The sequence below is a fragment of the Agrobacterium sp. NPDC089420 genome (genome assembly GCF_044900305.1).
GTDB lineage: Bacteria > Pseudomonadota > Alphaproteobacteria > Rhizobiales > Rhizobiaceae > Agrobacterium.
The window spans coordinates 111734-169404 of sequence record NZ_JBJDMY010000011.1 but is presented as its reverse complement, the minus strand read 5'-3'; the positions used below and the strand labels follow the sequence as shown (position 1 = coordinate 169404).

Here is a 57671-nt window from a genome sequence, read left to right as displayed (position 1 = left end):
TCGCGCAAAAGCTTGTCATGGAAATAATGATTGACGGTATCGAGACGGAAACCGTCCACACCGCGATCCAGCCAGAAGCGTACCGTTTCCAGCAGAGCATCCTGAACCTCGGGATTGTGGAAATTGAGGTCCGGCTGCGAGGCAAGGAAGCTGTGCATGTAATATTGCTTGCGCACGCCGTCCCATTCCCAGGCTGGTCCGCCGAACACGGAAAGCCAGTTTGTCGGCGCCGTGCCGTCCGGCTTGGGATTGGCCCAGACATACCAGTCGGCCTTGCTGTTCGTCCGGCTGGCGCGGCTGTCCACGAACCATGGATGTTTGTCGGACGTGTGGGAAATGACCTGGTCGATGATGACCTTCAGCCCCAGCCGGTGCGCCTCGGCCATCAGCGCATCAAAATCGGCAAGCGTGCCGAACATCGGATCGACATTGCAATAATCGGAAACGTCATAGCCCATATCGGCCATGGGCGAGGTGAAGAAGGGCGACAGCCAGATGGCATCGACGCCGAGCGAGGCGATATAGGGCAGACGTTTCGTCACCCCGGCCAGATCGCCGTAACCGTCGCCGGTCGTATCCTGAAACGAGCGCGGATAGACCTGATAGATCACCGCCCCCTTCCACCAGTCCGATTGCGCTTGCGATTTGTGGACCGGGGCATGGGGCAGCGTCATCGGCGATCTCCTGATGGTGTCTGGCCGGAGAATATAAAGCCCTCGCCTCCGCGTAAACCGGAACTTCGCACATGCACAAACGGCCCGAACCGCCCTTGTCAGCGGCCTGCACTCGTCGTAAGCCGCATGGCTGGAAAAAACGGGAGGATGACGGCGTGGGCGGACGGTTTCTGTCGATTGGCGAATGCATGGTGGAATTGTCGCAGGCCGGCAACGGGCTGCTGCGCAAGGGTTTTGCCGGCGATACCTTCAACACCGCCTGGTATGCGCGCGCCTGCCTGCCGCAAGACTGGTCCGTCGATTATTTCACCGCACTCGGCGACGATCCGCTGTCGGAAGACATGCTGGCCTTCATCGCCGAAGCCGGCATCGGCACGGAAGATATCCGCCGCATCAAGGGCGGCACGCCCGGCCTTTACCTCATCAACCTGAAGGACGGCGAACGCACCTTCAGCTACTGGCGCAACGCCGCCGCGGCAAGACAGCTGGCCGCGGACGCGGATCACCTGCGCAGGACGGTGGAAAGCGCCGATGTGGTCTATTTCTCCGGCATCACGCTCGCCATCCTCGCCTCCGCCCATGATATCGATACGTTTCTGGCCGAGCTTCGCCGCGCCAGGGCAGCGGGCAAGCTGGTGGTCTTCGATCCCAACATCCGCCCGCGCCTCTGGGCCGACAAGGACGTGATGCTGGAGACCATTTCCAACGGCGCGCGCGCCGCAACGCTCGTCATGCCGAGTTTCGATGACGAGGCGAGCCATTTCGGCGACGGCTCCGTGGAGGCGACCATCGACCGCTACCGCTCGCTCGGCGTCGAGAACATCGTCGTGAAGGACGGCGCCAAAGGTGCGACGCTCGATTTCGCCGGCAGCCGCAGCCACGCCCCGGCGGTGAAGGCCGTCGATGTGGTGGATACGACGAGCGCCGGCGACAGCTTCAACGGCGCCTTCCTCGCCCGTTACGTGACCGGCAGCTCTCCGGAAGAGGCCGCCACCTTCGCGGCAAGGGCTGCGGCAACCGTCATCGGTCATCATGGCGCGCTGATCAGCCCCGAACTGCTTCCGCTGGTGGGATAAGGCTCGCCACACTGCGCGAACGTGGATTTTCGCATGCAGCCACCTCGGTTTCCCTCATTCCTGTGCTTGTCACAGGAATCCAGCCGACGCGCGTCGGCGCGGCGAGAAGTGCCCTTTCAGCCCAAGGACTTGGGCTGGCTGGATCCCTGTGACAAGCACAGGGATGAGGACAGGAGGCAGCGCCGCGGACAACAGCAAAATTTCGAGCGTAAACCACGATACGCCACCGTCCCAGACCCTGACATGATCCTGTAACACGCACGCCGCATATACGGGCGGAAGCCGGGCAATGGGGATTCGCCCGTACGCAGATGAGCAGGATCGGTGTTCATGACGAGAATCACGATTGTCACAGATGCCTGGCACCCGCAGGTCAACGGCGTGGTTCGCTCGATAGAAAACACCAATACCGAACTGGCGCGGCTGGGGGTGGACGTGCGCATGGTCACGCCGCAGAGTTTCTATAGCATTCCCTGCCCCACCTATCCGGAAATCCGCCTGTCGGTCGCCAGCTATCGCCGTGTGGCGGCGGAGATCGAAAAAAGCCAGCCATCCTTCGTGCACATCGCCACAGAGGGGCCGCTGGGCTTCATGGCGCGACGCTGGTGCGTGAAGAACCAGATGCGGTTTTCGACCAGCTATCACACCCGCTTTCCCGAATATGTGGCGGCGCGTTTCCCCGTTCCGGAAAGCTGGCTTTATGCTTTCGTGCGCTGGTTCCACAATGGCGGCAACACCTGCATGGTGGCCACCCCGAGCCTTGAGACCGAACTGGAAGCGCGCGGCGTGCGCAACCTGAAACGCTGGAGCCGCGGCATCGACGCCGAACTGTTCCATCCCCGCCCGAAAGCAAAGCTGCCGTTCGACCTGCCGCGGCCGATCTTCATGACGGTGGGCCGTGTGGCGGTGGAGAAGAACCTGCCGGAATTCCTGGAACTGGACCTGCCGGGCTCGAAGGTCGTCATCGGCGACGGCCCCGCCCGCCATGAATTGCAGGAAAAATATCCGGATGTGCTGTTCACCGGCGTCAAGACCGGTGAGGATCTGGCCGACGCCTATGCGCAGGCCGATGTCTTCGTTTTCCCCTCCAAGACCGATACATTCGGCAACACCATTCTGGAGGCCTTGGCAAGCGGCGTGCCCGTCGCCGCCTTCCCCGTCACCGGACCGATCGACATCCTCGGCGGCAACCCCGCCGCCGGCGCGCTGGACAATAATCTGCGCAATGCCTGTCTGGCGGCGCTCGATTGCTCGCCACAGGCGGCGCTGACACTGTCCAAAAGCTACAGCTGGGAGAAGGCCTCGCGGCAATTCCTCGACAATGTCATCCACGCCGCCGGAAAATCGCTGCCGCTGCTGTCCCGTTCGCAGCTTGCCTGAAGCCATCCACGGGATTCTGTTCGGCAATGGTGGACGAAACGGCGCGGGAGTGTCACAAGGCGATCAGGACGCGACTGCCGTTATCTTTAGAACGGGGTCGGGCTGCTGATTGACGTCAGGCGGCTGCCGCGAGACCACGCTGGCCGTCCTGTTTCCGGATGATATCCCGCCACAGCCCCTTGAGATGCCATGTCAGGATAGAGGAAGAAGCTCTTTCTGCTGGGCCGCGCTCCATTGGTTGATCTTCTCGACAATGTCCTTTGGCGCCATCGGCAAGGCACTGCTGGGTATCACGGCGACCGTCCCATGGAAAACCAGCACCAGACTGTCCGGCGGCGTGATGGCGAGATGATAACGCGCCCAGCTCAGTTGCACGGTGTCCAGTCTTGTGACCTGCTTGTAGCCATGGGGTCCTATCTCGACCTGTATTTGAGGCGAATACATCAGCTCATGGGCGATATTCCAGTGTGCCAATGCCTCGTAGTAGGATTTCATCTCCCTTCTCGAGCCCCGCCAGATAATAAGCCAGACGGCGAGGGCCACAAACGGTGCGGGTGCAAACACCCAATAACCGACCACCGGCCAGACGCCCGGAAACCATGGCAGGCTTAAGGAATAGATGAAACCGGCAGCCAGTCCCGCAAACAAGGATAGATGCGCTCTTGCCGAGGCAAAATGGTGCTTCCAGGACCTGTCGAAAATCATGCTGTAATTTTCATAGGCCTGATTTTGATAGCCGTAGATGTAGTCGGGGACATGTTTCGGGTCTGGTGTGAAGCTTATTGAAATGGTGTCATCAGCCATCGGAGCACGTCCATCCCGTCCCTGTTGCAGCCCGGTCTTTGTAACAGCCATTGCCCCTTTAAATCAAAAGGCCTTTTGCTGCCAAAACCGTCGGGATCGACATCGTGCGAGGCAATCTGCCGTCACCATGCTCCGGAAAGTATCTGACCGGAAAGCGGCACGGTCCGCGCCTTGCCGTCCCGGTCGGTCACCGAAAGCGATGCGGCCATCTGCTTCGGCGACTTGCGAAACCAGTTGGCGGCAACGCTCGCCATGTCGCCGATCATTGCGTGCTTGTGCCACTCGGCAAAACGTCTGGCCGTGGCTTCGGGTTCGGAACGGTAGAAGAAATCGCCGGATTGCCCGAGATCGTTGATGGATGCCGCCATGGCGACAAGGGGCCGCTGGAACATCCTTGCCGGCACCGCAAGCGCGTCCGCACCCTCAGAAAAAGCGGGCGCCATGAAATCGATCGCCCAGCCGTCGGCCTCGACCCAGCAATGGAAATTCTCGCCCGCACCCGTGACATAACCGTCTTCGCGATGATCGGCGAACAGGAGAACCGTTCCACCGAGATTATAGGCGGCCAGCCCGCCCTTCGGCACCGCCTTCAGCTTGTAATGCTGCTGCAGGATGAAGGCGCCGAAGGTGCTGAAATACATCGAGGCCGAGGCGGGATCGGCATTCTGGCTGATGAGCAGGCTGTTGATGACGCGGTAGATCCGGTGATAGTCGGTCTGCTTGATCAGCATGGTCTTTTACTCTTCAAAAACAAGTCGTCGGGCGAGCGTCCGCCGCATGTTTCTTATCTCCGACGGAAAAAGAAAAATGCGGCAGTGTCATGCATCAAAAACGACGGCCGATTACCGCCGCTTCTTCGCCTTGCTCTCGAACGGATTGTCCGACCCACGATAATGCACCCGGATCGGCACGCCGGGCATGTCGAAATCCTTGCGCAGCCCGTTGACGAGGTAGCGCGTATAGCTCTCCGGAATGGCTTCCGGCCGGGTGCAGGAAATCATGAAGGCCGGCGGGCGGGCCTTGACCTGCGTCATATATTTCAGCTTCAGGCGGCGGCCGGAAACGGCCGGCGGCGGATGCTGCGTGGTCTGCGCGTCGAGCCAGCGGTTGAGCCTTGCCGTGGAGATACGGCGGTTCCAGACCTTGTCGGTATCGATGATGTTCTGCATCAGCCGGTCGAGGCCATAACCCGTCTGGCCGGAGATCGGCACGGCGCGGATGCCGCGTGCCTGCGGCAGCAGCCGCTCGGTCTTCTCGCGCAGATCGGCCAGATAGGCCTGCGGGTCTTCCACCAGATCCCATTTGTTGAAGGCGAGCACGGCGGCGCGGCCTTCGCGGATGACGAGATCGACCAGCTGCAGATCCTGCTTTTCAAACGGAATGGTGCTGTCGAAGACAATGACGACGGTTTCGGCAAAACGGATGGAACGCAGCGAATCCGCGACCGAAAGCTTTTCCAGCTTCTCCGTCACCTTGGCCTTGCGGCGCATGCCGGCCGTGTCGAACATCTTGATGGTGCGGCCGCGCCAGTCCCATTCGACCGAGATACTGTCGCGGGTAATGCCGGCTTCCGGGCCGGTCAAAAGCCGGTCTTCACCGAGGAAGCGGTTGATCAGCGTCGACTTGCCCGCATTCGGCCGGCCGATAATGGCGACGCGCAGCGGCTTGGTCTCGTCATAAACCGGTTCTTCGTCTTCTTCGTCCTCGCTGCCGGGTTCGGCACGCGGCAGCACGATATCCGTCTCCGCCTCGTCCACTTCCGGCGGGAAGGCGACATCCTCGCCGATCGCCTCGACAATCGCGTCGCGCAGGTCGATCATGCCCTGGCCATGTTCGGCCGAGATCGGGCAGGGATCGCCGAGACCGAGCGTGAAGGCATCGTAGAAACCGGCATCGGAACCGCGCGCTTCGGACTTGTTGGCCACCAGCACCACCGGCTTGCCGCGACGGCGCAGCATTTCCGCCAGCGTCTCGTCGGCCGGCGTCAGACCCGCCTTGGCGTCCACGACGAACAGGGTCACATCGGCATCGTCGATCGCCGCTTCCGTCTGCGCCCACATCCGGCCCTGAAGCGTTTCCGGCCCGGATTGCTCCAGACCGGCCGTATCGATGATGGTGAAACGCAGGTCGACGAGCTTGGCTTCGCCGGGGCGGCGGTCGCGGGTCACGCCGGGCGTGTCGTCCACCAGCGCCAGCTTCTTTCCGACCAGACGGTTGAAAAGCGTGGACTTGCCGACATTGGGGCGCCCGACTATGGCGACGGTGAAGCTCATTGATTTTGGTTCCTTGAAGCAAGTCTGCCCAAAACGTTATCTGTTTTGGGCAAAAGACAGGCGTAAGATAAAGAGTTGGATCGCTTTGGCAATGCAAAGAAATACCGGGGCGATCTCGCGTGGCGAAACGGCCTTTAGGCGGCCTTGCCCGAAGCGGTGATGTTGTCGAGCATGATCTGCGCGCGGTTCGTCACGTTGCGCGGGGCCTGCGTATCGCTGACGATCTGTTCGAACCATTGTTTGGCCTTGGCGAAATCGCCGGCCTTGTAGGCGGCGAGGCCCAGAGCCTCACGGGCGGACGCGCGCATGGTCTGGCCCTCAGTGCTGAGCGGCTCGGCAAGCGCCACGACCTGATCATAGGTGCCGTTATCGACCAGCAGCCAGGCGGCGCGCACCTTGGCGGTGTCGCGGAAGACCTGCGGCGCGGACGTATCGTTGCCGATGGCGGTGAAGGCGGCAATCGCGCCGGCCGCATCGCCCTTCTGGGCAAGCAGCGTCGCCGAGCGGAACTTCGCCAGAACCGGATAATTGCCGTGGCCGGAGGTTTCGAGATCGGCAAAGGCCTTCAGCGCATCATCCGTCTTGTTTTCCGAGGCAAGCTTCAACGCCGCCAGGAACTGGTCGCCGGAATTGGACGCGCGGCTGGTGTTCCAATATTCGTAGATACCGGCACCGGCAGCCCCGACAACCACAAGAATGGCCGCACCCACAACCACGATACCGTACCGGCCCCAGAAGCGCGACAGCTGCTCGGAGCGGATCTGCTCGTTCACTTCGCGGATAAAGGTATCATTTTCGTTTGCCATCAAATTCTCCGTTACCCGCGCGGAGATCGTTTCCGATCCATCCGTCCGCGGACATACCAAGCCGCTTACCCGGATCAGCAAAAAGCGGCCGACCGGTTCTTGGTCGGCCTTCTAGCCTATTTTGCCTGATATGTAAGGGGGAAACGTTGATTTCCTACATCGCGATGGGCTGAACGCCGATCAACCATTCGTGCAGTTTCAGGATAAAAGCGCCCCACAGAACGATACCACCCACAGTCGCCGCCAGATCATAGCGCCCCGAAACGAAGTCCCGCACCACTTTTTCACCCGCGCGTTCCCGGCGCTTCAGCGAAATGCGCATCACCACGCCCCAGGCGAGGAACGATGCGAAGAGCAGGATCGACGCCGTCTCGCCATTGGCCAGAAGATGCGCAAGCGCCCAGATCTTCACCGAGAGGATAAGCGGGTGCTTCGTCTTCACTGCGATGTGGCCAGCCGGGATGAGGCTGGCGACAAGACAGATCATCGCCGGCAGCATCAGGGTCACGGCGATATGGCTGGTCCAGACCGGCGGATACCACACCATGCCCGTCTCCTGCCGCGCTTCGCCAAAGGCATAGATGACGAGGCCGAAGGTGATGAGACTGACGAGGGAATAGACGCCCTTGAAAGGGCCTTCACCCATCGTCGCGATCATGCGCGCGCGAAATTGCGGCGCAACCACCTTCAAGAGATGGGTCAGCAGGAACAAGGCAAGACAGAGTGCGAGAAAAATCATGGAACGCGGTCCCCCGATGCAACGAATGCGGCCCTATCACCGCAAGGTAGAACAGGAATTAGGCCGAAAGTCATGAAAACGCCAGACACTTCAAAGCTTCGCCTTATTCCGCACGCAAAAGGCCACGGTGTTTCATATGACGGATGCCTGATGTTTCGCCCCTTTTCCGCCTTTTCCCTGTCGCTTCTCGCCGCCCTTCCCGCTTTTGCGCAAGAGGCGCAGAAGCCGAAGCAGCTCGTCATCGTCTCCTTCGACGGCGCGGGCGACAATACGCTGTGGGAAAGAAGCCGGACAACGGCCAAGCAGGTCGGCGCGCATTTCACCTATTTTCTTGCCTGCACCCTGGTGATGGACAGGAAGACCAGCGCCAAGACCTATCAGGGACCCGGCCAGAAGGCCGGCCGCTCCAATGTCGGCTTCGGCCAGTCGCCGGAAGAGGTTGAAGCACGGCTTAGAAACATCTGGGCGGCCTATCGCGAAGGCCACGAGATCGCCAACCACACCTGCGGCCATTTCGATGGGGGCCAATGGACCGCCGACCAATGGGACGGCGAATTCACCACCTTCACCAGCACGCTGGAAAATGCCTGGCAGATGATCGGCAAAAAGGGCGAGGAGCCCGAAGGCTGGCGTGACATGGTGAAAAAGATCAACGGCTTCCGCGCGCCCTATCTGTCGCAGGGGCCGGCACTGACCGCCGCTCAAAAAAAGCACGGTTTCGTTTACGACGCCACCAGCATCACCAAGGGGCCGGAATGGCCGGTGGAACGCGACGGTATCCAGCATTTCGGCCTGCCGCTCATTCCCGAAGGGCCGGGCAACCGTCCGATCATCGCCATGGACTACAATCTCTTCATCCGCCACTCGATCGGCGTCGAGACGCCGGACCGTTCGAAGGAATTCGAGGAGCGCGCCTATACGGCCTTCCGCAACGCTTTCGACAGGCAATATGATGGCGAGCGCATTCCCCTGCAGATGGGCTTTCACTTCGTGAAGATGAACGGCGGCGCCTATTGGAACGCCTATGAGCGGCTGCTGCGCGAAGTCTGCCAGAAGCAGGACGTGGCCTGCGTCAGCTATGCCGAGGCGATGCCGATGATCGAGGCGCGCAAGAAGCAGAAGACCGAGGGGTAAACTTCCTCACACTCTCCGTTTCGTGACAAAGGTCGAACACCTCTCCTCCGTCATGCCGGTCCCCGGAACAAGCCCGAGGATGACCCGGCATCCAGCCACGGCGCGTCTGCGCCGTGATAAGAGTCTTTTGCGATCAAGGACTTGATCGCGCTGGACCCCGGATCTAGTCCGGGGTGACGGGTGCGGATGAGGCAATTCACCAAACACCCCGTCTCCGTAGGACGTGCTCAAGACCTGAAAGCGGCCAATCGACCGCCTTTTTTCAGGGCTTGTTGGCTGCCAGCTCCCCGGCTTCCGCTTCCCGCTGCAGATAACGCTCGTCAATATCCGGCAGCGGCTTGTCGTCAATCGCCGCTTCGAAGGCGACAAGACGTTTGTGGATGGACAGCAGTTCGATGATCGTGGTCCAGGAATTGACCAGATACTGAAACGAATTGCTGACCTGACCGAAGGCCGTGGCGATCTGCTGGTAGATACCGTAGGTAATCTTGCCGGCGACGATGGTCGGAACGAGCATCAGCAGCAGGAACACCGCATCGGCCTGGATATAGAAATACCGTGCGACGTTGAAATAGAGATAGTGCCAGTACATGCGGAAATAATTCTTCCGCACATTGGAATAGAGCTCCTTGACGGTCGGCGGCTGGGCGCGGTCGGCGTGGTCCTCACCATAGACCAGTTCTTTACGATAGGCAGCTTCCACGCGCTGATTGCGGAAATTCAACCCTGGCAGCTTGATGCCGACCGTTGCCAGAAGGACCGTACCGAACACCGACCAGACGATCGCCAGCCAGAACAATGCATGCGGCACTTCACCGAGGATCGGCAATTCGGACACATAGGACGACAGCGCAAACAGGATCGGCAGGAAGACGACGAGCGTCATCACCGAATTGATGAGGGTAATGCCCAATCCTTCCAGCGTGGAGGAAAACCGCATCGTGTCTTCCTGAACACGCTGCGAAGCACCTTCGATGTGACGCAGCTTTTCCCATTTGGACATGTAAAAGTCGTTCATCGCGGTTCGCCAGCGGAAGATATAATGGCTGGTGAAGAAATCCGTCAGGATTGAAACCGCCATGCTGAGAAAGGCGATCTTGGCGAAAACGATCTGAAGGCTGTAAAAGTCCCAGACTTCGATGCCCGGCTGTTTGGAAAGGGCATTCTGCAGAAGATCACCGAAAGGCCGCCGGAAATTATTGATGACGACGGTAATCTGGACGCCGAAATAGGTGACCGCGATAATCAGCAGCGATCCCCAGATAGACCAGAGCTTCCAGGGATGATCCTTGGCGATAATGGTCCAGACAAGCCCGAACAACGCCAGGCAGGATGCGAGATAGGCGTAAAAGAACAGATTTGCAGGAACCAGAAAATAGCTGAGATCGTAGGGTTCCTGCTCCGGCATCACATAACCCCAAGACGCCCCCACCCTTTCGACGATGAAATACCAGGCAAGAATGGCGAAAAAAGCCCAGACGATGGCGGAGATGAAGAAGGCTTTTGGTTTGGGAAAGAAGGAATGAAACACGTTTCGAACTCACGCGCGTTTGAAATCAGCCATTATTGGCGAAGCACTTATTGGCCCGAACCTAGGGCAGAAATTTGTGCACAGCAACGGCGAAGCGCTGACCTTAACAAGATGTAAGGCGAAGTTGGCGAAACGGGCCGCGATGGCGCAGCCGATGAAGGGCTGGAAAAGACCGCCGGCGGCCTAGCGCCGCCGCTCCGTGGCGAGCACCGGCAGCATCAGCAGAATACTGGCGACGAGCACGGCCGATGCGAGAATGCTGGGCGCGGTGAAACTTCCCGTCGCCTCGGCGATCCATCCGGCTGCCAGCGGCCCGGCGATCTGGCCGGTTCCAAAGGCGGCCGTCATCAGCGCGAAGGCGCGGCGCGGGCTTGGCCCGGCAAATTCCCGGCCGAGCTGCAGGCCATAGGCGGTGATGACCATGAAGGTCAGCCCGAGAAGCAGGCCCCCCGCCAGCACGCCCGGCACCGGCGGCAGCATCACGGAGGCGAAGACGCCGATGGCTTCAACGGCAAGAACGATGACGAAGGCGCGTTTCAGCCCCTGCGACGTCAACACCGGTTTCCACAGGAACAGAGAAACGGCGGCGGCACAGCCGGTGACGAACCAGGCCAGAAATTCCACGAAAGCGCCGGCGGCTGCCATGCGGGCAATCGCCACGATGAAGGTGGCGGTGATGACATAACCGAAACCGAAAAGCCCATAGGCGAGCGTGGTCAGGACGAGCGGCCGCGTCCATGCGAGCGGCGGCTCCGCTACCGACGATGCATGCCGCGGCGGACCTGCCGGCAGCACCCGCCAGACGACCAGCAATGTCAGGAAGGAAAAGACGGCCCCGGCGATCCACTCCTCCCGCCAGGAGGCGCCGCCGCCGTCAAAAACGACGCCGATCAGATAAACCGTAAGCGAGGAAATGGCGATGCCGGCACCCACACCGCCATAATGCAGCGCCTGAACCGCGTCCCTGCCCGCTTTCATGGCATGGCCGATGACGATCTGCGAGGTGAAGATCATGGTCAGCGCGCTGGCGACGCCGGCGAGAAACCGGATGACGGTGAAGGCCGTCACGGAATTGAAAGCGGCCATGGCCAGCAGCAGCGCAGCGGTGGAAAACAGCCCACAAAGTGCTACCAGCCGCTCCCGTCCAGAACCCCAGGAATAGGCCGACAGCACCGCACCCGCCAGATAACCGGCGAAATTGCCCGCCGCCACGATGCCCGCATCGCCCGCCGAGAGCGGCACATCCGCCATCATGCCGGGCAGGATGGGAGTGAAGGAAAAGCGGCCGAAACCCATGGCTGAGGCCATCATGACGGCGCCTGCGAAACCGAGCGCGGTCAGATGTCTGGCGGAAAGTGGCTTGTCGGTGGTCATGCATGGCTTATCGCAACCGGGCGGATAAGCGACAAGCGAGTTATTTTGATCGGCGTCATAAGCCGTCTTTATCGGTGCCGGGCGGAACGCCCGTGTCGTCTGCCCACGCCCTGTTCACCCTCTTTCCTGTTCCCCGGAACAGGGATGAGGAGATGGAAACGTTTTGAATACAGCATCCCCACTGCCACACGGGAGCCATTAGCCTGGGCGCCGGACCTCAACAGTCCTAACCCTCACTCCGCAAGCGTCAGCACCAGCGGCCCGTTCTTCGTCGCCACAACCGTGTGCTCATATTGCACGGTCGGCGCGCTCGGATCGCTATAGAGCGTCCACGGATCGTCATCGCCATCCTCGGCCCAATAGGCGCCCGTCGACAGGAACGGCTCGACGGTGAACACCATGCCTTCCTGCATGATGCGGCGCTCGTCCTTGTCCGGCCAGGTCGCCAGTTCCTTCGGCTCCTCATGCAGCGAGCGGCCGATGCCGTGGCTCGCCAGATTGGTGATCAGCGTGTAGCGGTTCTTTTTCGCAAAGGCGCCGATGGCGTTGCCGATATCGGCGAAGGGCCGGCCGGTTTTCACCTGCTGCAGGCCCGTCCACATGGCGCGTTTGCCATCGCGGCACAGGCGTTCGATATCCTTCTTCACCGGCGGCACGGCGAAAGACGCACCAGTATCGCCGAAAAAGCCGTTCTTCACCGCCGAAACGTCGATATTGACGAGATCGCCCGCCTTGATGATACGCGGCCCCGGAATGCCGTGGGCCACTTCCTCGTTGACGCTGATGCAGGTCGCGCCGGGAAACTTGTAGCAGAATTCCGGCGCCGACTGCGCGCCGTTATCCTCCAGCACCTTGCGGCCGATCGCATCCAGCTCGGCCGTGGTGATGCCGGGTTCCAGCGCGTCCGCCATGGTCTGCATCGCGACGGCGCACAGGCGGCCGATGTCCTTCAGCAGAACCAGTTCTTCTTCGGTGGAAATGACCATGTCTCTGTCCGTCGTTCTATATGGCGGGTCTGAAAGCGCCCGCCTTGGCAATCTTCAGGCCGTGGCTTTCACCGGATCGGCGCTCCCCGTCAATTCTTTTCTGACGATCGGGGCGACTTTCGTACCATAAAGCTCGATGCCGCGCATGATCTGATCGTGCGGCATCAGGCCGATGGCCATCTGCAGCAGGAACCGATCATTCCTGAACACGCCATGCGCCTTGATGATCTTTTCCGCCACCAGCTCCGGCTCGCCAAGGAAAAGATTGCCCTCCGGCCCGCGCGCCGCATCGAAATGCGCGCGGTTCGTCGGTCCCCAGCCACGCTCGCGGCCGATGCGGTTCATTACCTCCGCCTGCGGGCCATAAAACTGGTCCGCCGCCTTGTCGGTGGTGTCGGCAATGAAGCCGTGCACGTTGATGCTGGTGCGCAACTTCGTCTTTTCCTGCCCCGCCCGGCGCGCGGCTTCATGATAGAGATCGAACAGCGGCGCAAAACGGCGATATTCGCCGCCGATGATGGCAAGCGCCACCGGCAGCCCCATGGCCCCGGCCCGCGCCACCGATTGCGGCGTGCCGCCGACCGCGATCCACACCGGCAGACGCTCCTGCAGCGGACGCGGATAGACGCCGCGCCCGTTGATGGCCGGATGTTTGGTGCCGGACCAGGTGACGATTTCCTGCTCGCGCAGCGCCAGAAGCAGATCGAGCTTTTCGGCAAACAGCACGTCGTAATCTTCGAGATCGTAACCGAACAGCGGGTAGGATTCGATGAAGGAACCACGCCCGGCCATGATCTCTGCGCGACCGTTCGACAGGAGATCGACGGTTGAGAACTGCTGGAACACCCGCACCGGATCGTCCGAACTCAAAACCGACACGGCGCTCGTCAGACGAATGTTCTTCGTCTTCACCGCCGCCGCCGCAAGCACGGTGGAGGGCGAGGAAACGACGTAATCCGGGCGGTGATGTTCCCCCAGCCCGAACACATCGAGCCCGACCTGATCTGCGAGTTCGATTTCCTCGATGAGTTCCCGCAGCCGGCGCGCGCCTTCCGGCCCGCGGCCATCTGCGGGATTGGGATTGACATCCGCGAAAGTGTAAAGACCGAGTTCCATGAACGATACCTCTGTTTGCTTGCCTGAGAGATAGGGAGGGACGGCGCTTCAGGCAAACGCAAAATCTGGCGCAAAATCTGGATGCTTGGCTTCGAAAAATTGGATGGGCGCAGCCGGATTCGCCATTGCGCCAGCCGTCCCCGAAACGACCCCCGAAATGGCGATTGCCAGCCCGCCCCCTTTGGGCATAGGCTGCTTAAACATGTGCGAAGTAATGCAAAAAGGGGAAAGCATGCATCGGACAGTTATCGTGACAGGCTCCACAAGCGGTATCGGCCTTGCCATCGCCCAGCGTTTTGCGAGGGACGGCGCCAATATCGTGCTGAACGGTTTCGGCGACGAGGACGAGATTGAAAAGCTCCGTCTTCTGCTGGAAGCCGAAAGCGGCGGACGCGTGCTTTACCACCCGGCGGATATGACGAAACCGGACGAGATCGCCGACCTCATCCACACCTCCCACGAAAAGCTCGGCTCGGTGGATGTGCTCATCAACAATGCCGGCATCCAGCATATTGCGCCGATCGAGGAGTTCCCGACGGAAAAATGGGACTGGATCATCGCCATCAATCTGACCAGTTCCTTCCATACCATGCGTGCCGCGATACCGCTGATGAAGAAGGCCGGCAAAGGCCGCATCATCAACATTTCCTCGGCCCACGGCCTCGTCGCCTCGCCGTTCAAATCGGCCTATGTGGCGGCCAAACACGGTATCATGGGGCTGACGAAGACGGCGGCGCTCGAACTGGCGCAGACCGGGGTTACCGTCAACGCCATCTGTCCCGGTTACGTGCTGACCCCGCTGGTCGAAAAGCAGATACCGGAAATGGCCAAGGTGCGCGGCATCAGCGAAGAGGCGGTGAAGAACGACGTAATGCTGGAACTGCAGGCCACCAAGCAATTCGTCACCGTCGACGACGTGGCCGCCACCGCGCTGTTTCTGGCAAGCGACGCGGCCAGCAACATCACCGGCACGCATATTTCCGTGGATGGCGGCTGGACGGCGCAATAATTGCCGGATTTTCTTTCCGTTATGGAAACAATGAATTGCCAAAACGGAAATCGATATGCGCGTGCGGGCGTGCATAGATGTGCATGAAGCATTTCCAGTAAAGGCGCGTCGCGGCTTTACGTCCGGATAATGCGCGCAAACAAAGAGATAGAGCACGTCCGGCAATTTCGTTTAAACTGGACGTCATCTAGCCAATGACAAGAAACCGGCCCGACAGCCGGGCAAAAAGCAAGGCATTGCATGAAAGACGCGATCAGCTTCATCCTCAACAGCGAAACCGTTTCGCTGAAGGATTTCGGACCGACAGACACGCTTCTCGATTACCTCCGCATCGGCAAGCGGTTGACCGGGACCAAGGAAGGCTGCGCCGAAGGCGACTGCGGCGCCTGCACCGTGCTGGTCGGGCGGCTGCTTGATGGTTCGCTGCGGTACGAAAGCGTGAATGCCTGCATCCGTTTTTTAGGCTCGCTGCACGGCACCCATATCGTGACGGTGGAGCATCTGGCCGCCCGCGACGGTACGCTTCACCCCGTGCAGCAGGCCATGGTGGACTTTCACGGGTCGCAATGCGGCTTCTGTACGCCGGGCTTCATCATGTCGCTTTACGGTCTCTGGCTTTCCAGCGAAAAACCCGGCCGCTCCGATATCGAAAAGGCGCTGCAAGGCAATCTCTGTCGATGCACGGGCTATGAGCCGATCGTGAAGGCCGCCGAGAAAATCGCCGCCGCCCGCCCGAGCGCGCTGTTCGACCCACTGCAACGGGACCGCACCGACATCATGGCAAGGCTGTGGGCGATCCGCGAAAACGAGACGATCACCGTCGTCAGAGGTGAGGATCGCACCATCATTCCGGCGACGCTGTCGGATTTGACCGAGATTTACGCCGCTGAACCGAAGGCCACCATCGTCGCCGGCTCCACCGATGTCGGCCTGTGGGTGACAAAGCAGATGCGGGCGCTGAACCCCGTCATCTTCATCAACAATCTCGGTGATCTGCAAACCATCACCGTGGGTGAAGACGGCATCACGCTGGGCGCCGGCGTCACCTACAGCCAGGCCTTCAAGACCATCGCGGAGTACTTCCCGCCGCTTGCCCGGTTGTTTGACCGTCTCGGCGGCGAGCAGGTGCGCAACATGGGCACCATCGGCGGCAATATCGCCAACGGCTCGCCCATCGGCGACACGCCGCCGGCGCTGATCGCGCTTGGCGCGACGCTCACCCTGCGCTCGTCTTCCGGCAATCGCAGCCTGCCGCTGGAAAACTATTTCATCGACTACGGCAAACAGGACCGGCTGAGCGGCGAGTTCGTCGAAAAGCTCTTCATTCCGTTCCAGACGCCGGAAAGCCGTTACGCCGTCTACAAGATTTCCAAGCGCCGCGACGAGGATATTTCCGCGCTCTGCGCCGCCTTCAATCTGACGCTGGACGCCGAAGGAGCCGTCGACGATATTCGCATCGCCTTCGGCGGCATGGCGGGTACGCCGAAACGGGCTGCACATCTGGAGGCAGCCCTGCTCGGCACCTCATGGTCGCAGGAAACAATCAATGCAGCGCGCGACGCGCTGGATGAGGATTTTGCTCCGCTGACAGACTGGCGCGCCACCGCCGAATACCGGCAACTGACAGCCAAGAACCTGCTGACGCGGTTCTTCCTTGAGACTTCCGGGGAGAAGCAGGAACTCAACCGTTTCTCGCTGGAGGAGGCGTGATCATGGCGATGGCGACAACCGCACCCTCCCTCATTCCTGTGCTTGTCACAGGAATCCAGCCAGCCCAAGTCCTTGGGCTGGAAGGACTCTCTCGCCGCGCAGACGCGCGTCGGCTGGATTCCTGTGACAAGCACAGGAATGAGGGGGCATTGTCACTGCCCCATGCCATCATTCACCAAGAAGGAGCTTGAACCATGGACACCACAAGCTTCGACAAGACCAAGACCGCAATCGACGGCCCGATGCACGCCTCGCTCCGGCACGATTCCGCCCACAAGCACGTAACCGGCAGCGCCGAATATATCGATGACATTCCCGAACCCGCCGGCCTCGTCCACGGCGCGCTCGGCCTTGCCGACCGGGCGCACGCCGAAATCGTCTCGATGGACCTGTCCGAGGTCGAAGCAACGCCCGGCGTGCTGTGGGTGATGACCGGCAAGGACATGCCCGGCGAAAACGACATTTCTTCCGGCGGCCGTCACGACGAGCCGCTGCTGGCCGAAACCAAGGTCGAATTCCACGGCCAGCCGATCTTCGCGGTTTTTGCCGAAACCCGCGATATCGCCAGAAAGGCGGCCCGCAAGGCGAAGATCACCTATAAGGACCTGCCGCATTTCACCGATATCGACACGGCAATCGAAAATGGCGGCGCGCTCGTCATCGATCCGATGACGCTGAAACGCGGCGATGCGAAGATCGAAATGGATGTCGCATCCCGCCGTCTCACCGGCACGATGCGGATCGGCGGCCAGGAGCATTTTTATCTCGAAAGCCATATCGCCATGGCCGTGCCGGGCGAGGATGACGAGGTGACGCTGTGGAGCTCCACCCAGCATCCGAGCGAAATCCAGCATATCGTCAGCCACATCCTGCAGGTGCCGTCCAACGCCGTCACGGTGCAGGTGCGTCGCATGGGCGGCGGTTTCGGCGGCAAGGAAACCCAGGGCAACCAGTTCGCCGCCCTTTGCGCCATCGCCGCCAAGAAGCTGAACCGGGCCGTGAAAATCCGCCCCGACCGCGACGAGGACATGACGGCAACCGGCAAACGCCATGATTTCCGCGTCGATTACGAACTGGGCTTCGATGAGGAAGGCCGCATCCACGCCGTCGACGCCACCTATGCCGCACGCTGCGGTTTTTCCTCCGACCTGTCCGGCCCGGTAACGGACCGCGCGCTGTTCCATGCCGATTCCAGCTATTTCTACCCGCATGTCCACCTCACCTCGCGGCCGCTGAAAACCCACACGGTCTCCAACACCGCCTTTCGCGGCTTCGGCGGCCCGCAGGGCATGCTGGGGGCGGAACGTTTCATCGAGGAAATCGCCTATGCCGTCGGCAAAGACCCGCTTGATATCCGCAAGCTGAATTTTTATGGCGAGACCGGCTCCGGCCGCACCACGACGCCCTATCATCAGGAGGTCGAGGACAATATCATCGCCCGCATTGTCGAGGAGCTGGAGACTTCCAGCGACTACCGCGCGCGGCGAGAGGCGATCATCGAGTTCAACAAGACGAGCCAGGTCATCCGCAAGGGCATTGCGCTCACTCCTGTTAAATTCGGCATCTCCTTCACCATGACCGCCTTCAACCAGGCCGGCGCGCTGGTGCATATCTACAATGACGGCTCCATCCATCTGAACCATGGCGGCACAGAAATGGGCCAGGGCCTTTACACCAAGGTGGCGCAGGTGGTGGCCGATGCCTTCCAGGTGGATATCGGCCGGGTGAAGATCACCGCCACCACCACGGGCAAGGTGCCGAATACCTCCGCCACCGCCGCCTCCTCCGGTACGGACCTCAATGGCATGGCGGCCTATGACGCCGCCCGCCAGATCCGTGAGCGGCTGATCAAATTCGCCGCCGAGAACTGGAAGGTGCCGGAAGAGGAGGTCGTTTTCCTGCCGAACCGGGTGCGCATCGGGCTTGAGGAAATCGCCTTCAACGATTTCATCAAAAAGGCCTATTTCGCCCGCGTGCAGCTTTCCGCCGCCGGTTTTTACAAGACGCCGAAAATCCACTGGGACCGCGCCGCCGGCCGCGGCACGCCGTTTTATTATTTTGCCTATGGCGCGGCCTGCTCGGAAGTATCGATCGATACGCTGACCGGCGAATATCTGATGGAGCGCACCGACATCCTCCACGATGTCGGCAAGTCGCTGAACCCGGCCATCGATATCGGCCAGATCGAGGGCGCCTTCGTGCAGGGCATGGGCTGGCTGACCACGGAGGAATTGTGGTGGGACGGCAAGGGGCGGCTGCGCACCCACGCGCCCTCCACCTACAAGATCCCGCTCGCCTCCGACCGGCCGAAGAGCTTTAACGTCAGGCTGGCGGAATGGGCGGAAAATGCCGAACCCACCATCGGCCGCTCCAAGGCCGTGGGCGAACCGCCCTTCATGCTGGCGATCTCGGTTCTCGAAGCGCTTTCCATGGCCGTCGCCTCCATCGCCGATTACAAGGTCTGCCCGCGCCTCGACGCGCCGGCAACGCCGGAGCGGGTTCTGATGGCGGTGGAACGGCTGAAGAAGGTGTGAGGGGGCCAGCGCCAATGCCTGACACCTCCTTATCCACGTTTCTCGCCCGCCCTGCCCCCGCAATCCTCGTGGAAATCGAGGCCGTGAAAGGCTCGTCGCCCCGCGAGGCCGGCACTTTCATGCTGGTCTCGCGGGAAGCCCTGTGGCAAACCATCGGCGGCGGCCAGTTCGAATATATGGCGATAGACCACGCCCGCGCCATGCTGCGAACCGGCGCCACCGAGGACCGCATGGATATTCCGCTCGGCCCGGAAATCGGCCAGTGCTGCGGCGGGCGCACCCTCATCCGGTTCCGGCTGATAACGGCGGAAATCGCGGCAGCGCTGGAGGCGCGGCTGAAAGGCGAAACCGAGCAACAGCCGGCCGTCTTCATTTTCGGGGCGGGCCACGTCGGCAAGGCACTGGCCGAGGCCCTGTCTCTCCTGCCTTTGACCCTGACAATCGTGGAAACCCGTGAAAGCGAGCTGCGCGACCTTCCGTCGGCGGCGGCGTCCATACTGACCCCCATGCCGGAAGCGCTCGTTCAGAAAATCCCGACAAACGGGGCGGCGATCATCGTCACCCACGATCACGCGCTCGATTTCCTGATTGCGAAGGAAGCACTTGCCCGCGATGACCTCGCCTATGTCGGCATGATCGGTTCGAAGACCAAACGCGCCACCTTCGCGCATTGGCTGGCGGGGCAGGGAGAACCCCCGTCCCGCCTGACACGACTCACTCTGCCGATCGGCGGCGCCGGCGTGCGGGACAAACGTCCGGCAATCATAGCGGCCCTTGTAGCAGCCGAGTTGCTTCAGGCATTTTCGGCCGCCGCAGCCTTGCCCTTTCCCCATAGTCAGCACGCCCGTCCATAAGCCCGATATCACGCTTCAACCCGTCCGTCAGGCTCTCTTCGGCCAGATCGTCGGGCTGCAGGCTGGCAAAGGCAAACCGTTCCATAAGCCGCAGACCCGCGCGCAGGCGGGACCACGCGCGTGAGAGTGCTCTGCGCATAATCGTCTCCATTCTATTTTCCGGTTCAGAAGTTCAATTGATGAACGAGACAAAAAATGCTCTTGTTTTCAGGTGAAAACCAATGAAACCTTTGGTGGAATGCATAAAGAGAACTTATCCATGAAAATGTCCCGCCAGTTCCCTTTGAATGCCCTGCGCGTATTCGAAGCCGCCGCCAGATCCTTGAGTTTCACCAAGGCCGGCGAAGAGCTCGGCATGACGCAGACGGCGGTGAGCTATCAAGTGAAGCTTCTGGAAGAGAATATCGGCGAGCCGCTTTTCTTGCGCAAAGCCCGGCAGGTGGCATTGACGGAAACAGGAGAGCGCCTGGCCGAAAAGGCGGCGCAGGCCTTCAAAACACTCGAGATTGCGATGGAAGAGGCGCGCAACGGATCAAGCGACGTTCTGATCGTCCACTCCACTCCCACCTTCGCCCTGCAATGGCTGACGCCGCGTATCGGCGCCTTTCACCTGCGGCATCCCGCCATCGCCGTGAGGCTCATAACCTCCGGCAGCGTCGTCGATTTCGACCGGGAAAAGGCCGACGTCGCCATCCGCTGGGGCAAGGGCGACTGGCCGCGCCTGAAAGCACATCGCATCATGCGGCTGGATTTCACGCCGGTACTCAGCCCGGCGCTGGCGGAAAGCATCGGCGGCATTGGCCAGCCCACCGACCTGCTGAAGCTGCCGATCATCAGCCCCACCGATCCCTGGTGGAAATTGTGGTTTCGCGATGCCGGCGTTCTCAACCCCGATCTGGAAACGCGGGTCGCGAATGATTTCGGCGTCCAGACGCTGGATGCGCGCGCCGCCATGGCCGGTCTCGGCGTCGCCGTCGTCAATCCGGAACATTATGCCGAAGACATTGCCGCCGGCCGTCTGCTGCAGCCCTTCAAGCTTTTGAGCAATGATGGCCGCGACTATTGGTTCGTTTATGCGGAAACCCGACGGAATGTTCCGCGAATAAGAGCATTCCGCGAATGGCTTCTGAACGAGTTTTCCGAAATATAATGATCTTGAAGCCTCAATACCCCATATCCGGTGCATAAAAGCAGCGTGGCGTATCCTCGTCAGGAAACAGACAGAGATGATATTCTCCGTCCTCTGACCGTCTTGCCTCGCGCTGTGACCAGCTGAAAACGTGCCGACGCGTGACCATGCGGTGATCGCCGGGGGCAAGCGAGACCTCGTAACCCAGCGGCGTGACACGAACGCTGCGCGTGGGGATCATCTGGCAGTCGCCGGTCTCGGCGTCGCCATTGCAGCAATAGCTTTCATATTTAAATCCCTTGTGGGATTCATGGGCGAACGCGGTGGCGGTAAACGCCAAAAACAGGAAGAGAACCGTCAGAACAAGGCGCATCGGCATGGTCTCCGTTGAAACAACGGCGGTTGCCGAAAGATCATTGCGTCCCTTTATTCAAATTTCACACATCAACACGCACCCGGACACAACGGCACCGGGAACTGCGACACCTGCCCCCTAATCTGCCCCCGCCCCAGGGTTCGCAGCACCCGCTTTCGGAACAACCGCCAGCGAAACATGTCATGGAAGCCCCGCGCACAGGCCCGGAATCGCGAGCGATTTTTGCCGGAAACGATGCGCCGCATGAAAGGTTGGAGCGTTCTTTGCTGCGTCCTTTCGGGCGACAGGCGCTCCAGAGCTCCGCAGCCCAATATTTCAGCATATCGGCAGGCTGCACGGAAGATAATAGCTGAGTCGCATTAGCCAGCTAAGCACAAACGATGCGACAGGAAGCCCTTGTTGCAACTTTGCCGGGCTCGCGGCCGCACGCGACCTGTCTTCGGCGAGATTGCGAACATAAATGCGTCGGATTGTGAACAATCGCCGCCGGACTTCCGCTTTTCCCTTTCCTAACGGTCAAATTTCTCGCAAGGTGCGCTGCACAAGGATCAGGGGAACCGCATGTACGAATATGCCATTGCGTGGGAATGGATGGCCTTTGCCGTCCGCTGGCTCCACGTCATCACCGCCATTGCCTGGATCGGCTCGTCCTTCTATTTCATTGCGCTCGATCTCGGGCTGGTCAAACGGCCGCATCTGCCACCGGGGGCCTATGGCGAGGAATGGCAGGTGCATGGCGGCGGTTTTTACCACATCCAGAAATATCTGGTCGCGCCTGCCCAGATGCCCGAGCACCTGACATGGTTCAAATGGGAAAGCTATGTCACCTGGCTTTCCGGCTTCGCCATGCTCTGCATCGTTTATTATGGCGGCGCCGATCTCTTCCTCATCGATCATTCCGTGCTGGCGCTCACCCAGTTCCAGGCCATCTGTCTGTCGCTGGCCTCGCTTGCCATCGGCTGGCTGTTTTACGATTTCCTCTGCAAATCGCCGCTCGGCAACAACACGTGGGGCCTGATGATCGTGCTTTACGTCGCGCTGGTGGCGATGGCATGGGGTTATACGCAGGTCTTCACCGGCCGCGCCGCCTTCCTGCATCTCGGTGCGTTTACCGCCACCATCATGTCGGCGAACGTGTTCTTCATCATTATCCCCAACCAGAAGATCGTCGTCGCCGATCTCATTGCCGGGCGCACGCCGGACCCGAAATATGGCCGCATCGCCAAGCAGCGTTCGCTGCACAACAACTACCTGACGCTGCCCGTCATCTTCTTCATGCTGTCGAACCACTACCCACTGGCCTTCGCCACGCAGTTTAACTGGATCATCGCAGCATTGGTCTTCCTGATGGGTGTCACCATCCGCCACTGGTTCAACACCACCCATGCCCGCAAGGGCAAACCGACATGGACATGGCTTCTCACCGCGCTGATCTTCATCGTCATCATGTGGCTTTCAACCGTGCCGAAGGTACTGACCGGCGAGGAGGAGCAGAAAGCGGCGACGCTTTCGCCGATGCAGCAGCAATTCGTCAGCGACGCCCATTTCGCCAAGGCGCGCGATGTGGTTCAGGGTCGCTGTTCCATGTGCCATGCGGCCGAGCCTGTCTGGGAAGGCGTGCCCTTCACGCCGAAATCGGTGAAGCTCGAAACCGACGAGCAGATCGCCGCCCATGCGCGTGAAATCTATTTGCAAGCCGGCCGCAGCCATGCCATGCCTCCCGGCAACATCACCGCCATCACCCCGGATGAGCGCAAGCTGCTGACCGCCTGGTATGAAAGCGCGGTCTCCGGGCCTGGAAAAGCCGAAGGAAAGACTGAATGAGCATGGTTCTGCTGCGTGGCCGCCTGCTGAGCTTCCGCCGCGCGCCGCTCGCAATCGACGATACGCAAAGCTATCTCTATATCGAAGACGGTGGCCTGCTGATCGAAAACGGCAGGATCGCCGCCATCGGCGACTACGCCGATATCCGCAAGCAAGCCCCCGAAGACGTCGAGGAAAAGGATCACCGGCCGTATCTCATCGTGCCGGGCCTCATCGACATGCACCTGCATTTCCCGCAGATGCAGGTCATCGGCTCCTATGCCGCCAACCTTCTGGAATGGCTGAACACCTATACCTTCCCGGAAGAATGCCGTTTCGTCGAAAGCGCGCATGCTCAGCGCATCGCCACGCATTTTTACGACGAGCTGCTGCGCCACGGCACGACCACGGCCGCCGCCTATTGCTCCGTGCACAAGACCTCCGCCGACGCCTTTTTCACTGAGGCAATGAAGCGCAACATGCTGATGGTGGGCGGCAAGGTGATGATGGACCGCAACGCCCCGCAGGGCCTGCTGGACACGCCGGAAACCTCCTATGACGAGACGCGCCAGGTGATTGCCGACTGGCACGGCAAGGGCCGCAACCACGTCGCCATCACCCCGCGCTTCGCCATCACCTCCACCCCGAAGCAGATGGAAGCCGCCCAGGCCCTGGCGCAGGAATTCCCCGATCTCTTCATCCAGACGCATCTGTCCGAAAATCTGGACGAGATCAAATATACCTGCGAGCTTTACCCCGAGGCGACCGACTATACCGACATCTATGTGCGTTACGGCCTGATGGGCAACAAGACCCTGCTCGGCCACGCCATCCACCTCTCCGAGCGCGAGGCGGACGTGCTCTCGGAAACCGGCGCGGTGGCGGTGCATTGCCCCACCTCGAACCTCTTCATCGGCTCCGGCCTGTTCCCGATGAAAAAGCTGCAACGGCGCGAAAAGCCGGTGCGCATCGCGGTTGCGACCGACATCGGCGGCGGATCGAGCTATTCCATGCTGCGCACCATGGACGAGGCCTACAAGATCCAGCAATTGCTCGGCGAACGCCTCAACCCGCTGGAAAGCTGGTATCTGATGACGCGCGGCAACGCCGAGGCGCTGTCCATGGTCGACCGCATCGGCACGCTGGATGCCGGCACCGATGCCGACATCACCGTGCTGAACGCTTCCTCGACACCCGCCATGGCGCTGAAGATGGAAGTGGTGAACAGCCTGACGGAAGAGCTGTTTTTGATGCTGACGATGGGCGACGACCGCACGGTGGCGGAAACCTATGTGGCTGGCAGGGCAATGAAGAGCGCGCTGGCATAGTTCGGCTGGGGCCGAAACATTGAGCTGTCGACTCACTTACATAGTCACATATCGGATCGAGCGGTTGCCGCGTCTTTCTTCTTCCCGCCGGGGAAAAGAAACCCGATCGCAACACCGGGCTTGATACGATCGCCCGACGCCCTCCCGGCCGAAACGCGAATGACCTCTGGAGTGCCCATGCCGGATCTAGACACAACCACCATGCTCATGGTCCTCGCGACCTTCATCGTCGCCGGCATCGTCAAGGGCGTGACCGGCATGGGACTGCCGACGGTTGCCATGGGCGTGCTCGGCCTGTTCATGCCGCCTGTCGTCGCCGCCGGCCTGCTCATCCTGCCCTCCTTCATCACCAATATCTGGCAATTGCTGGCCGGGCCTGACTTCCGGGCCGTTGTGCAGCGGCTGTGGCCGATGATGATCGCCATTGCCATCGGCACCCTCGTCGGCATCCGGCTGATGACATCGGGCAGCGGCGTGTGGACCACCTCGGCGCTTGGCCTGTGCCTTGCGGCTTACGCCGCCTATAGTCTTTTCGCCAGACCGCTTGCGGTACCGGCACGGCTGGAATCAAAACTCTCCCCGGCCATGGGGTTGGCGACCGGCCTGCTGACCGGCGGCACCGGCATTTTTGTCGTGCCTGCCGTGCCCTATATCCAGTCGCTCGGTTTCAGCCGGGATGATCTCGTGCAGGCGCTCGGCCTGTCCTTTACCGTCTCCACCGTCGCGCTCGCCGCCGGCCTTGCCTCCCAGAACGCCTTTCACATCGAGCATCTGTCGCTTTCCGCTCTCGCCGTCCTGCCGGCACTTGCCGGCATGTGGCTTGGCCAGAAAATCCGTTATGTCGTCAGCCCCGCGACATTCCGGCGCTGGTTCCTCATCTGCCTGCTTGTTCTCGGTGCGGAACTGTTTCTGCGGGCATTCTGGTGATGAAACCGCGCCGATTTTGATGTCGCAGCCGTCACATTCATGTTATGTGAAGCCATCATTCAAATGTGAAGGCTTTATCCATGGGCAAAATCCTGACCATAGCGGACCTGAAAAACCGGGCGCAGCGCCGTGTGCCAAAAATGTTTTTCGACTATGCCGATAGCGGCGCCTGGACGGAAAGCACCTACCGCGCCAATGAGGACGATTTTGCCAAGATAAAGCTGCGCCAGCGCGTGCTGGTGGATATGACCGACCGGTCGCTGGCCACCGAAATGGTCGGCGAGAAGGTTTCGATGCCGGTCGCGCTCTCCCCCACCGGGCTCACCGGCATGCAGCACGCCGATGGCGAAATGCTGGCGGCAAAAGCAGCCGAGGAATTCGGCGTGCCCTTCACGCTCTCCACCATGAGCATCTGCTCCATCGAGGATGTCGCTTCCGTCACCTCGAAACCCTTCTGGTTTCAGCTCTACGTGATGAAGGACCGGGATTTCGTCAATAATCTGATCGACCGCGCCAAGGCCGCCGGATGCTCGGCGCTGGTGCTGACGCTCGACCTGCAAATCCTCGGCCAGCGCCACAAGGATCTGCGCAACGGCCTGTCGGCACCGCCGAAATTCACCCCGAAACACATCTGGCAGATGGCGACCCGGCCAAAATGGTGCATGGACATGGCGCGCACCAAACGCCGCAGCTTCGGCAACATTGTCGGCCACGCCAAGAATGTCTCCGACCTGTCGTCGCTCTCCTCCTGGACGGCGGAGCAGTTCGATCCACGCCTGTCCTGGAAGGATGTCGAATGGATCAAGCAGCGCTGGGGCGGCAAGCTGATCCTCAAGGGCATTCTGGACGAGGAAGATGCCCGCGCCTCGCTCGATACCGGCGCCGACGCCATCATCGTCTCCAACCATGGCGGCCGTCAGCTCGATGGCGCCCATTCCTCCATCGCCATGCTGCCGAAGATCGTCGATACCGTCGGCGACAGGGTCGAGGTGCATATGGATGGCGGCATCCGCTCCGGCCAGGATGTGCTGAAGGCCGTGGCGCTTGGCGCCAAGGGCACCTATATCGGCCGACCCTTCCTCTACGGCCTCGGTGCCGATGGCAAGCAGGGCGTGACGACGGCGCTGGAGATCATCCGCAAGGAGATGGATGTCAGCATGGCGCTTTGCGGCAAAAGGCTGATCACGGATGTGGATCGCAGCATTCTGGCGTGATGTTGGACAAGGCGGTAGAAGAGGCCATGCCTTAAGCCGGCGTGTCAGAAAGTCCCGCCATACGCTGCCTCCCTCATCCCTGTGCTTGTCACAGGGATCCAGCCGACGCGCGTCCGCGCAACGGGAAGAGTTTTTTTAGCCCAAGGACTTGGGCTGGCTGGATTCCTGTGACAGGCACAGGAATGAGGGGGGGAGAACCTAGTGCCCCACCGTCTTCGAAAACACATTCACGATCACCACGCCGGTAATGATGAAACCGAGACCGACAATGGCGGCGAGATCCAGCGTCTGGCGAAACACGAAATAACCGATGCCGGAAATCAGCACGATGCCGAACCCGCTCCAGATCGCATAGGCAACGCCGACAGGGATGACGCGCAGCGTGAACGACAGAAGGTAAAAGGCCGCGCCGTAAAATACCGCCATCAGCACCGTCGGCAGCCACCTTGTGAATTGCTGCGACTGCTGCAGGAATGAGGTCGCGATGACCTCGCAGATAATGGCCGCGACAAGCGCCCCATAGGTGAAAAGTGCCGCGTTCATCGTTCCGTTTCCTTTGTCGTCTGGGCGATCATCCGGGCCTTCAAAGCCGCCCTGTCGCCACCTGCCCTGCCATCATCGGCCAGAAGATCGGCAAACCAGATGCCATCCGCCGCAAGCCGCACCATCTCCAGTACCACCCCGTCATCCGTATCTTTATGACGGGCAAGACGCCCCTCGAACCAGCTGGTCCACATGCGCCTCAGCGACGGTTCACCGACCATCGACACCGAGATCGCCGCCCATTGCCGGCCCGAATCGCGGTCTCGATCATCGAAAACCGCGTTCAAATAGGCCCGCGTGAAGCATCCGTAAGCTTCACAATCCTGTGACACGAGCGCATCGATTTCCGCATCCAGCGCCGAAAGAAGGTCCGCCATGACAGCCTCCAGCAAGGCCTGCTTTGACGCAAAGTGATGAAACAGCCCACCCTTCGTCACCCCGGCGGCATCGGCCACGGCCTGTATGGAAAGTGCCGCAACACCCTGATCGGCAGCAAGTTTCGCCGCGCAATCCAGAAGATTGCGGCGCACGATCTCGGGCTGCTTCTTGCGTTCATGAGCGTTTGTCATGCCTCACAACATACCGGACGGTAGGTTTCTTTTCAAGAAAATTGTGAGGGCGGCCACCGGGTTGAAATTCATACTTAATTAAGCATGAAAGCGATCTCTAAAGTTTTAGCGGTTTTGTTGCCGGAAAGTGTCAGTAAAACTTTGCCCAACGCGGCGATCGAATGAAAAGGGGCGGATCATGTCGGGAACGATCAAACGGGGAATGGCGGGTGCTTGGGTCTTCGCACTCACCTTCTTTTGCGCGATCCTCTCATTGCAGGCATCGCCTGCCCAGGCCGGTTACGCCCATTTCATCATGGACGCCAATACCGGCAAGGTCCTGGCCGCCCGCAATGCCGATGTGCTGAACCATCCCGCGTCGCTCACCAAGATGATGACGCTGTACATGACCTTCGAGGCGCTGCACGCCGGCCGGCTTCGCTGGGACCAGAAGATCACCATGTCCAAGAACGGCGCCTCCGTCATTCCCTCGAAACTTTACGTACGCCAGGGACAGACCTTCACCGTGCGAGAGGCCGTTTATGGCATGATCGTCAAATCCGCCAACGACATGGCGGAAGGCATGGGCGATCATCTCGGCGGCTCCGAAGCGCGCTTTGCCGACATGATGACCCGCAAGGCCCGCCAGCTCGGCATGACGAAGACGGTGTTCCGCAACGCGTCGGGCCTGCCCAGCAAATCGCAGGTGACGACGGCGCGCGACATGGCCAAGCTCGGCCTTGCGCTGCAGCGCGACTTCCCCAAGGAATATGGCCTCTTCGCCATGGAATCCTTCAATTTCCGGGGAAAACGCATCCGTGGCCACAACAATCTGATGTATCGTTATCAGGGCATGGACGGCATCAAGACCGGTTATACCAATGCCTCCGGTTTCAACCTCGTCAGCGCCATCAACCACAATGGCCGCCGCGTCGTCGGCGTGGTGCTGGGCGGCAAGACCGCCCGCAGCCGCGATGCCCAGATGGCAGCCCTTCTCGACAAGGCCGTGCCGCAGGCATCGCGAAGCCGCAACACCGAGCAGCTCGTCGCCAGCGCCAATGTCAGCCGCACCTTCAATGTGCCGCCCGCAGCCGTGCCGCTCCCCATGTTCGCCGAACGCCGCTCCGACCCGGTCGCCATGCAGATCGCCACGGCCAACGACCAGATGGCCGACATGATGCAGGTCTCGGCCATTCCGAAACCCGCTGCCGCCGTTGGCCAGCCCACGGGGCAGAGAAGCCGCTGGGAAGTGCAGATTGCCGCGACCGACAGCGAAGCTGCCGCCCGCTCGCTGCTCGCCAACGCCCGCTCCAACATCGGCAGCTATGGCGGGATCGCCCCCTATACCGAAGCCGTGAAAAGCGGATCGGCGACGCTCTACCGCGCCCGCTTCACCGGCTTCGAAGACCAGTCTTCGGCGGTTTCCGCCTGCAAGGAGCTGAAGGCGCAGTCTTACGCCTGCGTGGTGATGAACAGCGAAGGGTGAGTTTTACCGCTTGAGCCAGCCATTCTCCAGAGCGTCCGCCAGATACGGAATGCCGTTGACCCGCGCCATCTCGGCCATGGCCAGATTGTCGTAGCGGATGTTCCGGAAATAGACCTGCCAGCCGCGTGCGGTTTCTTCCAGCACGGCATAGGTGGCAAGCGGATGGCCAACCTCGACGTGATGGTCGAAAGGCGTGTCGTCCTTCCAGCCGGGGCAACCGACGCTGCCGGGATTGACGATCAGCCGGCCATCGGCAAGCTGCACCGCGCGGGGAATATGGGTATGGCCGCACAACATCAGCGGCTGGGTGATGCCATCGGCCCTCGCCTCGATTTCGTCGAGCGGCCGCAGTTTCAACACCCCTTCCGGCGACAGCGTTTCCAGCCAATAATCGAGATCGCCCTGCGGCGAACCATGACAGCAATAGGCGACGTCTTTAAACACCATGCTGAACGGCAGTGTCTGCAGCCAGTCCAGATGCGCGGCGGAGAGCTGGGCATGCGCCGGCCTTTCCCAGCTGCCCATATCCTCCGGCGCGCGCTCGAGCAGCTCCCGGTCATGGTTGCCGCGAATGCTCGGTATCCAGTTGCCGACCAGCACATCGCCGGTGAAACCCGCCTCCAGCGGCCCGCTGAAACAATCGCCTAGATTGACGATGTCCTTGATGCCAAGCCTGGCGATATCCTCGAGCACGGCTTCAAGTGCTGCACAATTTCCATGAATATCGGCAATGGCGGCAAAGATCATGGCAATCAGCTTCCTCGATAGGTGGAATAGCTATAGGGCGAAAGCAGAAGCGGCACATGGTAGTGCCCGCTCTCATCGGCAATGCCGAAGCGGATCGGGATAATGTCGAGAAAGGCCGGTTCAGGCAGCGCCACGCCCTTGCCGCGCAGATAATCGCCGGCATGGAAAACCAGCTCATAGGCACCGGCCTTGAAACTCTCGCCGGAGAGCAGCGGCCCGCCATCGACGCGGCCGTCGCTATTGGTCTGCACCGTCTTCAGCTTCTCGCGGCGATCGCCGGAGAGCCGGTAAAGCTCGATCGTCAGTCCCTCCGCCGGCGTGCCATGGGCGGCGTCGAGAACATGGGTGGTCAAACCGGTCATGGCTGGGGCTCCGCGATCATGAAGGGCTCGTCGAAAAAATACTCTTCCAGATTGTTGCCCGGCCCTTCGCGGTCGGCAACCAGAAAATCGGAGACTGCCTGCAATGGCATCAGCGGATAATGCCAGACATTGCGGCGGTAATTCACGCCCTGATCGCCCCGCGCCAGAAACACCTGCGGCCGCGCCGGCCGCCCGCCCTCATCTTCCGCAACGACGACGAGGAAGGGCCTGCCGGACAGCGGCGAAAAACTCTGGCTGCCGAGCGGATGCCGCTCCATCATCTCGATGCCATGCGGGAATACCCGCGGCTGCCCGCGGAAAATATTGAGGATGATACGCGCACCCTCGCCCGCCGCCTCGGGCGCGGCAAGCGCATGGTGCCGCTCGGTCTGGCCGCCATTGATGTGGCGCATCGAAGAGGGGGTAATTTCGATCACATCGCCGAAGGATGCGAATGTCTCTTTGGTAAGGGGTTTTATGTCGAGAAAATCGGTCAAATGTCATTCACCTTGGGCATGCCAGTTTTGCAGAAGTAAGAGTCTGTCCAGAAGATCCGGTATCGCCGTCTGTGTCGTATCCCACACGGTTTCCAGATTGATGCTCATATAACCGTGCGCGATCCTGTTTCGCATGCCGCGCATCTTGACCCACGGGATATCCGGAAAATCCGCCACGAAAGCAGGAAACTCTTCCATTATCCGCGCCGTCGTTTCGCCGATAATCAGCAGGTTCATCGCCACCGCCCGTTGACGCACCAGATCAGCCAGAAATTCGTCCTTTGTCTTCAATCGAACGAAGTCGATGGTCTCCGAAGCAATCTGCCTGATGTCCTGAAGATAAACATGCAGTCGCTCGGCGCTCATACGGGCTTCGCTTCCTGCAGAACCTTCACACGAACGCGCTCGGGAAAATCTCCTGGCGTCAAAAGATGAATTTCTGTGCCGCGCATGATGGCCGATAGCTCTTCCAACAAGCCGCCCAGATCAAACAAGGTGGCACCCGGCAGCGCATCCACCAGAATATCGAGATCGCTGTCCGGCCTGTCCTCGCCACGGGCGACGGAACCGAACACGCGCGGGTTTGCCGCGTTGAAGCGCTTCGTCGCCTCGCGGATCGCTTCCCTGTTCTTTTCCAGCACCTCGGAGGGTCTCATGATCTTTATCTCCAGACAGCGCGATCCTAGCAGAACGGCCATCGCTCGCCAATTCAGCCCTCCGGCAGCATCGCGGAAAGGCGCAGCCAGGCGATCTTTTCCACCTGCGCCGTCGCGGTTGAAAATTCGTCGGCTGCATCATTGCCGATGCGGGTCTCGAAGGCGGAAAGAATATCGTGCCTGTTCAACCCCTTGACCGCGATGATGAAGGGAAAGCCGAATTTCTGGGTATAGGCGCCGTTCAGCTCGGTAAAACGCGCATGTTCCGCCGGCGACAGCCGATCGAGCCCCGCGCCCGCCTGTTCGTTGCGGCTGTCGGCGGTCAGTTCACCCGCAATCGCCAGCTTGCCGGCAAGATCCGGATGCGCCCGCAACACGCTAAGCCTCTCGGCCTCGGAAGCGGCGCGGAACTGCGCGGTGAGTGCGGCGTGAACCACCTTCGCCGTCAAATCCCCCTCGGCCAAGCCGGCATCGTAAGCCCTTTCGGCGATGAAGGGCGAATGTTCGAACACACCGCCGAAACGGGCGACAAATTCCTCGCGCGTCACCATCAAGGCGTCTCCGGCTTATGATGTTCATGCCAGTGCCGGGCGATCTCGATCCGCTGCGGAATCCACACCTTGTCGTGGCTGAGCACATAGTCGATGAAACGGCGCAACGCCGCGGCGCGGCCGGGGCGGCCGACAAGGCGGCAATGCAGGCCGACGCTCATCATCTTCGGCGCGCCTTCGATACCCTCCTGATAAAGCACGTCGAAGGCGTCCTTCAGATAGGTGAAGAACTGGTCGCCGGAGTTGAACCCCTGCGGCGTGGCGAAACGCATATCGTTGGTTTCGAGCGTGTAGGGAATGATCAGGAAGGGCTCGTCCTTCGCTCCCTTCACCCAATAGGGCAGATCGTCGGCATAGGAATCGGACGAATAGAGGAAACCGCCCTCTTCCATGACGAGGCGCAGCGTATTGTCCGATGGCTTGCCCTGATACATGCCGTAGGGACGTTCGCCCGTCAGCTCGGTATGCAGGCGCACGGCTTCCGTTATATGTTTGCGTTCTTCCTCTTCCGGGAAATCCTTGTATTCCAGCCAGCGATAACCGTGGCTGGCAATTTCCCAGCCCGCTTCTTTCATCGCCGCGACAGCGTCCGGGTTACGGGCCATGGCGGCCGTCACGCCATAAACAGTGGTGGTGACGCCAAGACTTGTGAACATGCGCCACAGCCGCCAGAAGCCGGCGCGCGAGCCATATTCATAGATTGATTCCATGTTCAGGTTGCGCTGGCCGGGCCAGGGCTGGGCACCGACGATTTCCGACAGCAGCGATTCCGACGCCTTGTCATTATCGAGAATGCAGCTCTCGCCGCCCTCCTCGTAATTGATGACGAATTGCACGGCGATGCGTGCCCCGCCCGGCCATTTCGGATCGGGAACGTGACGGCCATAGCCCACCAGATTGCGGGAGTAATTTTCGGAAATCATTCAGCCACCCAGACATCTCTCCCCGGCGGAAACCGATTTGGGGAGACATAAACAAATCTCCAAAGCGCACCGACCCGGCGGTGGGTAAACGGCGCAAACTTCGGATATGCGATGCCGAACGGTAGCATCCGCGTCGGGAATGTCGAGATCAATCTTGCCGACATTCCGATGCTTTTTTGTATACGATTACGAAAGCACCTGTCTCAGGCGATCTTGCGGGCGGAAACGCGACCCATGGGATGCAGCGAATGCACCCGGAACGGCGCACCCGGCTCATCCTCGATGAAAAGCGCGAGACTGGAGAATTGCAGCGCCCGGGTCAGCAGCGGTTCGAAAACCTTGCGCACGGCGCGCTCGATCCTCTGGCTGCTGGCGGGTTCGACACCGCCCGTCAGCGACATCTGGAACCGGAACTCGTCCATCACATGCGGGCTGCCCCAGCGATGCAGATTGGTGAGCTGCGAGGCGGAAAGCCGGTCGGGATCGGCGCGCTCGATCTCCGCTTCCGACAGCGGCGCGCGGTAACGGTCGAATTCCTGCACCACGCGCGCGGCAAAAAAATGCAGTACTTCGCAAGGGCGCTCGGGAACCAGGCTGAAGACGTTTCCATGCCTTGCCACCACAAGTTGCGGCAGCATGAAAGGGTCCTGCTTGCCGGAAAAATACATCAGGTCGCGCAAAAGTGCGGCCTCGGAATGACCTTCGGCCAGCCGGAAAGGCGCCTTGATCGTGCCGTGAAAACCGTAACGGCGCGGCAGCGCCGTGTGGTAGGAAATTTCCTGCATGCCGAGATCGATCATGCCCGGCGGCTCCACCGCCTGACCGGAATAGGCATCGCGCCCCAACCACGCGGCGGCCGCCTGCGTCAGGGGATCATTGGGGGAAGGCGTGAAATGAATGGCGTATCGCATGCGCTGTCACCTCGCCGCAAAAGCCGACAAACCGGCCTCGTTGCACGCCAGCAGATAAGTGATTTGCGTGACAGATTAACGACGTGGGCGGCCCGATCAGAACTTTCTAAAGTCCGTGAGGGCGATATTCACGTGTTGTTGAAGGCCGAACCCGGAGGGCATGGACGGCGTCTCGCCAGCCACGGTTTGCAGCGCCGCCCCGGCAAGAAAATGGGCGAGGCCGAAGCTGACCTTGAAGCCGCCGGACAGCGCAACGAGCTTCGGATGGCCGGCAACCGCACCCACCATCGGGTCCCTCCCCACCGCCTTCGGCCGCAATCCGGCCCAGCGTTCAAGCACCGGCGCGCCGCCGAGCGAGGGGACCACCGCACGCGCATCCGCAAGCAGCTTTTCCAGCTTTTCATCGGTGCTGGAAGGATCGGAAAAACAATCTTCGCTGGTACTGCCGATGGCGACGGTGCCGTCCTCATGCGGCACGATGTAAAGACCGTTGAGGAACACGACCGGCATGGCCGGGTCGGCTGCCGCGTCGAGAAGCGCTGCCTGCCCCTTCACCGGCTGGCCAAGGGCAACGCCGGCCTCGAGCCCGAGCGCATCGCGGATCAACGGAAAGGAACCGTGCCCGTTGGCGACAATGGCATGGCCGAAGGCAATCTCTTCCCCCGAAGACAGCTCCGCCCGCCCCTTCCCCGGATCAAGCGAGACGACGCGGCACTGTTCCGCCACCCGCACGTGTCGCGCCTTGCGCAGAAAAGCCGCAAGAAGGGCCACCATCGCACGCGGCGAGACCCTCGCCGCCAGCGTGTCGAACACGAAACCCGCTTCCCCCGCAGCCTCGTCAACCCAGCCCGTAACCGGAGGCCTGTCGCCGACATGCCAGTGGAACCGCCGCTCGCCCGAAATCCAGTTCTCCGCGGCATCGCGCTCGTGCCGCTCGGCAATGCCGCGCAGATGCGGCTTGGGCAGCGGAATGATCCGGCCGCAGCGGCGATAACCGGCGCAAAGCCCGGTCTCGGCCTCCAGCCCGGCAATTTCCTGTTCCAGCGCCACAAGGGCATCGAACTGGAACTGCTTCTTGTCCGACCAGCGGTCCGGCATATGCGGCATCAAGGCGCCGAGCAGACCGCCGCTCGCCCCGCCGCCAAGGCGATCCGCCTCCACCAGCAGCGTGTCCATGCCAAGCCGTTCCGCCTTGACGGCGGCCCACAGCCCCATGATGCCGCCGCCGACGATGAGGAGCGATATGGAGCCTGGCAATGTCGACGCCGCCAATCTTGGCGATTGACCCTGTTCGAAAGCGGGATTATCGGCTTTAGCCATGAGAGATTCCAACGACACTATTGCGGAGACTGGCGCAGAGACCGGTTCGGCAACCGCAGAAACCCGCACCGCACTCGACTGGCGTGACGGGGATATGCCCTATTCGCTGGCCTTTGACGATCATTTTTATTGCCAGACGGATGGCAGGCTGGAATGCGGCCATGTCTTCCTGTCCGGAAACGGGCTGCCGCAGCGCTGGCGTGAAGGCGAAGGCATCTTCCGCATCGGCGAACTGGGCTTCGGCACCGGGCTTAATCTCTGCGAGACCTGGCGGCAATGGAAAGAAGCGCGCAAAGAGGCCGGCAATGGTCGCACCACACTGCATTTCATTTCCTTCGAACTCTATCCGATGAAGGCAGACGAGATCGACCGGGCGCTTTCCCGCTGGCCGGAAGTGGATGCCGAACGCAAGGCGCTTGCCGCCCGCTGGCCGGAAGAGCCAGAAGGCAGGATCGACATCGAACTGGATAACGAGACGCGCCTGACGGTGATCTGCGGCGAGGCCCTTGCCGGCATCTCCAACAGCGACGAAAGCTTCGACGCCTGGTTTCTGGATGGCTTCGCACCGGCGCGCAATCCTGACATGTGGTCGCTGGACATCATGCAGGCGCTCTTCGCCAAAACGGCGCCGCAGGGCACATTCGCCACCTATGCCGCCGCCGGTTTCGTCCGCCGCAACCTCATCGCCGCCGGTTTCGACCTGGAGCGCCGCAAGGGTTTTGCCGGAAAACGTGAGATGCTCTGCGGCACCAGGCCGTCCGTCTGAGGCAACTGCGAGAAGCGTTGCCGAGCGGGACGATCAGACGCCGGGCGCGTCGCGGCGCGGCATGGCGTCTCCCAGCCATTGCGCGATCTTGTCCTCGAGAATTTCGGGGCTGATCGGCTTCGACAGATAATCGTCCATGCCCGCCTGCAGGCACAGTTCGCGGTCCGCCTCCTGCGTATGGGCCGTGACGCCGATGATCGGCACATGCCTGCCATCGGCGGCCGCCTGTTCGGCGGTGCGGATGGCCCTCGTCGCCTGATGGCCGTTCATCACAGGCATCGAGACATCCATCAGGATGAGGGCGGGATTATTTTCTTCCCAGGCCTGAACCGCCTTCTTGCCGTTGCCGACGATCAGGAACCGCAAACCGGCCTGCTGCAGGATCTGGGTGAAAACGATCTGGTTGACGTCATTGTCCTCGGCCACCAGCACGTCGATCAGGCTCGGCCGGCGCCGTTGCGGAACGGCAGGCGCCGCTGGCGGAATACGCTGCTTCTTTTCGGCGGCGCCGCTTCCCGACCTGACCGGGCCACCACCCGTCCCGAGCGCTTGCGGCTGCAGCCGGGCACGCTTCAGCCGCACATCCCGCACCACATCGAACAGGGTGGAGCGCAAAAGCCGCGCCCGCGCCGGTTTCATCAGATGCGCCTGCACGTTGAGATCGGTGAACAGCGTTTCGTCGCCGACCACATCCATCGAGGTCAGGAACACGATGGCGATATCATCGAAACGCTCGTCCGCGCGGATTTGCTCGACCACATCCAGCCCGTTCATGACGGGCATATGATAATCGAGGATGATGGCGTCGATCGAAAAACCGAGCGACGCCGCCTCCTGCAGCACGGCGATGCCCGAAGGGCCATCCTCCACGGCATGGCCGTCCATGCCCCAGCCTCGCAGCTGTTCGGTCAATATGCGGCGATTGACGTCGTTATCGTCGATGACCAGCACGCGGATATCGTCGATCGCGACGGCAAGAGGCGGAAGGTCGCGCCGTCTTTCGGTCATCTGGAACGGAATGGTGACCTCGAAGGCCGATCCCTTGCCGACCTCGCTCACGACGTTGATCGAACCGTCGAAGAGGCCGACAAGGCCGACGGTGATCGCCAGTCCCAGTCCCGTTCCCTCGTGCCGGCGCGTCGCGGAACCATCGACCTGGCTGAACTTGTCGAAGATCGTCTCCAGCTTGTCGGCCGGAATGCCGATGCCGCTGTCTTCGACCCGCAGTGCCAGCATGGTCTCGGACGCTTCCGCCGACTGCGCCGAAAGCTCGACCAGCACATGGCCGGTTTCCGTGAATTTGACGGCATTGCCGACGAGGTTGGTGACGATCTGGCGGAACCGCCCGGCATCGCCTATGACCTTGCCGACAACCGACGGGTCGATCCGCACGACAAGCTCTATGTCCTTTTCCAGCGCCGCCGAGGATAACAGCGACACCACGTCCTCCACCGCTTCGGCCGCATCGAAAGCCACGCTGCGCAGCTTCATCTGCCCGGCCTCGATCTTGGAAAAATCCAGAATGTCGTTGATGATCGTCAGCAGCGCATTGCCGGATTTGACGATGATGTCGGTAAAGGTCTTCTGGCGCGTGTCGAGATTGGATTTGGCCAGAAGCTCCGCCATGCCGAGCACGCCGTTCATCGGCGTGCGGATTTCATGGCTCATATTGGCCAGGAATTCCGATTTGGCGCGATCCGCCGCTTCCGCCCGTGACAGCAGCCGCTGCAATTCGCCTTCGCGCATCTTCATCTCGGTCACGTCGGTGACGATGACGAGCCAGTAATTGCCGGAACTGTTGGTCGCCTCAAGATTGAGCCAGCTTTTGCCGGCAACGTGCAGCAGCCAGGAAAACGGCCGGTTGGCGGCAATATTGTCCTTCCAGGCGGCAAGCGTCGCGGCCGCCTCCGCGGCCTCGCCCAAATCCCCGCGGCCGGAACAATGGGCGAAGAAATCCGACCAGTCACGGCCTTTTTCCAGCAGATGCGGCGGCACGTCGAACATCCGCGCCATCGCCTCGTTGGACATGATGATCGTGCCCTGCTCGACAAGCACCAGCCCTTGCGCCATGGCCCGCGTGGCGCCCTGCATATATTCGCCGACGCGCTCCAGCTCGGCCTTGGCCTTCATGATCTCGGCATCGCGCATGCGCACATCGGTCACATCGGCGTAAGTGCTGAGGATTTTCCCGCCGTCGAGGCGGGTTTTTGAAATCACCGTCACCTTGCCGCTCTTGCTGCGCACTTCGCGGGGGGCGAAAATCTCCTCGCTGCGAAGCCGTTCCGCGCGCTGGCTGTAGAGATCGTCGAAGGACATGTCGCCATAGTCGTAAAGGCCGCTGTCGAAGTTCATCTCCATGAATTCGCGATAGCTTTTGCCGACCAGCGACCTCTCGCCGCCGATTTCGCCCCAGACCTCATAAAAGAACGGATTGACATATTCGATGACGAGATCGGCATCGAGAAGCAGCACCCCCACCGGCAGGGCATGAAGAACCGCCTCCAGCTGGCGGTGCAGCGCCTCGGCTTCGGCCTGGGCCGCGATCAGCGCCTTTTCCCGGTCCTGCAGCAGGCTGACATCGGTGACCGAACCCACGAGATAATATTCGTCGTCCGGTGTCGCGACCCGGCCGAGCCGGGTGATGACGGGAACAGCGCCGCCATCCGGCTGCGGAATGTTTCCCATCCTTTCGATCGATTCCCCGGTTTGCAGAATGCGCTCGTTTTCGCGCTCCTGCTCGGGAAACAGCTCGCATTCCGTCTTGCCGATGCAATCGGCGGCGCCGGCGCCCATGAACGTCTCATAGGCCGCGTTGGCAAAGCTCAGCCGCCTGTCCTGATCCCTCAGGAAAACGCCGACGGGCAATTGCTCCAGCGCCGCGCGCAACAGCCAGGTCTCGCGGATCTGCGTGCTCAGCAGCGTTTCATGCGCCTTGAATTCGGTCACATCGATCCGCAACCCGACCAGCATGCCGTTTTCCAGCCGCTTGTTGACGATGCGTACCCAGCGGCCATCGGCAAATTGCTCCACCCTTTCCAGATAGGGCAGGGAAAAATCCCGTAACTGCCCCTCCATCCACTGGGCAAAGGCCGGATCATGGTCCTTCATGTCGCGGTAGCCGCTCGAAAAATAGACGGCTTCCATCAGCGCTTCGAGCGTCACGCCGGGCGTCAGCTCGACGCCGAAGGCGCTGTAAAACTCCCTGAAACGGGCATTGCAATAAAGCAGCCGGTTGTCGCTGTCATAAATGACGATACCGGCGTCGATGAGGTCGATCACACCGCTGCCGAACAGCAGCTCCGAAGCACCGCCAGCGTCGGGAAACTCCTCCACGGCGGCAGGGGGCGTGTCTTCAAACACTTCGAACAGGAAAAGATTGCCGTCATCGCCGGTAAAACGTTCACAGCGAAGCCTGTGCGGCGCCGGGGACGCCGCGACGTGACAGGCGATCGTCTCGTCGGTGGCGAAGACCAGCGAGCGGCGCTCCCTGTCCTCGCGCTCGGCGTCGCGAATATCGGCGGAAAGGGAATGGCTCGTCCGGCCTTCGAACGCCGCAGCCGGACGCCCCATGACCCGGCCATAAGCGGCGTTGACCACAACATAACGCAGCTCGCTGTCCTTGATGCACGCGGGAAGGTCCAGAGCGGCGACAGCCCTGCAAGCCTTTTCCAGCAACCCGCTGCCTTCGGTCAATCGATACTCCACACCGTGCAGTTTCACCGTTGTCGAATCAAATATTTACAGATGACTTCGCCAAAACGTTATGTGAGAAAATCTGTTTTTGCTATGCGCGTTACGCGGCAATACCCTTTTTTAACCACAATTATTCGCCCTTCGGCCGCTCCGCCGGTCGTGGCGCGGCGCTCTTGCGCATGGCAGCCATGCACTGTCCGGCAACCCCGTTATAAAACTATTGCTTGACTTTAACGCGCAAAACGCCCACATGCCGGTCAAGCTTTCACCTTCGGCAGCCGCGTGAGCTGCAGCGTATGACCGGAAAAACTGGCCCGCATGAAGGAAAAGCGCAACGAATACAGAAGACGGCATTTGCCGCACTGATGCGCAGAAAGTTATTCCAACCCACAAGTTCCCAATTCACGCGGGGTTCTTGACGCCGAAACCGCCGGACAGCAGCACTGTTCCGGACGATTGGTTTTTGGCGCCCCGAAAGGCAATATATTGACCAGTTTTAGCGAACTCGGCCTCTCCGAAAAGATCGTGGCCAGCGTTACCCAGCTTGGCTATACGACCCCCACCCCCATTCAGGCAAAGGCCATTCCCCTGCTGCTTGAAGGCCGCGACCTCATCGGCCTCGCACAGACCGGCACCGGCAAGACCGCCGCTTTCGGCCTGCCGATCATCGAAATGCTGATGAAGCAGGCCGACCGCCCGGCAAACCGCACCTGCCGCACGCTCATCCTCGCCCCCACGCGCGAGCTGGTGAACCAGATCGGCGAAAACCTGCGCTCTTTCGTGAAGAAGACACCGCTGCGCATCAACCAGGTGGTTGGCGGCGCCTCGATCAACAAGCAGCAGCTGCAGCTGGAAAAGGGCACGGACATTCTCGTGGCGACCCCCGGCCGTCTGCTGGACCTTATCGCCCGCAACGCCATCTCGCTCTCCAAGGTCACCTATCTGGTGCTGGACGAAGCCGACCAGATGCTCGATCTCGGCTTCATCCACGATCTGCGCAAGATTTCGAAGATGGTGCCGGCCAAGCGCCAGACGCTGCTCTTCTCCGCCACCATGCCGAAGGCGATCGCCGATCTGGCCCACAGCTACCTGACCGATCCGCTCAAGGTGGAAGTGACCCCGCCCGGCAAGGCGGCCGACAAGGTGGAGCAATATGTCCATTTCGTCGCCGGCAAGAACGACAAGACCGATCTTCTGAAGAAGTCGCTGAACGAGAATCCGGATGGCCGCGCCATCGTGTTCCTGCGCACCAAGCACGGCGCCGAGAAGCTGTACAAGCATCTCGAACATATCGGCTTCAAGGTCGCCTCCATCCATGGCAACAAGAGCCAGGGCCAGCGCGAACGGGCGCTGAAGGGCTTCAAGGATGGCGACATCAAGGTGCTGGTCGCAACCGACGTCGCCGCCCGCGGCATCGACATCCCGGCCGTGACGCACGTGTTCAACTATGACCTGCCGGAAGTGCCGGACGCCTATGTCCACCGCATCGGCCGCACCGCCCGTGCCGGTCGCGACGGCATCGCCATCGCTTTCTGCGCTCCGGACGAAACCCGCCTGCTGCACGACATCGAAAAGCTGATGAAGATCGAAATCCCGGTCGCATCGGGCGAGCGTCCGGCCGGTCTGGCCAGCCCCTCGCGCGGCAACAACAATCGCGGCCGCAACAATAATGGCGGCCAGCAGCGCGGCCCGCGCGAAGGCGGACGTCACAACGGCGAATCCCGCCCGTCCCGCCACCATGCGCCGCGCGAAGCGGATAACGACCTGGAAGTCACCTCCGACTTCAAGCGCGTGAAGCAGGCGGAAGGCGACGCAGGCCGTCCGGCCGGCCCGCGCAAGCACCGCCGCCCCGCGCGCAAGCCCGGCGGCAGCGGCGCCAACCGCCACGCCCCTGCCGGCGGCAACGGCCAGGAAAAGCGCGCTTCCGGCAACGGCCATCGCGGCCGCAACCGTTAAGCATTCTGCGTGGGTGGAAGGCGCTCGGCATTCGCTGCGTCTTTCTTCTCCCCACCAGGGAGAAGGTGATCCGAAGGGTCGGATGAGGGGATAAGGTCTCCGAAATCCGGCGAGGGCGCCCACTCGCCAATCAAGCCCCGCAGCCATACGGCCAGCGGGGCTTTTTACCTTCACCCGCCCTGCGCCACCGGCCGGCGCCGTGACGGCAGGGTCATGGCCAGCACGCCGGCAATCACGCAGACAAGGCCGACCCACATGGCGGGTGTCGGCACCTCCCCCAGAAACGCCATGCCGATGGCGACGCCGACCGGGACCCTGAGATAGGCCTGCGAGGTGGTGCCGACCGAGCCGAGCGTCTGCATCAGCCGGAAATAGATCATGAAGGCGAGCGAGGTCGAAAAGACGCTGAGGCACACCAGCGCCGTGAGCGACGATGCCGAAGGCGACAAGGTCCAGGACCGGTCGACGATCAGGCTGACCGGCAGCAACAGCACAGCGCCGCAGATCAGCGAGCCGGCGGCCGGCATGATCGGATCCAGCCCCTTGAAATTCTTCCCGAATATGGCCGCGCAGGCATAAGAAAATGCCGCCGTGAGCACGGCGAGCTGGCTCCATATCGCCTCGCCCGCACCGCTCAGCGCTTCCATGCCGATGATGAGGCACACGCCCGTCATGCCGGCAATGGTGCCGAACAGCTTTCGCCCGCTGACCGCCTCGTGCCGGATGATGAGCGCAGTCAGAAGAAAGGTGAAGATCGGCGTCGTCGCATTGAGGATGACGGCAAGGCCGGCATCGATGCTCTGTTCCGCCCAGGCGATCAGCGTGAAGGGCATGACGCTGTTGATGCAGGCCTGGATGAAAAACAGCCGCCATGTCGCGCGATCCTTCGGCAGCCGCAGCCCGCGCAGCCGGATGACCGCCACGAGCAGCAGGCCGGCAATCAGGGTCCGCAACGCGATGAAGGTGATCGGCGGTATCGTTTCCACCCCGATCTTGATGAAGGTATAGGATGCCGCCCACAGCGTGGACAACAGGGCGAGAAGCAGCAATTCGCGGGCAATGGTGTTCTGAGGGGTCGCGGGCCGATTTTCCAACTGTGGTCAGGATGAACCCTTCCTAGCCCGAAAACAATCATCCGTGCTTCGGCGGCGGCCGAAGTTTCCAGCAATTAAAAAAAGAAGCCCCGCATGGCCTGGCCATGCGGGGCTTCAGGGAAGAAATCGATGAGGATCCGCAGGCCGGTCAGGCCCGGCGCTCATCCACCGAGAAAGCTCCGGGGCCGGCAAAGACGAAATAGAGGAACACGAAGCAGAAGAGGATGGCCGCGTCGCCGCCATTCAGGGCCGGGAAGAAATTCTGCGGCGCATGCGCCATGAAATAGGCGACGGCCATCTGACCGGACAGGATGAAGGCGACCGGCCGCGTGAACAGCCCGATCAGCACCAGAATGCCGCCGACGAATTCCAGAAGCGCCGCCACCAGCATCAGTGTCGGCAGGGAACCCTGCATCTGCGATGCCGGAAAGCCGAACAGCTTCTGCGTTCCATGTTCGATGAAAAGCAGCGCTGCGACGATGCGCAGGGCCGCAAGGGCATAAGGCCGGTAGCGCGAGAGATTGTCGAAAGTTGCCATGTTGATGTGTCCCCGTTGAAGTGGTGAAGCGCCGGTCAGGGCGCGCTGGCACGTTTATGGATACACGCCCCCAAGAGCGGAAATCACGTTTCCGATATTGCAGGACTACCTAAAATAAGCAAAAGTCGATTTTCTACAAATAGTTGATTTTACCGTATGAAATTTGCATCGATCCGGAAAAATCAACTCAAGGCTTCAGATATTTTTTCGAGCGGAAAAGGCGGAAAAAACCGCCCCGCCTTAGGCCTGCAACACCACGACCTTTGAACCGACCGGCACGCGGCTATAAAGATCGATGATGTCGTGGTTCAGCATGCGGATGCAGCCGCTCGACATGGCGTGACCGATGGATTGCGGCTGGTTGGTGCCGTGCAGGCGGAACATGGTGTCATTGCCGCCGCGATAGAGGTACAGCGCCCGCGCGCCGAGCGGGTTGTTCGGGCCGCCTGCCATGCCGCCGGCAAATTTCAGGTTGCGCGGATCACGGCGCATCATGTTCGCGGTCGGCGTCCAGGAGGGCCATTCCGCCTTGCGGCCAATATAGGCGTCGCCCTTCAGCGCCAGCCCCTGACGGCCGACACCGACGCCGTAACGCATGGCGCGCCCGCCGCCCAGAACATAATAGAGCCGTCGCGCCGGCGTATCCACGACAACCGTTCCGGCCGGATGGCTGCTATCATAGGCAACTTCCTGGCGGCGCAGTTCCGGCTTGACCTTGTCGAGATGCATGGCGGGAAGCGGAAATTTCTCCTCCGGCTTTGCCGCATAATTCAACCTTTGCTGGCCGATGCCGGTATTGGCACAGCCGGCCAGAAACAGCGGCAATCCGAACAGAACACCACGACGTGAAATAGACATGTAACCCCCGCCAAATCTTTGGATTAACGAGAGGTATAATTTTATGGTTAACAAACCCCTAATATGAGGTTGCAGTAATTAACCCGCCGCAACCGACGCGGCAGGTTTGCGGTTGGCGAGGTAAACCCCCATCACCGCAAGAACGGTGCCGGCAATCATGGCCGGCGTCAGCGTTTCCCCGAAAAGCAGCGCGGCCTCGACGGCGGCAAGCGGCGGCACGAGATAGATCAGCGAGGCCGCGCGCGACACCTGCCCGCGCCGGATGAGATAAAGAAGCAGCGCCACGGCGCCGATGGAGATTGCGCCCACCGACCAGCCGAGCGTGGCGACGAGCCCAAGGCTCCAGTCCACATGCCCATCCTCCAGCAACAATGCGAAGGGAAGGGTGACCAGCAGCGCGCCGACATATTGCAGCGTGGCTACCGCCATGATGTTGCCGCCATGGACATATTTCTTCTGGTAGAGCGTGCCATAGGTCACCGACACCATGCCCAGTACATTCACCGCCACGGCATAAAGCGGCACGGACATGCCGAACGCGCCGCTGGCCAGGACCTTCGGCAGAACGGCAATGGCGATGCCGGCAAAACCAAGCAGCAGACCCAGCCGCTGCACGCCCGAAATCCTTTCACCGATCATGAAACGGGCGGCCACCGCCGTCATCAGCGGCTGCAGACCGGCGATGATGCCGCCGATCGCCGCCGGCACGCCCTGCCCTATCGCCCACCAGATCATGCCGAGATAAATGCCGTGCAGGAACACACCGGACAGGATGGCCCGCAGCACATCGGCACGCTGCTGCGGCCAGGAAATGGAAGACAGCCGGCAGATTGCCCATAACAGCAGGCCGGCCAGCAGATAACGCAGACAGAGGAAGGTCAGCGGCCCGGTATAATGGACGGCATATTTGGCGGTGACCCAGCCGGTCGACCAGAGGAAGACGAAGATGGCCGGAGCCAGACGGTCGAGCGCCATGGGAACATCCCCTGTGCCGCATGGTGTCCCCGTCGGACATTGCCCGGGACGCAGGACATGCGGGCGAATTGATATTGCGGACTGTATTAAAGACGACGGGTCAAACCGGCCCCGGAAGCACCATGCGGCTGAACCCGGACCATTTACAATGGCGGTATCGTCATCTTCCCCAAAGGTCAAAGGTGTTTTGGTGATGGCATCGTTCAGATTTTCTGATGCCACTTCCGCGATTCATCAACCGAAAGCGAAAGAACAAATTTTGTGCATTCGCCCACGCGGCACACAGCCTCACGGTGCCCTTCCGCGCCGCCATGCGGCGCAACCATTTTTCCACTGCCGCATTTATAGGCTGAAACCCAAAAAACGCTTCTTTTTTAAAACCCTAGGGCGGCGAAAAATCTTCACGAGCACGTCCCTATAGTTCTTGCATTGCATTTGGCGTTGTATTCATATGGCAAAAAAGGGGACATCGAAGTTGGCATTTGACGAAATGATAAATGCGGACGACACGCCGCGAAGCCCATATGAAAACTATAACGAGTGGTACAGCCGGCAGGACAGGTCACACCTGATCCAGAAATCAAAAGACGCGGAAAACATCTTTCGGAAAACCGGTATTACTTTCGCAGTCTATGGCCATGCCGACAGTTCGGAAAAACTGATCCCCTTCGATATCATCCCGCGCATCATCTCCGGCCGCGAATGGCGCAAGCTGGCCCAGGGCATCGAACAGCGCGTTCTCGCCCTCAACGCTTTCCTCGACGATATCTATCATAAGCAGGAAATCATCCGCGCCGGGCGCATTCCGCGCGAAATCATCGAGAAGAACGAAGCCTTCCTGCCGGAAATGATCGGCTTCACCCCGCCCGGCGGCGTTTATACCCATATTGTCGGCACCGACATCGTCCGCACCGGCGAAGACCAGTTCTATGTTCTGGAAGACAATGCCCGCACGCCGTCCGGCGTCAGCTACATGCTGGAAAACCGCGAGACGATGATGCAGATGTTCCCGGAACTCTTCCACGAAAACCGCGTGCGGCGGGTGGAGGATTATCCCTATCTGCTGCGCCAGTCGCTCGCCTCGCTGGCGCCGCCCGGCTGCACCGGCAAGCCGCGCGTCGCGGTGCTGACCCCCGGCATCTATAATTCGGCCTATTACGAGCATTCCTTCCTTGCCGACATGATGGGCGTGGAACTGGTGGAAGGTTCCGACCTGCGCGTCATGGACGGCAAGGTCAAGATGCGCACGACGCGCGGTTACGAGGCGATCGATGTGCTATACCGCCGCGTCGATGACGACTTCCTCGATCCCTTGACCTTCCGGCCGGATTCGGCGCTCGGCGTTCCCGGCATCATGGATGTCTACCGCGCCGGCAACATCACCATCGCCAATGCTCCCGGCACCGGCATTTCCGATGACAAGGCGATCTATTCCTACATGCCCGAGATCGTCGAATTCTATACCGGCCGCAAACCGCTTCTCGAAAACGTGCCGACCTGGCGCTGTTCGGAGCCGGACAGCCTGAAATATGTGCTCGACAACCTCGCCGACCTCGTCGTCAAGGAAGTCCACGGTTCGGGCGGTTACGGCATGCTGGTCGGTCCCACGGCGACGAAACGCGAACGGGTGCTGTTCGCCGAAAAGCTCAAAGCCCGTCCCGCCAATTATATCGCGCAGCCGACGCTGTCGCTGTCCACCGTGCCGATCATGGTGAAAAACGGCATTGCGCCGCGCCATGTGGATCTGCGCCCCTATGTGCTGGTATCCGACAAGGTGCAGATCATTCCCGGCGGCCTGACCCGCGTGGCGCTGAAGAAGGGCTCGCTGGTGGTCAATTCCAGCCAGGGCGGCGGCACCAAGGATACCTGGGTACTGGAGGACTAAGCCATGCTGGGCAGAACGGCAAACGGGCTCTACTGGATGTTCCGGTATATCGAGCGTGCTGAAAACATCGCCCGGCTGATCGATGCGGGCCTGCGCGTTTCGCTGACGCGCAGCGGCAGCGGCGATGAGGACTGGGACGGCGTCCTGCAGAGTGCAGGCGTGCGCGAGGCCTTTCTCGAAAAGCACGAAAAGGTGACGGCGGCGGATGCGATCGACTATCTGCTTCGGGCAAAATCGAACCCGTCCAGCGTCATGTCCTGTATCGACGCGGGCCGCAACAATGCCCGCATGGTGCGCACGGCGCTGACGCGGGAGACATGGGAAGCCACCAACGAATTCTGGATCGAGCTGAAGAATATTCTCGGCCGCAAGCTCAACCATGCCGAACTGCCGCAGACCATCGATGTCATCAAACATCGCGCCGGCCTGGTGCGCGGCGCATTTCACGGCTCGATGCTGCGCAACGATCTCTACAATTTCTCCCGCATCGGCACCTTCATCGAACGCGCCGACAACACCGCGCGCATTCTCGACGTCAAATATTACGTGCTGCTGCCGGCGGTCGCGCATGTGGGGTCGTCGCTCGACAATGCGCAGTGGGAATCCATCCTGCGTTCGGTCTCGGCGCACCGCTCCTATGGCTGGGTCTATGATGCGGAATACAAGCCGGCCAATATTGCCGACTTCCTCATTCTGAACGGCCGCATGCCGCGTTCGCTTGCCTATTGCTACGAGAAGATCGCCAGCAACCTCAATTATATAGCCGAGGATTACGGTGAGAGGCACAAGGCCCATGACACGGCGGAAAGCATTCGCGACAGCCTGCGCGCCACCACCATCGGCCGGGTGATGGACGAAGGCCTGCACGAATTTCTGGAGCGATTCGTCAATCGCAACGGGCAACTGGGACAGGAAATCACGGAAGGCTACCGCTTCTATCAATAAGCGCGTGGACGGGGACAGCTTATGCGCCTGAAAATCACCCATACGACGGAATATGTCTATGACGAGCCGATGCCCTATGCGTTGCAGCGGCTGCGGCTGACGCCGCAGAGCGGCCCGTGCCAGACGGTGGAGAACTGGGATGTCTCCGTCGACGGCGCGACGGAGGAAGTGACCTATGACGATCATTTCGGCAATCGCGTCGCGCTGGTGGAAACAGAAGGGCCACAGCAGCGGGTCAAGGTCGTTGCCAGCGGCCTTGTAAGCACCGAGGACAAGGCCGGTGTCTTCGGCCACCATATCGGCAATGCGCCGCTCTGGCTTTTCCTGCGCGAAACCCCGCGCACCAAGCCGGGCAGGCTGGTGCGCGAACTGGTGAAGGCCAGCACCGGCGACAGCGAACTTGCCCGCCTACACGACCTCATGGAGAATATTCACCGAAAGGTGGATTATGTGCCGGGTGCGACCGACATTGAAACCACGGCGGAAGCCGCACTGGAGGCAGGCAAGGGCGTCTGCCAGGACCACGCCCATATCCTGATTGCCGCCGCGCGGCTGATGGGACTGCCGGCCCGGTATGTCTCCGGTTATCTGATGATGGAAGAGGTGGAGGAACAGGTGGCCACCCATGCCTGGGCCGAGGTGCATCTTCAGGGGCTGGGCTGGGTCGGCTTCGACGCCGCCAACAATATCTGCCCCGACGACCGTTATGTCCGCATCGCATCCGGCCTCTGCTACCGCGACTGCGCGCCGATCTCCGGCATGCGCATCGGCCAGGCGGGTGAAACGCTGAGCGTGTCTGTCACCGTGCAGCAGTCGCAAAGCCAGAGCCAGTCGCAGAGCTGAGACCATGACCGCTAAAGACGAGGATACGATCGGTTTCTACACCGATCATGCCGACGCCTACACCACCCGGGGACAGGCTGCGGACCGCCCGCATCTGGAGACATTTCTGGCGCGCTTGCCCGAGGGCGCAACCATCCTCGAACTGGGATGCGGCGGCGGCCAGGACAGCGAATACATGCTTGCTGCCGGTTTCGACGTTTGCCCCACCGATGGGACGCCCGAGATCGCCAAAGCGGCCGAAGCCCGGCTCGGCATTCCCGTCAGGACATTGCTGTTCGAGAATATCGATGAGGGCGAGCGATATGACGGCGTTTGGGCCAATGCCTGCCTGCTGCATGTGCCGCGCCCCGCACTTCCCGGCATCATCGGCCGCATCCACACGGCACTGAAGCCGGGCGGGGTGTTTTACGCCAGCTTCAAGGCCGGAGAGGCCGAAGGCCGCGACATGTTCGGCCGTTATTACAACTATCCTTCCAAAGCCTGGCTGGACGATGTCTACGGACAGTTTGACTGGACGAGCATCGAAACCGAAGCCCGCCAGGGCAGCGGCTACGACAACATGCCGACCGACTGGCTGCATGTGACGGCAACGAAGTCCTGATCCATTCCCGAACTGCCGGTTGCGCAAACGTCTCGCGACCGTTTAAATCGCGGCATCGACTTCAAAGCATGATCCGGCTTCAATCCAGCGGAAAGAAGCCGGCCGGGAGAGGGCCTTGTACAATATTTCCGACTACCGCGACCGACAGTCCCATGGCCCCATCATTGCGGAACGGGTGTGGACGGCATGGTGGCAGGATAGCGGCCTGGAGGTCGGCGACGTTGCCGAACACCTGAAGGACATGACCAATCCCCACACGCTGCCCACCGGTTTCGTTGCCCATGACGGCGACGATTATGTCGGCTCCGCCTTCCTCATTCATTGCGACCTGGAAGAGCGGCCGCAATATCTGCCCTGGGTCGCAGCACTCTGGGTCGAAGAAGGCCGGCGGCGTTCAGGCGTGGCGCGCGCCCTGATGCGGGCGGCAACACAAAGGGCCGCCGAACTCGGCCACCCGGTCAGCTATCTCTGCTGCCGGCGTGATCTCGAAAGCTATTACATAAATTGCGGCTGGATCGTGCTGGAGCGCGGCGTCGGCAAACACGATCTGACCGTGCTGACTTTCAGCGCAACGGACTGAGCGGCCGGCCCTGGCGCCGGGCCGCGCGCTCCTCCCGGTCGATCATGTATCTGCGGAATCCACCCGGCAGGCCATCATGATATCGTCGATCTCCCTGCCCTCGTGCAGAAATCCGCCCGGCACGCATCCTATCTGCGAAAAACCGGCCCGTTTGTAGAAACTGGCGGCGACGGGATTTTCAGCGCTGACCGCAAGCTCGATCTGCCGGATGCCGCTGTCTTTCGCAAAGGACTTCACAGCCTCCAGAAGCGCGCGGGCAATGCCCGTTCCCCGCGCCTCGGCCCGCACATAGACCATGATCAGTGTAGCCCTGTGCGCCATCTTGCTGGCGCCCTGGCGCATCAACCCCATGATCCCCACCGGAGCATCATCCCAAAACGCGGCAAACACACTGTTCTGGGCCAATCGTGTACGCCATTCGTCCGCCGTCAGCGTCTCCCAGTCCGCGGCGCTACTCGCATAGGCCTCAGGCTCGGTACGAAGCGCTTCGAGCCGCATCTCGCGGAAGATGTCCACGTCCTCCTGCGTCAGGCGTCTTATATTCGTGTCACCCACCTTGAACTCCGTCCTTCATCGGCCATCCCGGCTGAACCGTGTTTCAACTGCATAGCCCATCCGCGGCACCGGAGAAACAGTCATTCCCCATGTTCCCATCGCCGTGGACGTGGCTTATGGATGTCTGACGGCAGGGGAAAATACCTCATCCTGGAAAGAGAATGATGATGAAACCACCATCCGCCATCATGGAAACCGCCCTCTACGCGGATGATCTCGACGCCGCCGAGGCCTTTTACCGCGATGTCTTCGGATTGGAGGTGGTGCGCAGACTGCCCGGACAATTCGTCTTCTTCAGATGCGGCCGGCAAATGCTGCTGATCTTTGATCCGCAGCAGTCAAGCCGGGCCGATCCCGACAATCCCATCCCGCGCCATGGCGCGGTCGGGCAAGGCCATTTCTGCTTCTATGCGAAGGATAAATCGGAAGTGGACGCGTGGAAGACCCACTTCGAAACGCTCGGGATTGCCGTCGAGCACTACCACCGCTGGCCGAACGACAGCTATTCCGTCTATATCCGCGATCCTGCGGGCAATTCGGTGGAGGTGGGTGAAGGCAAGCTGTGGGGGGTCGAGTGACGTGCGAGCCACCTGTCACACAAAGGCCGAGAAAGAAACCGCGACCCCCTCCTTCGTCATCCTCGGGCTTGTCCCGAGGATCCATTCACGTCGCGTAAAATCAATCGCTTACAGATCCTCGAGACAAGCCCGAGGGTGACGCCGAGGGGAAGTGACGCAAGGCGCCTCCACCCTCGACGATTTTCATGCTCAACCCGCAGATCAAATCTGCCGAACCGCGATCTCTTCTTCCGCGTCCACCGCCAGCGGGTTCTTCAGCGGCAGGCCGAAACCGGCGGCCTCGATTTCGAAGACGTCGCCCGCTTCCGGCTTGATGCCTTCTGCGAAGGAAAGCGTCGCCGTGCCGAACATGTGCACATGCACGTCGCCGGGCGCGCGGAACAGGCCGTATTTGAAGTGATGATATTCGAGGTTTGCGAAGGTGTGGGACATGTTGTCCTCACCCGAAACGAACGGCTTTTCGAAGATGACCTTGTCGCCGCGGCGGATGCGCGAGGTGCCGCGAATATCGGACGGCGGGGCGCCGACGCGGATTTCCGGGCCGAAGCTCGCCGGGCGCAGCTTGGAATGGGCGAGGTAGAGGTAGTTGATCCGCTCGGTGACGTGATCGGAAAACTCGTTGGACACGGCAAAGCCGATGCGCACAGCCTCACCCTTGTCGGAAATCACATAGATGCCGGCCATTTCCGGCTCTTCGCCGCCATCCAGCGCAAAGGACGGCGAAGTGAGCGCCGCACCCGGGGCCGCCGCCACGTGGCCGTTGCCCTTGTAGAACCATTCGGGCTGCACGCCCTTTTCGCCAGCCTTGGGCTTGCCGTTTTCCAGACCCATGCGGAACATCTTCATGGAATCCGTCAGGCTTTCTTCCGCCGCTTCCGTGGTCTTCTTGTGCATGCTGTCGCGGGTCGCAGCCGAACCGAGATGGGTAAGGCCCGTGCCGGTCAGATGCAGATGGGCCGGATCGGGATGGGTGATCGGCGGCAGGAAACGGCCCTCCGCATAGGCCTTTTCGAGATCGACGGCGTCACCCAGGCCATGGGCGGAAATGACATCCGCAAGGCTCTTGCCGCCATTGGCGGCTTCAATCGCGAGCGCATAAACCGATGCCGCACCCTTGACGGCGCGCGCCTGCCCGCCTTCCTCGCGAACGGCGACGGTGATGTTGCCACTGGCATCCTTGATCTGTGAAATGAGCACGGGATTTCCTTCCTTGGGCGCAACGCGCCTGCATCTTATGAAAGTGGCCGGAAACCGGCCACTTTTTCGACTTGCGATAGGGGTGGGGCAATCAGCCCTTGTTCTTGTTGTAGACGTCGAAGAACACGGCGGCGAGCAGCACGAGGCCCTTGACCATCTGCTGGAAATCGATGCCGAGGCCGACGATCGACATGCCGTTGTTCATGACGCCCATGATGAAAGCGCCGATGACCGCGCCCGTGATCTTGCCGACGCCGCCGGAAGCCGAAGCGCCGCCGATGAAGCAGGCCGCGATCACGTCAAGCTCGAAGCCCACGCCGGCCTTCGGCGTCGCCGAGTTGAGGCGCGTCGCGATGATCATGCCGGCGAGACCGGCCAGCACACCCATGTTGACGAAGGTGAGGAAGCTCAGGCGTTCGGTGTTGATACCGGAAAGCTTGGTCGCCTTCTCATTGCCGCCCATGGCGTAGACACGGCGTCCGATGGTCGTGCGGCGCGTCACGAAGCTGTAAAGCGCGATCAGGACCAGCATCACGATCAGCACGTTGGGCAGGCCGCGATAGGTGGACAGCTGGTAACCCAGGAACAGGATGGCGCCAGAGATCAGCAAATTCTGTACGATGAAGAAACCGAACGGCTCCACGTCGATGCCATGCTTCACGTTCACCACGCGACGGCGCCACGCCAGATAGAACAGCACGACCGTAATCAGCGCCGTCAGGATCATCGATGTGGTGTTCAGGCCTTCGATGCCGCCGATGTCGGGCAGGAAGCCGGTGCTGATGATCTGGAAATCGGTCGGGAACGGGCCGATGTTCTTGCCGCCGAGCACGAACAGCGTCAGGCCGCGGAACACCAGCATGCCCGCCAGCGTCACGATGAAGGACGGAATGCGGTGATAGGCGATCCAGTAGCCCTGTGCAGCACCGATGATGCCGCCGATGACAAGACAAATCAGCGCCGCCAGAAACGGGTTCATGCCCCATTGCACGGTCAATATCGCCGCGATCGCGCCGACGAAGGCGACGATGGAACCCACCGAAAGGTCGATATGCCCGGCGACGATGACGAGCAGCATGCCAAGCGCCATGATGACGATGAACGAGTTCTGCAGGATGAGGTTGGTGAGGTTGACCGGGCGGAACAGGATGCCGCCGGTGTAGAACTGGAAGAAAACCATGATGGCGACGAGCGCGATCAGCATGCCGTATTCGCGGATATTCGAGCGAATATACGACCCGACCGAGATGACGTTGCTTTCTTCGTTTGTGGTGTTTGCCGAACTCATGAGTTCTTCTCCCCTGAGCGCATGATAGCGCGCATGATGCTTTCCTGGCTCGCCTCTCCCTTCGGCAATTCAGCGACGATGCGGCCTTCGTTCATGACGTAGATGCGGTCGCAATTGCCAAGCAGTTCCGGCATTTCCGATGAGATCATCAGAACGCCTTTGCCGTCGGCAGCGAGCTGGTTGATGATGGTATAGATTTCGTATTTGGCGCCGACGTCGATGCCGCGGGTCGGTTCGTCGAGGATCAGCACGTCGGGATTGGAGAACAGCCACTTGGACAGCACCACCTTCTGCTGGTTGCCGCCCGAAAGATTGACCGTTTCCTGGAAAATGCCCGAAGACCGGATGCGCAGGCGCGTGCGGAAATCGCTCGCAACCTTCATTTCCTTGATGTCGTCGATGATGCTGGCATTCGACACGCCGGCCAGGTTGGCGAGCGTGGTGTTGTGCAGGATGTTGTCGTTGAGCACGAGACCGAGATGTTTGCGGTCTTCCGTCACATAGGCAAGACCGGCATCGATCGCCCTGCGCACGGTGCTGACATCCACGGGCTTGCCGTGGATCAGCACCTCGCCGCTGATCTTGTGGCCGTAGGACTTGCCGAACACGCTCATCGCGAATTCGGTGCGCCCTGCCCCCATCAGCCCGGCAATGCCGACGACTTCGCCCTTGCGCACGGTGACGTTGATGTCGTGCAGAACCTGGCGGTCGCGGTGCTGCTGGTGATAGGCGTTCCAGTTCTTCACTTCGAGAATGGTCTCGCCGATCGGCACGTCGCGCGGCGGATAACGATCCTCGAGATCGCGCCCCACCATGTTGCGGATGATGACATCCTCGCTGATTTCTTCCTTGTGACAGTCGAGCGTCTTCACCGTCATGCCGTCGCGCAAAACGGTGATCTGGTCGGCCACCTTGCGCACTTCGTTGAGCTTGTGGGTGATGATGATCGAGGTCATGCCCTGCTTGCGGAACTCCATCAGCAGGTTGAGCAGCGCCTCGGAATCGCTTTCGTTGAGCGATGCCGTCGGCTCGTCGAGGATGAGCAGCTTCACGCTTTTCGACAGCGCCTTGGCGATCTCGACCAGCTGCTGCTTGCCCACGCCGATATCGGTGATCAGCGTCTCCGGCGATTCCTTCAGGCCCACCTTCTTTAGAAGTTCGCGGGTACGGTTGAAGGTCTGCTGCCAGTTGATGACGCCGCTCGACGCGACCTCGTTGCCAAGGAAGATGTTTTCCGCAATCGACAGGAGCGGCACCAGCGCCAGCTCCTGGTGAATGATGATGATGCCAATATCTTCGCTGTCGTTGATGGCGCGAAAATTCCGCACTGCGCCTTCGTAGTGGATTTCGCCCTCATAGGTGCCGGCGGGGTAAACACCGGAAAGGACCTTCATCAGGGTCGACTTTCCCGCGCCGTTCTCACCGACGAGTGCGTGGATCTCACCCTCTTGAACCTTGAGGTTGACGTTTTCCAGCGCTTTCACGCCCGGAAACGTCTTGGTGATGTTCCGCATTTCGAGAATGGTATTGGCCATATCGCAATCCAGCGCCCGATTAATTCCGGCGTTTTTATTTTTATGGAAAAACGGGGATGACGCCAAGCCATCCCCGCATGTGTGTCGAGCTTATTTCAGCTGGTCTTCGGTGTAATAACCGCCGTCGACGAGAACCTGCTTGTAGTTCTCCTTGGTCACGGCAACCGGCTTCAGGAGGTAGGACGGAACGACCTTGACGCCATTTTCATAGGTCTTGGTGTCGTTGACTTCCGGCTCCTTGCCTTCCATGACGGCGTTGACCATGTTCACGGTCACCTTGGCGAGTTCGCGGGTGTCCTTGAAGATGGTGGAATATTGTTCGCCGGCAATGATCGACTTGACCGAGGGAACTTCAGCGTCCTGGCCGGAAACGACCGGCAGCGGCTGGTCCTTCGTGCCGTAACCCACGCCCTTCAGCGAGGAGATGATGCCGATCGACAGACCGTCGTAAGGCGACAGGACGGCGTCAACCTTGGCGTCGGTGTAGTAGGCCGACAGCAGGTTGTCCATGCGGGCCTGGGCCGTTGCCGGATCCCAGCGCAGCGTGCCGACCTTGTCCATGCCGGTCTGGCCGGACTTCACGACCAGCTTACCGCTGTCGATGTAGGGCTGCAGAACCGACATCGCGCCGTCATAGAAGAAGAAGGCGTTGTTGTCGTCCGGAGAGCCGCCGAACAGCTCGATGTTGAACGGACCCTTGCCGTCCTTCAGGCCGAGCTTGTCGACGATCGAGGTCGCCTGCAGAACGCCGACCTGGAAGTTGTCGAAGGTGGCGTAATAGCTGACGTCGCCGCTGTTGCGGATCAGGCGGTCATAAGCGATGACCTTGATGCCCTGCTGGCCGGCCTGCTTCAGCACGTCCGACAGCGTGGTGCCGTCGATCGAGGCGATCACGAGGACCTTGACGCCCTTGGTGACCATGTTTTCGATCTGGGACAGCTGGTTCGGAATATCGTCGTCGGCATATTGCAGGTCGGTCGTGTAACCGGCGGCCTGCAGCTGCTTCACGATGTTGTTACCGTCATCGATCCAGCGGGCGGACGACTTGGTCGGCATCGCGATACCGACGGAACCCTTGTCCTGTGCGAAAGCCGGCGCTGCGAAAGACGCAGCACCGATGGCACAAGCTGCCATCAGCGAAATAATGGACTTCATTAACTCTCTCCCTTGAGCCCTTCTCTGGAACCCGCATGCTGCGGTGCACCATGAAATTCATGCCGTCAGAGGAAGGAGCCGCGTCAGGCCCATTCGGATTTCGCAATTGCGAAACGGAACAGCAGCCGCTCCTCCCCGGCATTCTGCAAATTGTTCTGAATCCATATAACTGTCAAATAGAATAAATCAGTTTCCATATATCAATTATGATATATTAAATCGATACAAAAGCCGATGAAGGGTATAAAACGCAGCATGAGCAACCCAAGAGTGTATGAGCAGACGCAAACAGCGGACGCGCTTTTTGTCTTTGAAGACAACCCTCTGCTGCGTGCCGGATTGAAGATGAGCCACCTGCGCATGCTGGTCATGATCGAGGAGCACGGGCAGGTCAGCGCCGCTGCGGCCGCGATGAACATGACACAACCCGCCGCCTCGCGCATGCTCTCGGAAATGGAAGCAATCGTCAAAAGCCCGCTCTGTCAAAGGGCCTCGCGCGGCGTGGTGCTGACCAAGTTCGGCGAGGCGCTGGCGCGCCGCGCGCGCACCATATTGCTGGAGCTGCGCGAGGCAAGCCGCGAGCTCAACCAGATGAAGTCCGGCAGCGGCGGTTCGGTCTATATCGGCGCCGTCACAGCGCCGGCCATCAGCCTCGTGGTTCCCGCCATCCGGCGGGCCATGGATACCTATCCCGGCATCGAGATCAACGTGCAGGTGGAAAGCAGCAACGTGCTCGCCCGCGAACTGCTGGCGGCCCGTCACGATTTCATCATCGGCCGCATTCCGGATGATTTCGATCCCGGCCTTTTCTCCATCCATGAAATCGGCATCGAGCGCGCCTGCCTGGTGGTGCGCGAGGGCCACCCTTTGCTGGGCGGCGAGCCCGTGACCCTGCACGATCTTTCCGGTTACGACTGGGTTTTTCAGCCGCCCGGCGCGCTTTTGCGCAGAACGATGGAGGACGTGTTTCTCACCCATGGCGTCGCCATGCCGCGCAACGTCATCAACACGCCATCCGTGGTGCTGACCCTCGCCCTCGTCTGCAACACGGATGCCATCGCGCCGATTGCGCAGGATATGGCCGAATTTGTTGCCGGCCAACGGGCCGATATCGGCCGGACCCGCATCTTGCCGACGGATTTCGAGCTCGTCGTCAAACCCTACAGCATCATCACCACCAAGGGCCGCGTTCTGCCGCCCAGCGCCCGCCTGCTCTATGATCTGGTGCTGGATGAAAGCCGCAAGCTGACCGGCCCTTGAGGGCCGCAAGCCAGGCACCATCTTCATCCGATATGGAGGCGGGATATT

The 57671-nt window shown here is 60.8% G+C and carries 54 protein-coding genes (1 of these 54 cut by a window edge); 22 read left to right on the top strand and 32 right to left on the bottom strand.

Going from position 1 to position 57671, the window contains the following annotated elements:
• On the bottom strand, positions 1-674 hold the beginning of the coding sequence (locus ACI2KA_RS17830; RefSeq protein WP_404503786.1) for an alpha-glucosidase family protein. It extends 991 nt beyond the left edge of the window; the window shows 674 of its 1665 coding nt (coding positions 1-674); the start codon lies at positions 672-674; the stop codon falls past the left edge of the window.
• 155 nt (positions 675-829) lie between these two features.
• Here ACI2KA_RS17830 and ACI2KA_RS17825 point away from each other — a divergent pair, with 155 nt between their 5' ends.
• Together ACI2KA_RS17825 and ACI2KA_RS17820 are read left to right on the top strand one after the other, a co-directional pair.
• Positions 830-1750, top strand: a complete 921-nt coding sequence (locus ACI2KA_RS17825) for a sugar kinase (RefSeq protein ID WP_404503785.1) — start codon at positions 830-832, stop codon at positions 1748-1750.
• Positions 1751-2080: 330 nt separating this feature from the next.
• Entirely contained in the window at positions 2081-3130 is a 1050-nt protein-coding gene (locus ACI2KA_RS17820; protein WP_404503784.1) for a bifunctional monoglucosyl/glucuronosyl diacylglycerol synthase, read from the top strand.
• A gap of 192 nt (positions 3131-3322) precedes the next feature.
• On the opposite strand, the gene ACI2KA_RS17815 is transcribed toward ACI2KA_RS17820, so the two are convergent.
• The 5 genes from ACI2KA_RS17815 to ACI2KA_RS17795 form a co-directional block, all read right to left on the bottom strand.
• Positions 3323-3934: a hypothetical protein gene (locus tag ACI2KA_RS17815; RefSeq protein ID WP_404503783.1), complete on the bottom strand. Its 612-nt coding sequence runs from the start codon at positions 3932-3934 to the stop codon at positions 3323-3325.
• 122 nt (positions 3935-4056) lie between these two features.
• The gene (locus ACI2KA_RS17810) at positions 4057-4665 is read right to left on the bottom strand and encodes a DUF2026 family protein (RefSeq protein ID WP_404503782.1); all 609 of its coding nucleotides are present in this window, start codon (positions 4663-4665) and stop codon (positions 4057-4059) included.
• A 111-nt stretch (positions 4666-4776) separates the two neighbouring features.
• On the bottom strand, positions 4777-6207 hold the full coding sequence (gene der, locus ACI2KA_RS17805; RefSeq protein WP_404503781.1) for a ribosome biogenesis GTPase Der: 1431 nt from the start codon (positions 6205-6207) through the stop codon (positions 4777-4779).
• A 134-nt stretch (positions 6208-6341) separates the two neighbouring features.
• Positions 6342-7013 (bottom strand): tetratricopeptide repeat protein, encoded by a 672-nt coding sequence (locus ACI2KA_RS17800; RefSeq protein WP_404503780.1) that lies wholly within the window; start codon positions 7011-7013, stop codon positions 6342-6344.
• Between the two features lie 154 nt (positions 7014-7167).
• Positions 7168-7752 (bottom strand): NnrU family protein, encoded by a 585-nt coding sequence (locus ACI2KA_RS17795; protein WP_404503779.1) that lies wholly within the window; start codon positions 7750-7752, stop codon positions 7168-7170.
• Positions 7753-7902: 150 nt separating this feature from the next.
• Between ACI2KA_RS17795 and ACI2KA_RS17790 the strand changes: the two genes are divergently transcribed.
• Positions 7903-8886, top strand: a complete 984-nt coding sequence (locus ACI2KA_RS17790; protein WP_404503778.1) for a polysaccharide deacetylase — start codon at positions 7903-7905, stop codon at positions 8884-8886.
• Positions 8887-9148: 262 nt separating this feature from the next.
• Here the strand turns inward: ACI2KA_RS17790 and sbmA are convergent, their stop codons facing one another.
• The 4 genes from sbmA to ACI2KA_RS17770 all read right to left on the bottom strand — a co-directional run bounded on the left by sbmA (position 9149) and on the right by ACI2KA_RS17770 (position 13893).
• Positions 9149-10417, bottom strand: a complete 1269-nt coding sequence (gene sbmA, locus ACI2KA_RS17785) for a peptide antibiotic transporter SbmA (RefSeq protein ID WP_404503777.1) — start codon at positions 10415-10417, stop codon at positions 9149-9151.
• 183 nt (positions 10418-10600) lie between these two features.
• Entirely contained in the window at positions 10601-11791 is a 1191-nt protein-coding gene (locus ACI2KA_RS17780) for an MFS transporter (protein WP_404503776.1), read from the bottom strand.
• 233 nt (positions 11792-12024) lie between these two features.
• Complete coding sequence (map, locus tag ACI2KA_RS17775; RefSeq protein ID WP_404503775.1) at positions 12025-12777, bottom strand: type I methionyl aminopeptidase; 753 nt, start codon at positions 12775-12777, stop codon at positions 12025-12027.
• 54 nt (positions 12778-12831) lie between these two features.
• Complete coding sequence (locus tag ACI2KA_RS17770) at positions 12832-13893, bottom strand: LLM class flavin-dependent oxidoreductase (protein WP_003524232.1); 1062 nt, start codon at positions 13891-13893, stop codon at positions 12832-12834.
• A 232-nt stretch (positions 13894-14125) separates the two neighbouring features.
• On the opposite strand from ACI2KA_RS17770, the gene ACI2KA_RS17765 reads away from it, so the two are divergent.
• From ACI2KA_RS17765 to ACI2KA_RS17745, 5 genes are all read left to right on the top strand, one after another.
• Positions 14126-14902: a 3-hydroxybutyrate dehydrogenase gene (locus tag ACI2KA_RS17765; RefSeq protein ID WP_404503774.1), complete on the top strand. Its 777-nt coding sequence runs from the start codon at positions 14126-14128 to the stop codon at positions 14900-14902.
• 240 nt (positions 14903-15142) lie between these two features.
• Positions 15143-16612, top strand: a complete 1470-nt coding sequence (xdhA, locus tag ACI2KA_RS17760) for a xanthine dehydrogenase small subunit (RefSeq protein WP_404503773.1) — start codon at positions 15143-15145, stop codon at positions 16610-16612.
• 194 nt (positions 16613-16806) lie between these two features.
• Positions 16807-19146: a xanthine dehydrogenase molybdopterin binding subunit gene (gene xdhB, locus ACI2KA_RS17755; RefSeq protein ID WP_404503772.1), complete on the top strand. Its 2340-nt coding sequence runs from the start codon at positions 16807-16809 to the stop codon at positions 19144-19146.
• Between the two features lie 14 nt (positions 19147-19160).
• A complete protein-coding gene (xdhC, locus tag ACI2KA_RS17750; RefSeq protein ID WP_404503771.1) occupies positions 19161-20000 on the top strand; it encodes a xanthine dehydrogenase accessory protein XdhC in 840 nt (279 codons plus the stop codon).
• 259 nt (positions 20001-20259) lie between these two features.
• Entirely contained in the window at positions 20260-21150 is an 891-nt protein-coding gene (locus ACI2KA_RS17745) for a LysR substrate-binding domain-containing protein (protein WP_404503770.1), read from the top strand.
• Positions 21151-21163: 13 nt separating this feature from the next.
• On the opposite strand, the gene ACI2KA_RS17740 is transcribed toward ACI2KA_RS17745, so the two are convergent.
• Positions 21164-21502 carry a hypothetical protein gene (locus tag ACI2KA_RS17740; protein WP_404503769.1) on the bottom strand — a complete coding sequence of 113 codons (339 nt, stop codon included), beginning with the start codon at positions 21500-21502 and terminating at the stop codon, positions 21164-21166.
• Positions 21503-22066: 564 nt separating this feature from the next.
• Here ACI2KA_RS17740 and puuD point away from each other — a divergent pair.
• From puuD to ACI2KA_RS17720, 4 genes are all read left to right on the top strand, one after another.
• The gene (puuD, locus tag ACI2KA_RS17735; RefSeq protein ID WP_404503768.1) at positions 22067-23329 is read left to right on the top strand and encodes a urate hydroxylase PuuD; all 1263 of its coding nucleotides are present in this window, start codon (positions 22067-22069) and stop codon (positions 23327-23329) included.
• Positions 23326-24636 carry a guanine deaminase gene (guaD, locus tag ACI2KA_RS17730; protein WP_404503767.1) on the top strand — a complete coding sequence of 437 codons (1311 nt, stop codon included), beginning with the start codon at positions 23326-23328 and terminating at the stop codon, positions 24634-24636. Before puuD ends, guaD begins: the two co-directional genes overlap by 4 nt.
• 177 nt (positions 24637-24813) lie before the next feature.
• Positions 24814-25563 carry a sulfite exporter TauE/SafE family protein gene (locus ACI2KA_RS17725; protein ID WP_404503766.1) on the top strand — a complete coding sequence of 250 codons (750 nt, stop codon included), beginning with the start codon at positions 24814-24816 and terminating at the stop codon, positions 25561-25563.
• A gap of 80 nt (positions 25564-25643) precedes the next feature.
• Complete coding sequence (locus tag ACI2KA_RS17720) at positions 25644-26777, top strand: L-lactate dehydrogenase (RefSeq protein ID WP_404503765.1); 1134 nt, start codon at positions 25644-25646, stop codon at positions 26775-26777.
• 198 nt (positions 26778-26975) lie between these two features.
• Here the strand turns inward: ACI2KA_RS17720 and ACI2KA_RS17715 are convergent, their stop codons facing one another.
• Complete coding sequence (locus ACI2KA_RS17715; RefSeq protein ID WP_404503764.1) at positions 26976-27320, bottom strand: DMT family transporter; 345 nt, start codon at positions 27318-27320, stop codon at positions 26976-26978.
• Entirely contained in the window at positions 27317-27889 is a 573-nt protein-coding gene (locus tag ACI2KA_RS17710) for a TetR/AcrR family transcriptional regulator (protein ID WP_404503763.1), read from the bottom strand. Before ACI2KA_RS17710 ends, ACI2KA_RS17715 begins: the two co-directional genes overlap by 4 nt.
• A 202-nt stretch (positions 27890-28091) precedes the next feature.
• Between ACI2KA_RS17710 and ACI2KA_RS17705 the strand changes: the two genes are divergently transcribed.
• Positions 28092-29354 (top strand): serine hydrolase, encoded by a 1263-nt coding sequence (locus tag ACI2KA_RS17705; RefSeq protein ID WP_404503822.1) that lies wholly within the window; start codon positions 28092-28094, stop codon positions 29352-29354.
• Positions 29355-29357: 3 nt separating this feature from the next.
• On the opposite strand, the gene ACI2KA_RS17700 is transcribed toward ACI2KA_RS17705, so the two are convergent.
• The 9 genes from ACI2KA_RS17700 to ACI2KA_RS17660 form a co-directional block, all read right to left on the bottom strand.
• Positions 29358-30101 (bottom strand): metallophosphoesterase family protein, encoded by a 744-nt coding sequence (locus ACI2KA_RS17700; RefSeq protein ID WP_404503762.1) that lies wholly within the window; start codon positions 30099-30101, stop codon positions 29358-29360.
• A 5-nt stretch (positions 30102-30106) separates the two neighbouring features.
• Positions 30107-30463, bottom strand: coding sequence for a hydroxyisourate hydrolase (uraH, locus tag ACI2KA_RS17695; RefSeq protein WP_404503761.1), 357 nt, complete (start codon positions 30461-30463; stop codon positions 30107-30109).
• Entirely contained in the window at positions 30460-30960 is a 501-nt protein-coding gene (locus ACI2KA_RS17690) for an ureidoglycolate lyase (RefSeq protein ID WP_404503760.1), read from the bottom strand. Before ACI2KA_RS17690 ends, uraH begins: the two co-directional genes overlap by 4 nt.
• A gap of 3 nt (positions 30961-30963) precedes the next feature.
• Entirely contained in the window at positions 30964-31326 is a 363-nt protein-coding gene (locus ACI2KA_RS17685; protein WP_404503759.1) for a DUF86 domain-containing protein, read from the bottom strand.
• Entirely contained in the window at positions 31323-31616 is a 294-nt protein-coding gene (locus ACI2KA_RS17680) for a nucleotidyltransferase family protein (protein ID WP_003509513.1), read from the bottom strand. Before ACI2KA_RS17680 ends, ACI2KA_RS17685 begins: the two co-directional genes overlap by 4 nt.
• A 53-nt stretch (positions 31617-31669) precedes the next feature.
• Positions 31670-32167 (bottom strand): 2-oxo-4-hydroxy-4-carboxy-5-ureidoimidazoline decarboxylase, encoded by a 498-nt coding sequence (gene uraD / locus ACI2KA_RS17675; protein WP_404503758.1) that lies wholly within the window; start codon positions 32165-32167, stop codon positions 31670-31672.
• Complete coding sequence (gene puuE, locus ACI2KA_RS17670) at positions 32167-33090, bottom strand: allantoinase PuuE (protein ID WP_404503757.1); 924 nt, start codon at positions 33088-33090, stop codon at positions 32167-32169. Before puuE ends, uraD begins: the two co-directional genes overlap by 1 nt.
• A 203-nt stretch (positions 33091-33293) precedes the next feature.
• Complete coding sequence (locus ACI2KA_RS17665; RefSeq protein WP_404503756.1) at positions 33294-34001, bottom strand: DUF1045 domain-containing protein; 708 nt, start codon at positions 33999-34001, stop codon at positions 33294-33296.
• 96 nt (positions 34002-34097) lie between these two features.
• Positions 34098-35321, bottom strand: a complete 1224-nt coding sequence (locus ACI2KA_RS17660) for an NAD(P)/FAD-dependent oxidoreductase (protein ID WP_404503755.1) — start codon at positions 35319-35321, stop codon at positions 34098-34100.
• Here ACI2KA_RS17660 and mnmD point away from each other — a divergent pair.
• Complete coding sequence (gene mnmD / locus ACI2KA_RS17655; RefSeq protein ID WP_404503754.1) at positions 35320-36087, top strand: tRNA (5-methylaminomethyl-2-thiouridine)(34)-methyltransferase MnmD; 768 nt, start codon at positions 35320-35322, stop codon at positions 36085-36087. The two genes, ACI2KA_RS17660 and mnmD, sit on opposite strands and share 2 nt — an antisense overlap.
• A gap of 33 nt (positions 36088-36120) precedes the next feature.
• On the opposite strand, the gene ACI2KA_RS17650 is transcribed toward mnmD, so the two are convergent.
• Positions 36121-39780: a response regulator gene (locus tag ACI2KA_RS17650; protein WP_404503753.1), complete on the bottom strand. Its 3660-nt coding sequence runs from the start codon at positions 39778-39780 to the stop codon at positions 36121-36123.
• A gap of 486 nt (positions 39781-40266) precedes the next feature.
• Between ACI2KA_RS17650 and ACI2KA_RS17645 the strand changes: the two genes are divergently transcribed.
• A complete protein-coding gene (locus tag ACI2KA_RS17645) occupies positions 40267-41736 on the top strand; it encodes a DEAD/DEAH box helicase (protein WP_110756192.1) in 1470 nt (489 codons plus the stop codon).
• A gap of 170 nt (positions 41737-41906) precedes the next feature.
• Here the strand turns inward: ACI2KA_RS17645 and ACI2KA_RS17640 are convergent, their stop codons facing one another.
• The 4 genes from ACI2KA_RS17640 to ACI2KA_RS17625 all read right to left on the bottom strand — a co-directional run bounded on the left by ACI2KA_RS17640 (position 41907) and on the right by ACI2KA_RS17625 (position 45201).
• Positions 41907-42830 (bottom strand): DMT family transporter, encoded by a 924-nt coding sequence (locus tag ACI2KA_RS17640; protein WP_404503752.1) that lies wholly within the window; start codon positions 42828-42830, stop codon positions 41907-41909.
• Positions 42831-42978: 148 nt separating this feature from the next.
• A complete protein-coding gene (locus ACI2KA_RS17635; protein ID WP_404503751.1) occupies positions 42979-43368 on the bottom strand; it encodes a DoxX family protein in 390 nt (129 codons plus the stop codon).
• 240 nt (positions 43369-43608) lie between these two features.
• Positions 43609-44226 carry a L,D-transpeptidase gene (locus ACI2KA_RS17630; protein WP_404503750.1) on the bottom strand — a complete coding sequence of 206 codons (618 nt, stop codon included), beginning with the start codon at positions 44224-44226 and terminating at the stop codon, positions 43609-43611.
• Between the two features lie 78 nt (positions 44227-44304).
• A complete protein-coding gene (locus ACI2KA_RS17625; RefSeq protein WP_404503749.1) occupies positions 44305-45201 on the bottom strand; it encodes a DMT family transporter in 897 nt (298 codons plus the stop codon).
• A 475-nt stretch (positions 45202-45676) separates the two neighbouring features.
• Here ACI2KA_RS17625 and ACI2KA_RS17620 point away from each other — a divergent pair, with 475 nt between their 5' ends.
• From ACI2KA_RS17620 to ACI2KA_RS17600, 5 genes are all read left to right on the top strand, one after another.
• Complete coding sequence (locus ACI2KA_RS17620) at positions 45677-47086, top strand: circularly permuted type 2 ATP-grasp protein (protein WP_404503748.1); 1410 nt, start codon at positions 45677-45679, stop codon at positions 47084-47086.
• A 3-nt stretch (positions 47087-47089) separates the two neighbouring features.
• Positions 47090-48031 carry an alpha-E domain-containing protein gene (locus tag ACI2KA_RS17615; RefSeq protein ID WP_404503747.1) on the top strand — a complete coding sequence of 314 codons (942 nt, stop codon included), beginning with the start codon at positions 47090-47092 and terminating at the stop codon, positions 48029-48031.
• 21 nt (positions 48032-48052) lie between these two features.
• The gene (locus ACI2KA_RS17610; protein WP_404503746.1) at positions 48053-48874 is read left to right on the top strand and encodes a transglutaminase domain-containing protein; all 822 of its coding nucleotides are present in this window, start codon (positions 48053-48055) and stop codon (positions 48872-48874) included.
• A 4-nt stretch (positions 48875-48878) separates the two neighbouring features.
• A complete protein-coding gene (locus tag ACI2KA_RS17605; protein WP_404503745.1) occupies positions 48879-49475 on the top strand; it encodes a class I SAM-dependent methyltransferase in 597 nt (198 codons plus the stop codon).
• A gap of 115 nt (positions 49476-49590) precedes the next feature.
• The gene (locus ACI2KA_RS17600; protein WP_404503744.1) at positions 49591-50055 is read left to right on the top strand and encodes a GNAT family N-acetyltransferase; all 465 of its coding nucleotides are present in this window, start codon (positions 49591-49593) and stop codon (positions 50053-50055) included.
• Between the two features lie 42 nt (positions 50056-50097).
• Here the strand turns inward: ACI2KA_RS17600 and ACI2KA_RS17595 are convergent, their stop codons facing one another.
• Complete coding sequence (locus ACI2KA_RS17595) at positions 50098-50610, bottom strand: GNAT family N-acetyltransferase (protein ID WP_404503743.1); 513 nt, start codon at positions 50608-50610, stop codon at positions 50098-50100.
• A 167-nt stretch (positions 50611-50777) separates the two neighbouring features.
• Here ACI2KA_RS17595 and ACI2KA_RS17590 point away from each other — a divergent pair, with 167 nt between their 5' ends.
• A complete protein-coding gene (locus ACI2KA_RS17590) occupies positions 50778-51188 on the top strand; it encodes a VOC family protein (RefSeq protein WP_404503742.1) in 411 nt (136 codons plus the stop codon).
• Positions 51189-51389: 201 nt separating this feature from the next.
• Here the strand turns inward: ACI2KA_RS17590 and araD1 are convergent, their stop codons facing one another.
• From araD1 to chvE, 4 genes are all read right to left on the bottom strand, one after another.
• Positions 51390-52385: a 2-keto-3-deoxy-L-arabinonate dehydratase AraD1 gene (gene araD1, locus ACI2KA_RS17585; protein WP_404503741.1), complete on the bottom strand. Its 996-nt coding sequence runs from the start codon at positions 52383-52385 to the stop codon at positions 51390-51392.
• A 91-nt stretch (positions 52386-52476) separates the two neighbouring features.
• Positions 52477-53673 (bottom strand): sugar ABC transporter permease GguB, encoded by a 1197-nt coding sequence (gene gguB / locus ACI2KA_RS17580; protein ID WP_404503740.1) that lies wholly within the window; start codon positions 53671-53673, stop codon positions 52477-52479.
• Complete coding sequence (gene gguA / locus ACI2KA_RS17575) at positions 53670-55208, bottom strand: sugar ABC transporter ATP-binding protein GguA (RefSeq protein WP_404503739.1); 1539 nt, start codon at positions 55206-55208, stop codon at positions 53670-53672. Before gguA ends, gguB begins: the two co-directional genes overlap by 4 nt.
• 90 nt (positions 55209-55298) lie before the next feature.
• Complete coding sequence (chvE, locus tag ACI2KA_RS17570) at positions 55299-56363, bottom strand: sugar ABC transporter substrate-binding protein ChvE (protein WP_404503738.1); 1065 nt, start codon at positions 56361-56363, stop codon at positions 55299-55301.
• A gap of 255 nt (positions 56364-56618) precedes the next feature.
• Here chvE and ACI2KA_RS17565 point away from each other — a divergent pair, with 255 nt between their 5' ends.
• The gene (locus ACI2KA_RS17565) at positions 56619-57623 is read left to right on the top strand and encodes a LysR family transcriptional regulator (protein ID WP_404503737.1); all 1005 of its coding nucleotides are present in this window, start codon (positions 56619-56621) and stop codon (positions 57621-57623) included.
• Positions 57624-57671 lie beyond the last annotated feature (48 nt).

Excerpts from the sequence above, each read along its gene's own strand:
- ACI2KA_RS17820 (WP_404503784.1), top strand. The coding sequence starts at position 2,081 with ATGACGAGAATCACGATTGTCACAGATGCCTGGCACCCGCAGGTCAAC.
- ACI2KA_RS17815 (WP_404503783.1), bottom strand. The coding sequence starts at position 3,934 with ATGGCTGATGACACCATTTCAATAAGCTTCACACCAGACCCGAAACAT.
- ACI2KA_RS17810 (WP_404503782.1), bottom strand. The coding sequence starts at position 4,665 with ATGCTGATCAAGCAGACCGACTATCACCGGATCTACCGCGTCATCAAC.
- der (WP_404503781.1), bottom strand. The coding sequence starts at position 6,207 with ATGAGCTTCACCGTCGCCATAGTCGGGCGCCCCAATGTCGGCAAGTCC.
- ACI2KA_RS17800 (WP_404503780.1), bottom strand. The coding sequence starts at position 7,013 with ATGGCAAACGAAAATGATACCTTTATCCGCGAAGTGAACGAGCAGATC.
- ACI2KA_RS17795 (WP_404503779.1), bottom strand. The coding sequence starts at position 7,752 with ATGATTTTTCTCGCACTCTGTCTTGCCTTGTTCCTGCTGACCCATCTC.
- ACI2KA_RS17790 (WP_404503778.1), top strand. The coding sequence starts at position 7,903 with ATGTTTCGCCCCTTTTCCGCCTTTTCCCTGTCGCTTCTCGCCGCCCTT.
- ACI2KA_RS17780 (WP_404503776.1), bottom strand. The coding sequence starts at position 11,791 with ATGACCACCGACAAGCCACTTTCCGCCAGACATCTGACCGCGCTCGGT.
- map (WP_404503775.1), bottom strand. The coding sequence starts at position 12,777 with ATGGTCATTTCCACCGAAGAAGAACTGGTTCTGCTGAAGGACATCGGC.
- ACI2KA_RS17770 (WP_003524232.1), bottom strand. The coding sequence starts at position 13,893 with ATGGAACTCGGTCTTTACACTTTCGCGGATGTCAATCCCAATCCCGCA.
- ACI2KA_RS17765 (WP_404503774.1), top strand. The coding sequence starts at position 14,126 with ATGCATCGGACAGTTATCGTGACAGGCTCCACAAGCGGTATCGGCCTT.
- xdhA (WP_404503773.1), top strand. The coding sequence starts at position 15,143 with ATGAAAGACGCGATCAGCTTCATCCTCAACAGCGAAACCGTTTCGCTG.
- xdhB (WP_404503772.1), top strand. The coding sequence starts at position 16,807 with ATGGACACCACAAGCTTCGACAAGACCAAGACCGCAATCGACGGCCCG.
- xdhC (WP_404503771.1), top strand. The coding sequence starts at position 19,161 with ATGCCTGACACCTCCTTATCCACGTTTCTCGCCCGCCCTGCCCCCGCA.
- ACI2KA_RS17745 (WP_404503770.1), top strand. The coding sequence starts at position 20,260 with ATGAAAATGTCCCGCCAGTTCCCTTTGAATGCCCTGCGCGTATTCGAA.
- ACI2KA_RS17740 (WP_404503769.1), bottom strand. The coding sequence starts at position 21,502 with ATGCGCCTTGTTCTGACGGTTCTCTTCCTGTTTTTGGCGTTTACCGCC.
- puuD (WP_404503768.1), top strand. The coding sequence starts at position 22,067 with ATGTACGAATATGCCATTGCGTGGGAATGGATGGCCTTTGCCGTCCGC.
- guaD (WP_404503767.1), top strand. The coding sequence starts at position 23,326 with ATGAGCATGGTTCTGCTGCGTGGCCGCCTGCTGAGCTTCCGCCGCGCG.
- ACI2KA_RS17725 (WP_404503766.1), top strand. The coding sequence starts at position 24,814 with ATGCCGGATCTAGACACAACCACCATGCTCATGGTCCTCGCGACCTTC.
- ACI2KA_RS17720 (WP_404503765.1), top strand. The coding sequence starts at position 25,644 with ATGGGCAAAATCCTGACCATAGCGGACCTGAAAAACCGGGCGCAGCGC.
- ACI2KA_RS17715 (WP_404503764.1), bottom strand. The coding sequence starts at position 27,320 with ATGAACGCGGCACTTTTCACCTATGGGGCGCTTGTCGCGGCCATTATC.
- ACI2KA_RS17710 (WP_404503763.1), bottom strand. The coding sequence starts at position 27,889 with ATGACAAACGCTCATGAACGCAAGAAGCAGCCCGAGATCGTGCGCCGC.
- ACI2KA_RS17705 (WP_404503822.1), top strand. The coding sequence starts at position 28,092 with ATGGCGGGTGCTTGGGTCTTCGCACTCACCTTCTTTTGCGCGATCCTC.
- ACI2KA_RS17700 (WP_404503762.1), bottom strand. The coding sequence starts at position 30,101 with ATGATCTTTGCCGCCATTGCCGATATTCATGGAAATTGTGCAGCACTT.
- uraH (WP_404503761.1), bottom strand. The coding sequence starts at position 30,463 with ATGACCGGTTTGACCACCCATGTTCTCGACGCCGCCCATGGCACGCCG.
- ACI2KA_RS17685 (WP_404503759.1), bottom strand. The coding sequence starts at position 31,326 with ATGAGCGCCGAGCGACTGCATGTTTATCTTCAGGACATCAGGCAGATT.
- ACI2KA_RS17680 (WP_003509513.1), bottom strand. The coding sequence starts at position 31,616 with ATGAGACCCTCCGAGGTGCTGGAAAAGAACAGGGAAGCGATCCGCGAG.
- uraD (WP_404503758.1), bottom strand. The coding sequence starts at position 32,167 with ATGGTGACGCGCGAGGAATTTGTCGCCCGTTTCGGCGGTGTGTTCGAA.
- puuE (WP_404503757.1), bottom strand. The coding sequence starts at position 33,090 with ATGATTTCCGAAAATTACTCCCGCAATCTGGTGGGCTATGGCCGTCAC.
- ACI2KA_RS17665 (WP_404503756.1), bottom strand. The coding sequence starts at position 34,001 with ATGCGATACGCCATTCATTTCACGCCTTCCCCCAATGATCCCCTGACG.
- mnmD (WP_404503754.1), top strand. The coding sequence starts at position 35,320 with ATGAGAGATTCCAACGACACTATTGCGGAGACTGGCGCAGAGACCGGT.
- ACI2KA_RS17660 (WP_404503755.1), bottom strand. The coding sequence starts at position 35,321 with ATGGCTAAAGCCGATAATCCCGCTTTCGAACAGGGTCAATCGCCAAGA.
- ACI2KA_RS17635 (WP_404503751.1), bottom strand. The coding sequence starts at position 43,368 with ATGGCAACTTTCGACAATCTCTCGCGCTACCGGCCTTATGCCCTTGCG.
- ACI2KA_RS17630 (WP_404503750.1), bottom strand. The coding sequence starts at position 44,226 with ATGTCTATTTCACGTCGTGGTGTTCTGTTCGGATTGCCGCTGTTTCTG.
- ACI2KA_RS17625 (WP_404503749.1), bottom strand. The coding sequence starts at position 45,201 with ATGGCGCTCGACCGTCTGGCTCCGGCCATCTTCGTCTTCCTCTGGTCG.
- ACI2KA_RS17615 (WP_404503747.1), top strand. The coding sequence starts at position 47,090 with ATGCTGGGCAGAACGGCAAACGGGCTCTACTGGATGTTCCGGTATATC.
- ACI2KA_RS17610 (WP_404503746.1), top strand. The coding sequence starts at position 48,053 with ATGCGCCTGAAAATCACCCATACGACGGAATATGTCTATGACGAGCCG.
- ACI2KA_RS17605 (WP_404503745.1), top strand. The coding sequence starts at position 48,879 with ATGACCGCTAAAGACGAGGATACGATCGGTTTCTACACCGATCATGCC.
- ACI2KA_RS17590 (WP_404503742.1), top strand. The coding sequence starts at position 50,778 with ATGAAACCACCATCCGCCATCATGGAAACCGCCCTCTACGCGGATGAT.
- gguB (WP_404503740.1), bottom strand. The coding sequence starts at position 53,673 with ATGAGTTCGGCAAACACCACAAACGAAGAAAGCAACGTCATCTCGGTC.
- gguA (WP_404503739.1), bottom strand. The coding sequence starts at position 55,208 with ATGGCCAATACCATTCTCGAAATGCGGAACATCACCAAGACGTTTCCG.
- chvE (WP_404503738.1), bottom strand. The coding sequence starts at position 56,363 with ATGAAGTCCATTATTTCGCTGATGGCAGCTTGTGCCATCGGTGCTGCG.
- ACI2KA_RS17565 (WP_404503737.1), top strand. The coding sequence starts at position 56,619 with ATGAGCAACCCAAGAGTGTATGAGCAGACGCAAACAGCGGACGCGCTT.